The sequence below is a fragment of the Staphylococcus caeli genome (genome assembly GCF_900097965.1).
Lineage (GTDB): Bacteria > Bacillota > Bacilli > Staphylococcales > Staphylococcaceae > Staphylococcus > Staphylococcus caeli.
The window spans coordinates 1-57,671 of the sequence record NZ_FMPG01000008.1 but is presented as its reverse complement, the minus strand read 5'-3'; the positions used below and the strand labels follow the sequence as shown (position 1 = coordinate 57,671).

The 57,671-nt window shown below is 28.4% G+C and carries 50 protein-coding genes (1 of these 50 running past the window's edge); 34 read left to right on the top strand and 16 right to left on the bottom strand.

What is annotated here, in order from left to right:
- From BJS11_RS09030 to BJS11_RS13935, 10 genes are all read left to right on the top strand, one after another.
- Nucleotides 1–750, top strand: partial view of a peptidase domain-containing ABC transporter gene (locus BJS11_RS09030; RefSeq protein WP_069995867.1) — the 3' portion only. The gene continues 1,407 nt to the left of window position 1, outside the view; only the last 750 of its 2,157 coding nucleotides appear in the window; its start codon lies off the left edge, out of view; its stop codon occupies nt 748–750.
- Nucleotides 751–752: 2 nt separating this feature from the next.
- Entirely contained in the window at nt 753–3,512 is a 2,760-nt protein-coding gene (gene lanM, locus BJS11_RS09025; RefSeq protein ID WP_069995869.1) for a type 2 lanthipeptide synthetase LanM, read from the top strand.
- 18 nt (nt 3,513–3,530) lie between these two features.
- Nucleotides 3,531–4,628, top strand: coding sequence for an alcohol dehydrogenase catalytic domain-containing protein (locus tag BJS11_RS09020; protein ID WP_069995875.1), 1,098 nt, complete (start codon nt 3,531–3,533; stop codon nt 4,626–4,628).
- A 14-nt stretch (nt 4,629–4,642) separates the two neighbouring features.
- Entirely contained in the window at nt 4,643–5,512 is an 870-nt protein-coding gene (locus tag BJS11_RS09015) for an ABC transporter ATP-binding protein (protein WP_069995880.1), read from the top strand.
- Nucleotides 5,496–6,221, top strand: a complete 726-nt coding sequence (locus BJS11_RS09010; RefSeq protein WP_081333114.1) for an ABC transporter permease — start codon at nt 5,496–5,498, stop codon at nt 6,219–6,221. The genes BJS11_RS09015 and BJS11_RS09010 overlap by 17 nt, the downstream gene beginning before the upstream one ends.
- A 28-nt stretch (nt 6,222–6,249) precedes the next feature.
- On the top strand, nt 6,250–6,423 hold the full coding sequence (locus BJS11_RS13715; RefSeq protein WP_159427258.1) for a hypothetical protein: 174 nt from the start codon (nt 6,250–6,252) through the stop codon (nt 6,421–6,423).
- 1,998 nt (nt 6,424–8,421) lie between these two features.
- Nucleotides 8,422–9,471, top strand: coding sequence for an ATP-binding protein (locus BJS11_RS09005; protein WP_069995881.1), 1,050 nt, complete (start codon nt 8,422–8,424; stop codon nt 9,469–9,471).
- Nucleotides 9,464–11,677 (top strand): S8 family peptidase, encoded by a 2,214-nt coding sequence (locus BJS11_RS09000; RefSeq protein WP_069995883.1) that lies wholly within the window; start codon nt 9,464–9,466, stop codon nt 11,675–11,677. Before BJS11_RS09005 ends, BJS11_RS09000 begins: the two co-directional genes overlap by 8 nt.
- Nucleotides 11,678–11,993: 316 nt before the next feature.
- Entirely contained in the window at nt 11,994–12,326 is a 333-nt protein-coding gene (locus tag BJS11_RS08995; RefSeq protein WP_069995885.1) for a helix-turn-helix domain-containing protein, read from the top strand.
- Nucleotides 12,327–12,682: 356 nt separating this feature from the next.
- On the top strand, nt 12,683–13,186 hold the full coding sequence (locus BJS11_RS13935; protein ID WP_245167129.1) for a CPBP family intramembrane glutamic endopeptidase: 504 nt from the start codon (nt 12,683–12,685) through the stop codon (nt 13,184–13,186).
- Between the two features lie 584 nt (nt 13,187–13,770).
- Here BJS11_RS13935 and BJS11_RS08985 read toward each other — a convergent pair.
- The 6 genes from BJS11_RS08985 to BJS11_RS13710 all read right to left on the bottom strand — a co-directional run bounded on the left by BJS11_RS08985 (nt 13,771) and on the right by BJS11_RS13710 (nt 18,720).
- Nucleotides 13,771–14,907, bottom strand: coding sequence for a hypothetical protein (locus BJS11_RS08985; RefSeq protein WP_069995887.1), 1,137 nt, complete (start codon nt 14,905–14,907; stop codon nt 13,771–13,773).
- A 336-nt stretch (nt 14,908–15,243) separates the two neighbouring features.
- Complete coding sequence (locus BJS11_RS08980) at nt 15,244–15,828, bottom strand: hypothetical protein (RefSeq protein WP_069995888.1); 585 nt, start codon at nt 15,826–15,828, stop codon at nt 15,244–15,246.
- Nucleotides 15,829–16,194, bottom strand: coding sequence for a hypothetical protein (locus BJS11_RS08975; RefSeq protein WP_069995890.1), 366 nt, complete (start codon nt 16,192–16,194; stop codon nt 15,829–15,831).
- Nucleotides 16,195–16,206: 12 nt separating this feature from the next.
- Entirely contained in the window at nt 16,207–17,067 is an 861-nt protein-coding gene (locus BJS11_RS08970) for a helix-turn-helix domain-containing protein (protein WP_069995892.1), read from the bottom strand.
- A gap of 115 nt (nt 17,068–17,182) precedes the next feature.
- Nucleotides 17,183–18,436 (bottom strand): oligosaccharide MFS transporter, encoded by a 1,254-nt coding sequence (locus BJS11_RS08965; RefSeq protein ID WP_159427257.1) that lies wholly within the window; start codon nt 18,434–18,436, stop codon nt 17,183–17,185.
- Between the two features lie 137 nt (nt 18,437–18,573).
- Nucleotides 18,574–18,720: a hypothetical protein gene (locus BJS11_RS13710; protein ID WP_159427256.1), complete on the bottom strand. Its 147-nt coding sequence runs from the start codon at nt 18,718–18,720 to the stop codon at nt 18,574–18,576.
- Nucleotides 18,721–18,831: 111 nt separating this feature from the next.
- Here BJS11_RS13710 and BJS11_RS08960 point away from each other — a divergent pair, with 111 nt between their 5' ends.
- Both BJS11_RS08960 and BJS11_RS08955 read left to right on the top strand, forming a co-directional pair.
- Nucleotides 18,832–20,769, top strand: coding sequence for an ATP-dependent DNA helicase (locus BJS11_RS08960; RefSeq protein WP_069995896.1), 1,938 nt, complete (start codon nt 18,832–18,834; stop codon nt 20,767–20,769).
- A 135-nt stretch (nt 20,770–20,904) separates the two neighbouring features.
- Entirely contained in the window at nt 20,905–21,888 is a 984-nt protein-coding gene (locus BJS11_RS08955; protein ID WP_069995898.1) for a hypothetical protein, read from the top strand.
- A 461-nt stretch (nt 21,889–22,349) separates the two neighbouring features.
- Here the strand turns inward: BJS11_RS08955 and BJS11_RS08945 are convergent, their stop codons facing one another.
- From BJS11_RS08945 to BJS11_RS08930, 4 genes are all read right to left on the bottom strand, one after another.
- Entirely contained in the window at nt 22,350–22,538 is a 189-nt protein-coding gene (locus BJS11_RS08945) for a hypothetical protein (RefSeq protein WP_069995901.1), read from the bottom strand.
- 1,166 nt (nt 22,539–23,704) lie between these two features.
- Nucleotides 23,705–24,289 (bottom strand): hypothetical protein, encoded by a 585-nt coding sequence (locus BJS11_RS08940; RefSeq protein WP_069995903.1) that lies wholly within the window; start codon nt 24,287–24,289, stop codon nt 23,705–23,707.
- A gap of 88 nt (nt 24,290–24,377) precedes the next feature.
- Complete coding sequence (locus BJS11_RS08935) at nt 24,378–25,271, bottom strand: DMT family transporter (RefSeq protein ID WP_069995905.1); 894 nt, start codon at nt 25,269–25,271, stop codon at nt 24,378–24,380.
- A complete protein-coding gene (locus tag BJS11_RS08930) occupies nt 25,264–26,028 on the bottom strand; it encodes a 2OG-Fe dioxygenase family protein (RefSeq protein WP_069995906.1) in 765 nt (254 codons plus the stop codon). The genes BJS11_RS08935 and BJS11_RS08930 overlap by 8 nt, the downstream gene beginning before the upstream one ends.
- Before the next feature lie 151 nt (nt 26,029–26,179).
- Between BJS11_RS08930 and BJS11_RS08925 the strand changes: the two genes are divergently transcribed.
- Together BJS11_RS08925 and BJS11_RS08920 are read left to right on the top strand one after the other, a co-directional pair.
- A complete protein-coding gene (locus BJS11_RS08925; protein ID WP_245167127.1) occupies nt 26,180–27,541 on the top strand; it encodes an aminotransferase-like domain-containing protein in 1,362 nt (453 codons plus the stop codon).
- A 40-nt stretch (nt 27,542–27,581) separates the two neighbouring features.
- Complete coding sequence (locus BJS11_RS08920) at nt 27,582–28,901, top strand: SEFIR domain-containing protein (RefSeq protein ID WP_069995911.1); 1,320 nt, start codon at nt 27,582–27,584, stop codon at nt 28,899–28,901.
- 917 nt (nt 28,902–29,818) lie between these two features.
- Here BJS11_RS08920 and BJS11_RS08915 read toward each other — a convergent pair.
- The gene (locus BJS11_RS08915) at nt 29,819–30,061 is read right to left on the bottom strand and encodes a hypothetical protein (RefSeq protein WP_069995913.1); all 243 of its coding nucleotides are present in this window, start codon (nt 30,059–30,061) and stop codon (nt 29,819–29,821) included.
- Between the two features lie 107 nt (nt 30,062–30,168).
- On the opposite strand from BJS11_RS08915, the gene BJS11_RS14180 reads away from it, so the two are divergent.
- The 10 genes from BJS11_RS14180 to BJS11_RS13995 all read left to right on the top strand — a co-directional run bounded on the left by BJS11_RS14180 (nt 30,169) and on the right by BJS11_RS13995 (nt 41,186).
- On the top strand, nt 30,169–30,726 hold the full coding sequence (locus BJS11_RS14180) for a CPBP family intramembrane glutamic endopeptidase (protein WP_069995915.1): 558 nt from the start codon (nt 30,169–30,171) through the stop codon (nt 30,724–30,726).
- 12 nt (nt 30,727–30,738) lie between these two features.
- Complete coding sequence (locus tag BJS11_RS08905) at nt 30,739–31,185, top strand: hypothetical protein (protein WP_069995917.1); 447 nt, start codon at nt 30,739–30,741, stop codon at nt 31,183–31,185.
- The gene (locus BJS11_RS08900; RefSeq protein ID WP_069995919.1) at nt 31,169–32,407 is read left to right on the top strand and encodes a radical SAM/SPASM domain-containing protein; all 1,239 of its coding nucleotides are present in this window, start codon (nt 31,169–31,171) and stop codon (nt 32,405–32,407) included. The genes BJS11_RS08905 and BJS11_RS08900 overlap by 17 nt, the downstream gene beginning before the upstream one ends.
- Nucleotides 32,408–32,585: 178 nt before the next feature.
- Nucleotides 32,586–33,437: an ABC transporter ATP-binding protein gene (locus tag BJS11_RS08895; protein ID WP_159427255.1), complete on the top strand. Its 852-nt coding sequence runs from the start codon at nt 32,586–32,588 to the stop codon at nt 33,435–33,437.
- Nucleotides 33,434–34,186 (top strand): hypothetical protein, encoded by a 753-nt coding sequence (locus tag BJS11_RS08890; protein WP_069995922.1) that lies wholly within the window; start codon nt 33,434–33,436, stop codon nt 34,184–34,186. Before BJS11_RS08895 ends, BJS11_RS08890 begins: the two co-directional genes overlap by 4 nt.
- Before the next feature lie 18 nt (nt 34,187–34,204).
- Entirely contained in the window at nt 34,205–34,846 is a 642-nt protein-coding gene (locus BJS11_RS08885) for a Crp/Fnr family transcriptional regulator (protein ID WP_069995923.1), read from the top strand.
- A 739-nt stretch (nt 34,847–35,585) separates the two neighbouring features.
- On the top strand, nt 35,586–36,890 hold the full coding sequence (locus tag BJS11_RS08880) for an ISL3 family transposase (RefSeq protein ID WP_069995924.1): 1,305 nt from the start codon (nt 35,586–35,588) through the stop codon (nt 36,888–36,890).
- A 463-nt stretch (nt 36,891–37,353) separates the two neighbouring features.
- Nucleotides 37,354–37,647 carry a transcriptional regulator gene (locus tag BJS11_RS08875; RefSeq protein ID WP_069995926.1) on the top strand — a complete coding sequence of 98 codons (294 nt, stop codon included), beginning with the start codon at nt 37,354–37,356 and terminating at the stop codon, nt 37,645–37,647.
- Nucleotides 37,648–37,963: 316 nt separating this feature from the next.
- Complete coding sequence (locus BJS11_RS08870; RefSeq protein ID WP_069995930.1) at nt 37,964–40,501, top strand: YSIRK-type signal peptide-containing protein; 2,538 nt, start codon at nt 37,964–37,966, stop codon at nt 40,499–40,501.
- The gene (locus tag BJS11_RS13995; protein WP_280833833.1) at nt 40,467–41,186 is read left to right on the top strand and encodes an LPXTG cell wall anchor domain-containing protein; all 720 of its coding nucleotides are present in this window, start codon (nt 40,467–40,469) and stop codon (nt 41,184–41,186) included. The genes BJS11_RS08870 and BJS11_RS13995 overlap by 35 nt, the downstream gene beginning before the upstream one ends.
- A gap of 73 nt (nt 41,187–41,259) precedes the next feature.
- Here BJS11_RS13995 and BJS11_RS08860 read toward each other — a convergent pair whose 3' ends face one another.
- Nucleotides 41,260–41,691, bottom strand: a complete 432-nt coding sequence (locus BJS11_RS08860) for a transposase (RefSeq protein ID WP_159427254.1) — start codon at nt 41,689–41,691, stop codon at nt 41,260–41,262.
- A gap of 125 nt (nt 41,692–41,816) precedes the next feature.
- Between BJS11_RS08860 and BJS11_RS08855 the strand changes: the two genes are divergently transcribed.
- The 3 genes from BJS11_RS08855 to BJS11_RS08845 all read left to right on the top strand — a co-directional run bounded on the left by BJS11_RS08855 (nt 41,817) and on the right by BJS11_RS08845 (nt 44,600).
- On the top strand, nt 41,817–42,737 hold the full coding sequence (locus BJS11_RS08855) for an NAD-dependent epimerase/dehydratase family protein (RefSeq protein WP_069996664.1): 921 nt from the start codon (nt 41,817–41,819) through the stop codon (nt 42,735–42,737).
- Nucleotides 42,738–42,741: 4 nt separating this feature from the next.
- Nucleotides 42,742–43,431, top strand: a complete 690-nt coding sequence (locus BJS11_RS08850; RefSeq protein ID WP_069996663.1) for a type 1 glutamine amidotransferase domain-containing protein — start codon at nt 42,742–42,744, stop codon at nt 43,429–43,431.
- A gap of 290 nt (nt 43,432–43,721) precedes the next feature.
- Nucleotides 43,722–44,600, top strand: coding sequence for an LPXTG cell wall anchor domain-containing protein (locus tag BJS11_RS08845; protein WP_069996662.1), 879 nt, complete (start codon nt 43,722–43,724; stop codon nt 44,598–44,600).
- Between the two features lie 437 nt (nt 44,601–45,037).
- Here the strand turns inward: BJS11_RS08845 and blaZ are convergent, their stop codons facing one another.
- Both blaZ and BJS11_RS08835 read right to left on the bottom strand, forming a co-directional pair.
- Nucleotides 45,038–45,889 carry a mecC-type penicillin-hydrolyzing class A beta-lactamase BlaZ gene (gene blaZ / locus BJS11_RS08840; protein ID WP_069996661.1) on the bottom strand — a complete coding sequence of 284 codons (852 nt, stop codon included), beginning with the start codon at nt 45,887–45,889 and terminating at the stop codon, nt 45,038–45,040.
- 95 nt (nt 45,890–45,984) lie between these two features.
- Nucleotides 45,985–47,982, bottom strand: a complete 1,998-nt coding sequence (locus BJS11_RS08835; protein WP_069996660.1) for a PBP2a family beta-lactam-resistant peptidoglycan transpeptidase MecC3 — start codon at nt 47,980–47,982, stop codon at nt 45,985–45,987.
- 98 nt (nt 47,983–48,080) lie between these two features.
- Between BJS11_RS08835 and BJS11_RS08830 the strand changes: the two genes are divergently transcribed.
- On the top strand, nt 48,081–49,835 hold the full coding sequence (locus BJS11_RS08830) for a BlaR1 family beta-lactam sensor/signal transducer (protein ID WP_069996659.1): 1,755 nt from the start codon (nt 48,081–48,083) through the stop codon (nt 49,833–49,835).
- Nucleotides 49,832–50,209 (top strand): mecC-type methicillin resistance repressor MecI, encoded by a 378-nt coding sequence (mecI, locus tag BJS11_RS08825; RefSeq protein ID WP_069996658.1) that lies wholly within the window; start codon nt 49,832–49,834, stop codon nt 50,207–50,209. The genes BJS11_RS08830 and mecI overlap by 4 nt, the downstream gene beginning before the upstream one ends.
- Before the next feature lie 187 nt (nt 50,210–50,396).
- Here the strand turns inward: mecI and BJS11_RS08820 are convergent, their stop codons facing one another.
- Nucleotides 50,397–50,756 (bottom strand): zinc-binding alcohol dehydrogenase family protein, encoded by a 360-nt coding sequence (locus BJS11_RS08820; protein WP_069996657.1) that lies wholly within the window; start codon nt 50,754–50,756, stop codon nt 50,397–50,399.
- A 499-nt stretch (nt 50,757–51,255) separates the two neighbouring features.
- Between BJS11_RS08820 and BJS11_RS14175 the strand changes: the two genes are divergently transcribed.
- Nucleotides 51,256–51,378, top strand: coding sequence for an HTH domain-containing protein (locus BJS11_RS14175; RefSeq protein ID WP_081333142.1), 123 nt, complete (start codon nt 51,256–51,258; stop codon nt 51,376–51,378).
- Nucleotides 51,379–51,917: 539 nt separating this feature from the next.
- Here the strand turns inward: BJS11_RS14175 and BJS11_RS08810 are convergent.
- The gene (locus tag BJS11_RS08810) at nt 51,918–52,898 is read right to left on the bottom strand and encodes a tRNA dihydrouridine synthase (RefSeq protein ID WP_069996655.1); all 981 of its coding nucleotides are present in this window, start codon (nt 52,896–52,898) and stop codon (nt 51,918–51,920) included.
- Nucleotides 52,899–53,212: 314 nt separating this feature from the next.
- Between BJS11_RS08810 and BJS11_RS08805 the strand changes: the two genes are divergently transcribed.
- The 4 genes from BJS11_RS08805 (at nt 53,213) to BJS11_RS08790 (ending at nt 57,330) form a co-directional block, all read left to right on the top strand.
- Complete coding sequence (locus BJS11_RS08805; protein WP_069996654.1) at nt 53,213–54,205, top strand: HNH endonuclease; 993 nt, start codon at nt 53,213–53,215, stop codon at nt 54,203–54,205.
- Nucleotides 54,206–54,479: 274 nt separating this feature from the next.
- Nucleotides 54,480–55,004, top strand: coding sequence for a hypothetical protein (locus BJS11_RS08800; protein WP_069996653.1), 525 nt, complete (start codon nt 54,480–54,482; stop codon nt 55,002–55,004).
- A gap of 257 nt (nt 55,005–55,261) precedes the next feature.
- Nucleotides 55,262–56,590 (top strand): PrsW family glutamic-type intramembrane protease, encoded by a 1,329-nt coding sequence (locus tag BJS11_RS08795; RefSeq protein ID WP_069996652.1) that lies wholly within the window; start codon nt 55,262–55,264, stop codon nt 56,588–56,590.
- Nucleotides 56,587–57,330 carry a zinc-ribbon domain-containing protein gene (locus tag BJS11_RS08790; protein ID WP_069996651.1) on the top strand — a complete coding sequence of 248 codons (744 nt, stop codon included), beginning with the start codon at nt 56,587–56,589 and terminating at the stop codon, nt 57,328–57,330. Before BJS11_RS08795 ends, BJS11_RS08790 begins: the two co-directional genes overlap by 4 nt.
- Nucleotides 57,331–57,671 lie beyond the last annotated feature (341 nt).

The window sequence follows — 57,671 nt, the reverse complement described above, 5'->3', positions numbered from 1 at the left end:
AATAGCATACTTCAAATGAAATCAGGTGACCTAGAAATTAAGAATTTGAACTTTAGTTACACTCCAGAAAGCCCTTTAGCGATAAAATCTATTAATTTAAGTGTAAAAGAAGGTGAAACTATAGCTTTAGTAGGTATGTCGGGGTCAGGAAAAACTACGTTAGGAAAACTTATTAGTACTCTTTTTGAACCTTCTAGTGGCGTGGTTTTATATGGTGGTGTCGAGAAAGAAAAATATAATATTGACAACTTAAGGTCACATATTAGTTATATACCACAAGAAGCACATCTTCATAATAGAACTATTTTAGAAAATTTAAAGCTAGGTTGTAATTACAATGAACATGAAATAATCAAACGTTGCCAATCTATGCCATTTTTAGACTTTATTAATAGCTTACCTATGGGTTATAACACAGTAGTTTCTGAAATGGGAGCAAATCTGTCAGGGGGACAAAGACAAAGAATACATATAGCAAAAGTCCTACTTCAATCTCCCAAATTATTAATTATGGATGAAGCGACTTCTTCACTTGATAATGTCTCTCAGTCATATGTTTATGATGAATTATCAAATTTGCAATGTACCAAAATCGTAATTGCTCATCGATTTGCTACTGTATTTAATGCAGATAAAATAGTTGTTATGAATCAAGGGGAAATTGATGAAGTTGGCTCACATAATGAATTATTAAATAAAGATGGATTATATAAAAAATTATTTAATGCTGAATTTAAAAAGGAGTATTGAGTTTGAATAAGATAAAAGAAGCGACAAATATAATTACTCAAGCTATTGAAGAAATAAATAGTAATATACTGCAAAATAATAATACACAAATAAAGAAAATAACAGAAGCCATAGATGATGGCGATAATATAAGTAATTTAATTGAACAATGCAGAAACTCATTAATCGAAATTAATGTTTGGAAAATCACACATAAAACCTTTATTTATGAATTTCATGAATTTAGAAAAAGAATTGGTTATCCAATTAATGCTAAATCTTCTACAGCTTATCATCAATATATTAATAATATATCTTCAGAAACTTTAATATATTGGTTTGACAAATATCCATATTTAAGAGAATTAATTGAAAAAATTATTAATAATATTTGTGATTTTTTATTGAAAGTCTGCCATGATTTAATAAAAGACTGGAATATTCTTATAGAAAGAAAGCTTATAAATAAAGAAGAAAAATTGCAGAATATTACTTATTTGGATTCAGATCCTCATAACAATAATAAAGTCGGATTATATTTTGATTTTGAAAAGTCAAAAGTTTTATATAAGCCTAAGTCCTTAAAAGTAGATACGATTATTTCTGAAATCTTTGAAAACATTTTACAGTTTGAAGCACTGGATCAAATTGTACCTGTTGCTACAAGCATAGATATGGGGGATTATGGATGGCAAAAGTTTATTAATCGAAACTATCTCAATAAAAAAAATCTCCCTAAAGCATTTTACAATTTAGGGCTATGTTCATCTTTATTTACTGCTTTAGGTGCTACAGATTTACATGATGAGAATATAATTTTCAATAAAGAGTATCCATATTTTATTGATTTGGAAACATGTATTCAACCTGAAAATAAGTATATAAACAATTCATTAGTAGATACTATGCTAGAGAATATGAAATCTTCTATAGCTAGTACATCTATAATTCCTTCTAACATAATAAGTTATTTGAAGCAGATATTAGTAGGTGCAATTAATACTCCCTATCCTCAAAAAACTAATAAAAGACATTTTTCTTTAAAAAATTTTGGAACTGATGCTATGGATATAGCAAAAGAAAATGTAACTGTGAATCATTTAAAGTCATCTATAAAATTAACAGCAGAGGAAGCAAGTAACCCTTTACCTTATCAATCTGATTTTTTAGAAGGTTTTTCAAAAGGTTATAAAAGAGTTCAGGAAAAATCTGCATCAATAAAAAAACTTTTAAATCATCATTCTTTTATAAGTAGGGTAATAATTAGACCTACCGATCAATATTACTTAGTTCTTGATGCACTTATATATCCAGAAAATTTAATAAGTGAAAAAAAAGTCGATAATATTTTAGACTATTTAAAACCGACTAAACTAGTAAAAGATAGAAAAATTGCTCATGATTTATTAAAAGAAGAAAAAAAAGCATTGAAACAAGGGGATATTCCTTTCTTTTATACTTATAGTTCTAATAATAATTTAAAAACACAAGATTATACGACACAAAAAGCTTTTGAGTTAACTCCAGTAGATAATATCAATCTAAAATTAAACAATTTATCAAAAAAAAGAAAACAATTAAATTTACAATTTATAGCAGAAGGCTTTTCATATATTAAATTAAAAGAGTCTGAACATTTTAGTAAAGATAATATATTATACTTTTCTCCAATGTTTAAAAATGTTCTTGAAAAGATAACTATAAATAATCCATATCCTATTATCGATTTATTGTTAAATTTGAGTATAACTACTAATTCTAAAGTAAAGAAAACTGGTTGGTTTAATGGAATGTATGGAGACATGCCTAGCATGTATAATTCTATGACTAACTTTTCTTTACATGATACTGGAGGTATAACTTTTCTCTTAGAACATAGTAAAAATTTAGGGCAAAATTCTAGTTTAGCTAAGTTAGACGGTTTACTAAATTCAACTAAACTAGGATTGCTAGAATTACAAGAATATTATTTAAAAGATAATATAAGTAACTATTTCTCTATTATATCTGGAAAATCATCTATTGATTTTATTTTTGATCATAAAAAGGAAAGGTCTGGAAATTTAGAAAAAATAGATTTTTCTCATCATCATTTTACAAAAAAAGATAATGATATTTTTAATGGGACGCCAGGACTAGGTTTAGCTCTGTCCTCTTTTCCACTTACTTCGGCGGATATATTATTTAAAATTCTAAGAACAATTGTTTACGACAGTAAAAAATACAGTAAAAAAGGAATAGCTCATGGTAAATTAGGTATTTTATGGTCTAAATATCGTATTAATAAATTTCTAAAAAGAAAAGAAGAATGTAAAAAACTGTTTGAGGAAGCTAAAAATAGTAATTATTCTTTAACTGGGTGGTGTTGTGGTAACGCAGGATTACTTATGGTTCTAGCAGAAATGTGTACAGGATTAAAAATGGAAAACCAATTTTTAAAAGAAATCGCTAAAAAGTCTATCAATCTTCCTAATAATGAACCAATAGATTTATCAGTGTGCCATGGTGTAAGTGGTGTTTTACAATCTTTACTTTTTACTTATAGCGCAACAAATGATGAGTGGTATTTATCTTTAGCTAATAATTTTTGGGAAAAAGTTTTATATTTATCAAAAAAGAATGGTTTTTATACTGGCGAGAAAAATAGAGATTATATATTAGGTTACTTTTTAGGATGGAGTGGCTTTGCAGATAGTTGCTTATTACTCTTCCAATTTAATAACAAGAAAAAACCTTGGATACCTCTTAATTTAAGTTCTAATATATATCAAGAAAATTTATGATAGGAGTGTAAGTATTTTATGAAAACTTTGGTTGCGATAAGTTCAGTAAAAAGTAATTCTAATTATCATTACATAGGAGACGTGAACTTTGGTACAATCAAAATACCTTTTGGAATTATAGAAGTCGGAAAACCAAAATTTGATACATCTCTTCCTGAAAATGATAATTATGTTTTGTTACAAGTCAAAGCAATTTCTTGCAATTATAGAGATAAGGCAATTTTAATAGAAAATTATAAGAAGTTTAAAAAAAAGAATATTTCATACACACCATTTGGTTCTGAATTTTGTGCCACTGTTATTAGTAAAGGGGCTAATGTTTCTGACTTTGAAGTTGGAGCAACGGTAATTCCTAATTGTTTTTTTCCCGATAGTAATGAAAACGAAACTGGAATACCTACTAATTTTGCTTCTATGGGCTGGTTGAAAATTCATAAAAATAAAATAATAACTTCGCCTAAAAAATTAACTCATAATGAAGCTGCTGGTTTTTCTCTAGGTGCACAAACAGCTACAGCAATGATACGTAAAATTAATATTTTAAATACAGGTGGAACACCTTTGGTATTTAGTGCGCGCTCTACGACATCAATTTTTTTAGTTAAAACTCTTTTAGCACATAATATTACTCCTGTATGTTTAACTACAACAGAATGGAGTGATAAAGAAAAAAGGCTTATTTATCCAAGCACCATAGAAAAAATTGATAATCATAAGTATCAAACATTAGAAAAGATTAAGAAGAAAAATATAACTCATGTTTTAGATCCTTTTTTTGACATGAATATAGAAGATGCTATTTATTGCTTGAATAACTTTGGTACATACATTACATGTGGACTTCGAGATCAACATCCTCTAATTTCTAGTAATACGCCATTACAACACGAACCAAAAGTTAGAAATGCTATTAGAGATGCTATTTTTAAAAATATTACAATTATCGGGAACTGTTTGGGAAAATCCAAAGATTTGGAAGATGCTATTAAATTAATTGAAAATGATTCTTTACATGTTCCTATTGATTGCATATATACAATTGATAAGGGAATAAATTTTTTAACTCAAACTTTTTGTGGAAAATCAAAGTTAGGAAAATGTATTTTAGAACTATAAAAAGGAGAATTCTTATGATTTTAAAATCAATTAGTAAATCTTATGGTAATGAGAAAGTATTAGATGAACTATCTTTAACATTAAATAAAAATGAAGTTGTAGGTTTAATAGGGAGAAATGGAGTAGGTAAAAGTACTCTAATGAAAATAATTACTCAACTCGACAAAAACTTTACTGGTAGTATTGAAGGTAACGAAGATATTGGCTATTTAATAGAAGAGCCCAAATTATATAATAACAAAACTGGAATAGAGCATCTAAAGTATTTTTCTTCAATTTATAATAACAATTTTGATTTAGAGCAGTACAATGAATTTTTACAAAATTTACAAATGTTAGATGTATTAAATAGAAAAGTAAAAAAATATTCACTAGGTATGAAACAAAAGTTAGGAATACTTATTAGCATATTAAATAATCCATCTTTTATTATTTTAGACGAACCTACAAATAGTATGGATATTGAAACTTCATCTGAAGTATTAAAAGAATTAAAAAGCATATCTCAAAAACAAAATATTGGTATACTTATATCAAGTCATAAATTAGAAGACATTGAAGATATTTGTGATAGATTTTTATTTTTAAAAGACGGTAAAATTTCCAGAGAAGAAACTAAAAGCTCGAAAAATACTAATATTATTAACTTGGTTTTTATTAATGAATATGATTTGCAAAAATTTTCAAATACGCAAAAATTTGGACAAATAATAGCTAATGACTCTAATACATTAAAGTTACAAACTAAGCACAATATTAATTCGATTTTACAACATATAAATGATTTCAACATACAAATAAGCGATATATTTTCAGAAAAACAAACTTTACGAGATATCTATATAAAAGAGAGTGGAGGTTCTAAAGTTGAGACTAAATATTAAAAAACATGTAATGATACACTTTTTGGAATTATTAAAAAAAGGACATATATTAGTAGGGGTATTAATTACCATATTACCTCCTTTGTTAATAGCATATTTTTCCATATATAAAAATATGCCATTTACTATTAAACATGTATCAAATTTTTATTGTATGTTTGGTATGCTTGCTGCAGTCTTACATCCACTTTATTTTGTTAATAGAGACTATTCTACTAAAGTTGCGTCCCTAATTAATAACTCTAGAAAAAACAGACTTCATTACGCAATGTCTAATTATATATTATCTGTGTTAATCGCTCTTCTTTATGCTTCTATAGGCATAATACTATTAGTTATAGTTAAAAATTTCGGTGTAGAAGGGACATTAACTTTCAAATTTATTATAGGCTTTCTATTCAATATAATACTATTAGTCACTTCATATTTTGCTCTAGGATATTTAATGGTTTTGTATAGGGTACATATTGGCATTATATATGCTACTTTAACAGCATTATTATTATTCATTCACAATATTTTCTCAAATATATTAGAAACAATACAAAATGAACACACAAAGCAATTTATAGAAAATTTCCCAATATATTATTATCCTGCATTAGTTGGTTCAAAGCCTTTTTCATTTTCACAGTATACAATAGGTATAATAATCCTATGTTTAATAACATCGTGGATATTCACTAAAAATTTGAGAAATCGTTATTAAAAATAATATTTTATATGGAGGAATTTTAATGAATGCACTTAATTGGTTTATATTATTTGTTATTAGCGCTATGTTAGGTTCTTTTGCAGCAAGTATTTTAGATAATATTATGCAAAGTATTTGGATTCCAAGAATTTGTGGTGGATTGGTAGCTGCTTTAGTAGGTTTCTGTTTATATCTTTATTTTACAAATGAAAAGTGATATTGATTTTTTAGAGTCTGAAACATGAATATTCCAGTAATTGAGAAAAATTGAGCTTTTCGTAAAAAAACGTGGGCCCCGAAAAATGAGTTGAACTGATGTGTCGCCAAAAAGTTGGACTGAAAATCTAACTTTTTGGGAGAGGCATTTTTACGCTTAATATTACAACAATTATTAAACTAGAATTACATGAATTATATTGGGGACACTATTTATATTATTATTTTTTGTGTTAGTTATTTATACCTTAAAAAAGGTGGTATAAATTTATATCTGCTCCAAGCTAAGTAATTATGAGAAAATTGCAAGAGAACCTATTTAATAAGTAATTTGAAAATATGATCTACTCAATTTTCTATTTGTTCGTTTTTGATACGAAATATACTAAGATTATCTGTGAAGAAATCTATGACGATAGATTTCTTCACAGATATTTTTTATAGTTGTAGAGAGGAACAGATTTTTCAAACTCGTGGATTCTAAATACGTATTAAAAATAGGTCAGCTTTACTCTCGCATTTTGAAATTCGATTGAAGTATGTTGGGTTCTTGAAACCGTGTATAGAAAAGTGAAATGAGAAAGGTTAAGTAAAGTTTTCAAAATTATAAAAATGAACGGTTTATTTAAGAATGATTATTTTTAATCATTTGTGCTTGACTAATCGTAGGAATAAGTTTGATACATTTTTCATTTCATAGTCGATATCTTTAAAGGCTGAAAAAACTTTTCTCATCTTCTTTACTTCCGAGTTTATCCTTCACGGGTGCAATATATAAGTGTTTATAAGTTAATGTATCTATATCATAATTTATGAAAATCAGTGTTCAACTTTTGATTTTGTTGTTTAGAATCTAATACTTTCGAATATTCAACTTTTTGAATTTTTAATAGATCTAATGCTTGTTTGTTAAAAGTAAAGTTAAAGAAGCATTAGGACCTTGTGAATTCTTTCTTTTATTAGATATTTTTACCATCAATGTATAAATATTTGAAATAGATGGAATTGCTAGCAAATCGCTTAAAGAATACCTACCACGACGCTTATCCTTTGATAATTTTCCAATAAATATGTCTAATTTTTCATTTCATTCAAATTCTTCATCATCGTCGATATGGTCAAACTTTGAAAAAGTGTTTGAATAACTGATGAAACAATTTGTTTTTTTGTGAAATAACTTTGAGATATGTCATCGCTTTTATCAGACAATTTTTTACTAATTTGTGTACTTATGTCAGCTATATTATTTAAATTTTCCCATTATTGATGTGAGTACGAAGATGAAAAAGTTTTTGATTAGACCTAATTTTTACGTTCGAGACCAATTTTAATTGTAAAAGCAGGATTGAGCATATTATCCAGTGATGTAATACTTGAATTATTTTCGTCATAGAATTTAAAATTTATATCGTTTTTATAACTCAATGCAGCATTTACTGTAACTCTTCTAAAAGAAGCGTCGTCAAGAGTTATAGTGTTATCATTATGAAATTTTAATAGTACATGTTCTTTTAGTTTACTTTAGATGTGAACAAATAAGCTAAAATAATTGTATAAATAACGGAACGTAAGTTTTGTTTAAGGGTATTTATGTAAGGCGAAATTTATTCATTTGAAGAATTAAATGATGTGTCCTATGACTACAGAGGTAATCGTTTATGGTTATTTAGAGGACATAGTAATGAAAAATGGGATTTAGTGCCAAAAGCAGGGCGTTCGCTATATTATAAATATAATGATGAACACACCTTTTATGCATGGAAATGTCAGGCTATGATATTCCTCAAAGAGTCTTATAACCATTGTGATATGTTAACAATTACATAAAACCGTGATTTAGTGATTAAGCAATTGAATTAGAATCTTAATGCATTTCTATAAAAATATGGATTGACGAAATTAATAATAATGAAAAAGTTGACCAATTATTAATTGTCCCAATATCTTAACTTTTGTCCCGTTAAATGATATGATTAATATGTTCCAGGAGGTGTAACAAATGAAAAAAAAGCAAATAATTAATTTAATAAGATACCATTCTGAAAATAATGAAGTTGGTTTTAAAAAGGAAGCTTTCAATATTGCTAATTCATTTGAAAGAAATGGAGATGCTCAATTGGCAGAGTATATTATGGCGCTATTATCGGATAGCAATGTATTTACTCCTCAAATGCAAAATGAAAGTTTTGAATATATAAAAAAATTGGATATAAATAATAAATCATTACCATTACCAGATGTTATAAAAGAAGATATTATAGGGATTGTTAATGCAATCGGTCATAATGCAGGGGTAAGTAAATTTTTATTTGAAGGAGACCCAGGCACTGGAAAAACAGAAACTGTTAAACAAATATCTAGAATATTAGATAGAGAACTATTTTATGTTGATTTTGATTCACTAATAGATAGTAAGCTAGGTCAAACACCAAAAAATGTATCAAATTTATTTAATGAAATGAACAGTATAGTGTACCCGCAAAATGTTGTTATCCTATTCGATGAGATAGACGGACTGGCTATGAATAGAATGAATAATAGTGATATAAGAGAGATGGGAAGAGCTACAACAAGTTTATTAAAAGGGTTAGATAGTGTTAATGAAAATTTAGTGATTATAGGTACGACAAATTTATTTAAAGAATTTGATAAAGCATTAATAAGAAGGTTTGATGCAACAATCAATTTTAACCGTTATGAGACACAAGATCTAATAGATATAGCATTATTTATAATTGATGAACTAGTGAATGTTTTTAAGTTTACAAGTAGAAATAAAAGATTATTAAAAAAAATACTTGAAACCGCAGACAAATTACCTTATCCAGGTGATTTAAATAATATATTAAGAACATCTGTTGCTTTTAGCAGTCCAAATAATGAATTTGATTATCTAAAAAAGATTTTTATTAGAATTATTGGTGAAGAGTATTTAACTGTAGAGTTTTTAAAAGCAAAGAAGTATACGGTTAGAGAAATTGAAATACTTACTGGTATTTCAAAGAGTCAAGTTTCTAGAGAAATGAAAGGGGAAAAGAACGATGAATGATACTTTGCGTTTGAAAGGGACATTAAATTATAGAAAGAATAATACTCGTCCTGGCCCTCCTAATTTACCAAAGAATGGGGTAGTAACAAGTGATCATTTAAAAAAACTACAGTCTCAATTACAGAGATTATTAAACTTCTGGGAAAAAGAGGATTTATTTGAAGGAGCATTATTAAGTATATATTATAAGTCGGTTATTGCTAAAAGTAATAGAATTAAAGCATATATTAAAAAGAATTCAAGTAGTACCAATAATTCGGTTGTTGGAGCTAGGTTTCATGGAGAAAAAAGTAAGCATGTTATAACACATTTAGTGAGTTTAGACTTAATACGCGCTGATATAGCAAATTTAAATATAATCATCCAAAATATAGATGAAAAATTTAGTGGAGAAGTAACTCGTGATATTATTACTCAAGTTAATAATAAAGAATTAGACTTAGAAGGAATAAAGAAATCAAAGTTTAGTCAATATGTTGTTGATAGCTTCTATATAGATAAATTTGATATATTTTATAACACTGATTTAAAAGAAGAGGATTCTATTGTTAGTTTGTTTGATGTAAATCAAAATTTAAAAGAGACTTTAGCAAGTTTAGGTATAGATATAGGAGAACATCGTATTTATGATAATACAACTGTCTTAATGACTCCAAGTGAGATTAATATATTAAAAAATAGAGCTTCTTTTTTAATTTCTATGACAGTGACTGATATTTCACAATTGGATAGGTTTGAATTAGAAATGGAACCTGATGTTAATGAGCATATAAGTATCCCTAACCCAAGTAAGGAACCAACAATAGGAGTCATTGACACATTATTTGATGAAAGAGTTTACTTTTCAAATTGGGTAGAATATTATGATTTAGTTAGTGAAGATATAGAAAAACATGATAGGGATTACGAGCATGGCACTGCTATAACATCGATATTAGTTGACGGTCCTACAATTAATCCAGAACTTCAAGATAATTGCGGGAGATTTAAAGTACGTCATTTTGGTGTAGCAGTATCGAAAAACTTTAGTTCTTTCAATATTATGAAAGCGATTTCTGGTATAGTTATTAGTAATCCTGAAATCAAAGTTTGGAATTTGTCGCTTGGATCAAATAAAGAGAAGCCTGAAAACTTTATTTCTCCAGAAGCCTCTATTTTAGATAAGATTCAATATGATAATGATGTGATATTTATAGTATCTGGTACCAATAAACCGATAAATGTACAGAGGAGCATGTCAATTGGAGCACCGGCAGATTCTATAAATTCATTAGTAGTAAATTCAGTGGATATTGAAAATAATCCTGCAACATATTCAAGAGAAGGTATTGTTCTTTCATTTTACAACAAACCAGATGTAAGTTGTTTTGGTGGAGATAAGAGTAATTTAATGAGAGTTTGTATGCCTCATGGGGAGAATATTGTTAAAGGCACATCGTTTGCAGCGCCGTGGATTACTAGAAAAGTTGCTTATTTAATAGAAGTGTTAGGTTTTTCAAGAGAGGAAGCAAAAGCATTAATTATAGACTCTGCCACTACCTGGAAAGAAAATAAATATAAATCAGATTTAGTAGGTTATGGAGTAGTGCCCAAAGATGTAAATGAAATAGTAAAATCAAAGAATGACGAAATTAAATTCATTGTTTCTGGAGAATGTAAAATGTATGAAACTTATTCACATGCAATACCTGTTCCAGTAGTTAATAATGAACATCCATATTTAGCAAAAGCGACGTTATGCTATTTTCCTTTTTCTGAACGAAATCAAGGTGTAGATTATACAAGTACAGAATTGGATTTTAAATTTGGAAGAGTAGACAATAAAAATGAAATCAGAGCTATTGATAAGAATAAACAAGATACAGATGGAAATTATTATTATGAAGATGAAGCAAGAAAAAATTTTAGGAAATGGGATAATGTTAAACATTATACTGAAGTATTGAAACCTCGAAGTAGGGGGAGGAAGAGTTATAATAATGGAATTTGGTCATTCAGTATTAAAGTTAAAGAACGAGTTGATAAAAAGTATGGTGAAAATATTAAATTCAGTGTAGTTGTTCGTCTGAAAGAATTAGAGGGTAAAAATAGAATTGAGGATTTTATTTATAATTGCCAATTAAAAGGTTGGTTAGTAGATCGTGTGAACGTTGAAAGTAGAATTGAAATTTATAATCAAGCAGAAGAAGAAATCACATTTGATTAAATTTTTTGGATATATTTAGATTTATAAAAGGGGCATTTTCTAATGAAAATGCCCCCTTTTATTGCTGAGCTTTAATACTCTTATGGAAGAGTTATTTTATTAGGTGAATAACCGCATTACCACCCGATAAGCAGAAGCGTATCATAAGTGATGCGGTTTTTTAAATTTTTATTTATATGATACAAACTGGATTGTTTTGTAAATAATAATTCTCGGATTACTATACTAGATGATCTAATATAGTTACTTAATGTCCTAAATTATATGCATACTATTACTACATAAATTGATATTTTGATTGAGAGGTGGCTTATATATGAAAATGGCAGAGCAAATAAAAAAGCATAGGAAAGAACTTGGTCTAACTCAAGAGGAGTTAGCCGACAAGTTAAATACAACAAGACAATCGGTTTCTAAATGGGAACAGGGGACGCTTGAACCTAATATTCAAATGATAAATAACTTAGCGGTTTTATTTGGGATTAGTCTTGATAATTTGGTTAATGGTAAAAGCAATGATGAGGTGAATGTCAATGAAAATTGTGTGTCTAGACCAATGAACTTTTGGGAATTTGCATCTCAAAAATGGTGGTTGATAATTATAATTTTATTAATTGTCAGTGGAACACTGTCTCAAATTTTCAATTAATATATAAGTCTTCTTAATTAATATTAAGGAGTAGTTGTATGAAAATTTTTATTGTTACTTTAAAGATAATTGGTATGAGTTTATTGTTATTTATAATTTCAGTATTTGCACAAAATTAGGGTATTTTATGGCATGTATTCGATCTATATACAATAGAATATGTGTTGCATGGAGTGACTTATCTTGCTGTCGCTATTTTGCTTATAAAAATACTAGTAAATAAAGGTTTGAAAAAATCATTATCATATTATAGGATAACGTCTTTTCGAATTTATCCACTATGTTTAATCTTAGGATTTTTCTTACCACTAACAGTTGTAGTTGTTTACTACATTTTTGTACCAGGAAACCTAATTATGACTAATTATAAGTCTTCTAAAGATTATGTTGAAATGCTTATTGAAGGTATATTAATTACAGGTATAGTTGCTCCAATTATAGAAGAGATTGTGTTTAGAGGCGTACTTTTGAAATATATTGAAGAAAAAACTAATATAGTATTTGCGGTCATAGTGACTTCAATATTGTTTAGTGTAGTTCATTTGTTTAATGGAGAATTAGTAGGTATGGATCGTTACTTACTTATCATTGCTGGCACACTTGCCGGTATTATGTATACAACAGCCACGTATGTATACAATTCTATTTGGGCGAGTATCTTACTACATGCATTTTGGAATCTGTGGGGATTATTTACTATTTCAAATAGCAAAATAGACTATGGTATTTTTCAATATGTAATAAATAATAATAATATTTTTATAACCGGTGGAGATTATGGTATGGATGCTTCACTTATTTCAATTTCTGGATATATTTTAATAAGTGCAATACTTTTATTTAAAAAATATAAGTATTAGCGATAGTTATGGATTCAAATTTACATCTGATGGAGATGTTGAAGTCTACTATAGTTCTGGTAAAAAAACTAAAGATTAGCTGTTCTTGTTGATTTGTAAAATATTCAATAATGAGGTTTATGATGAATATACTAGTTTAAAAGATTGGAGATACGTGGAAAGTAAAGATGTTGATTTAGAAACAGCATTAAATTATCTGATTATATAATGTCTTACCAAATGAAGAAGGTATTACTGAACTAGTGAAGGAAAAACAAACAATCATTGAACTGGGATAGTAAAAAATGAAGTTAGAGAAGTTCTTCTCTAACCTCATTGTGATTTATTTTTTATTGATGAGTGGCATTGGTCTATGTGGTTATTTGATTTTCTACATAGTTTACACAAGGGCGTTATCAGAACTGAAAAAACAATTTTTGTAAATTTTCTTTTTTTGGTTTATTTTATTATATAATATAAATATCTCGCTTAATATATTTGTAAATTGGTCATTCAATAATAATAAAATGCCATCGATAAAAATATGAATGACATTCTATACTAATTACAAATAGTTTAGATATGCTTGTATTATGAAAATAGTCTTACTCATTTTTATACCTAGCAATAAAAGTATCTAGATTTTCTTCAAATTCTTTTAACTTTATTGTTTCTCGCAAAGCATCTGTTACTGCTTCAACGCTTTTAATGTTTAATGCATCTGCTTTATTACCTAATATAGGGATGAATCCTTTATTAGATAAAGATGCATTTTGTGATTTGAATTTATATATTGATGGCGCTACTTCATTCTCAAAATCAATATTTTCTTCTTTACAAATTTCTATAAAATATTTTTTCCAGTCACTAATACTACGCAAAATTACAATCGTATTCTTGTCATTTAGGATTTTTTTTATAATAGCTTTTGCACTTAATTTACTACTCTCTAGTTCTTTTATATTGTTCCAATCCATTTTATTAAAGCTCCTATATGGAACTAACTCGATGTTAGTTACACTAATTTTAAATAATGCTTCTTCAAAAAGTTCTTCAATATTATATTCAACTCTGTTCGTTAATCTAATTTTTTCTGCTAGTTCTATTTTTTTAAATATATTTTTAAAATGTAAAATAGCATTTTTATATAGAGGTTTAGTAGTTTTATCTTGAAATACTTTAGAATAGTACTTTGCAAAGTAATATGCTATTGAACTTAACTGGTTATAATTACTAGTTATACTATTAAATAATTGTTTGTCCATTTTATAAATTTCGAATAATTTTTTGATTTCTAGAGAAAGTATACTTTCTTTACTTAAAATATGTTCGTAATAAAAATCACATAACTCTTTATTATCTTTCAATTTATAATTACTTATTTCAAATACTTCTTTAGATTGAACGTTAAGAGTATCGATTAAACTCTTTTCAAATTCTCTTTCTGTAATTATATATTTGCCGACAGTGTTACATTTTTCAGAGATATTCTTTTTCATATTGGTTCCAGGATTAAATAAACCAATAATAAAATTTGAATTATCAATATCTCCTAAAATATGATTTGGTATTCCCCAGTTAACCGCTTTAGATTTTGAGTTCAGTACATCTGATTTATTAATCCAAGTGAAATCTTGATTGCTACTTGGATTATTAAACAACTCTTGATATTTTATAGATTTTTCATTAATGTCTTTCTTATTCCAAAATTTTTCAAAATCACTCCATATTGAATTATCCATATTTAATCGCTCCATCAAATAAATTTTAAGATTGTATCTTATACTATTCATTTAAGCAAACTTAAACGACATTATATGTCCCATTTCTTATCTATTTAAATTTTTTCAACAATTTGTGATTTTAGTGACCTATATTAATTTCACACTAATAATTGCTATACATTGACTATATTTCTTGGCATAATATTTAATCAATAGGAGCTACGTAAATGTAAGTATAAATAATAGGCGGCAAAGCCAATACCTAAAAACCCCCTTACTACAGGCATAGTAAGGGGGTTTTTAGGTATGATACTTTTGTTGGTTACATTATTTAGAATTTTAAACATACTTTAATTAATAGTCATCAGATGGTTCCATAACAGCGATAAATTCAGGTTTATCATCTTCTTTTATACTTATCTTTTTATGTTCATTGTCAATATCTTCAATTAATTTTATTACTAATTTAGAATCTTTCTTTCCTTCTAAACCTCCGATTTCTAACATAACTTTTGATCTAACAGCTATTATTTCGTCATCTGTAATTTTCTTTATATGATATTGTAAATCAGCTCCTTCACCATTTTCACCATAATATACAATATCAGAACCACTTAAATTAATAATTTCTCTATAGTCATCATCATTTTCACGTTGAAAAGTTCCAGTACCCGTATATAATGCATTATAGATTGGTGTATCTTTTTCACCATAAATATATTTTTCGACTTCTTTTTCTTCTTCGTCACTTACAGTATATTCTGGGTTGTCTTTCTTTTCTTGTTCTTCTCTTTTAGCTGTATCATCTGTATTATTTGAACTGTTTTCGGTTTTATCTTCTGATTTATTCGACGTATCTGATTTATCTTTCTCGTCAGAACAAGCAGACAAAGTTAGAATTGCACTAGCGGTTAATATACCTAATAATATTTTCTTCATTTATTCATCCTCTTTCTTAAATTCCATTTTTTCATTATCATAGCTTGAAGCCATCTTCAAATAAGGTTTTCCTTTAAATATAATCGTATTATCATCTTTCACTTCGTATTTAACTTGGTCATCATATTCTCCACCGGTGAAAGTTATAAGTTGGTCTTTTTTATTAACTTGACCAGTATAATTATCATCAACTTCACCATCACTAGTAGAATAATAACTTTCTAATTTTACTGTATCACTACCATCTTCAGGTACTGTTAAAGTAAAGTTAGATTTCCCTTCATATACACCTGACTTCATATCATTCTTACCACAAGCAGCTAATAATACAATCAAACCTAAACATATTGCTAACATTTTCTTCATAATTTACACCCTTTAAACATAAGTATTTTTTATACTATCTAATCTTTCAATAAAACTATCAATATATGACTGTGGTCCAATCATTTTAGCCTTTGGTGCCAATTGGTATGCTATATAATAAGAATCAAGTTCTGTGCATGACACTAGTGCAGTAACTTTGCTATCATTGTGTTTTAAGACTTGCTTTATGGAAAACTGGTGCTTAAATTGATTCCAAATTGATTTATCTATTTCGAACATAATAGGATTAGTGTTCTTCACTTTATCAAAATTAGAATTTAAAATTCGAACATCAATTATGTCACGAACTTTTATGTTGTGTATGCTTCCATTGTATTCATATGTAAACCAATAGTCATAATGCATATACATAAGTGATAGAGGTTTTACAACAAACTTTCCATTAAAACTAATTCTCACTTTAAGTCCTTTTGTAATGCATTCTTGCAGTTTCATTAAATTTACACCAGGTAACTGATCTGTACGAATATTAAAGTGATTCAATACATTCTTTAATATGTATCTATCTTCAACACGTTTATTCGATATTTCGCTTAGTAAAATATTATAAATATGTGAATGTAAAATAGGTGTTAAGCTTTTTATTTTAATAAGTAAACTTAGTAGACCTAAACTATCGCTTGAATAACTACCGTTTTTCAATATATAGCCATCTTCTACACGACTATATACGACTTTGGTATTTTTATTATTCCAGTAATCGCTCTCATAGAAGAATGTGTTCAAATCATTAATATCACGTTGAATAGATTTACTACTGACACCAGTTAATTCACTAAACTCCTTAGTTCTTACAATGTCATTATTTAATAGACGTGTAAGTAGAGTTAAAATACGCATTGCTTTATCCAATTGAACCAACTCCTACTACATAATATAAATAATAAAACGGACACAATGTGTCCGTTTTATCAATAAATTCAAAAAAATTACTATACTCAATTTAAATGTCCATTTTTATTAAGCGCTACTTTAAAGGGGAATTAACTTTATCATTTAATAAAGCGATAGTAGAACCAATAGTTGTTGAAAGAATAATTAAAAATAAAAGAATAAATGTTGTTTTATAACTAAAATAATCTTGGAAGATACCGATTGGTGTGGAAAATATAATTTGACCTAGTTCGACAATCATTATATAACCAATCAAATAGACAGTTGCAGAAAGTCTCGTACTAAAATGCATTGTTATGTATTTGAACACTGAAAGTATAAAAATAGGTATTTCAAAAGCGTGTATAACTTTTATAACAGAAATAATAACAAAATCATCTGTTAAAATACTTAAACCAATACGTAAAACCATTATTATTAGACTTAGAATTAAGGTTTTTTTAATACCTATTATTGAAATTATTTTTTCAGCTAGCATCAAAACTAATACTTCAATAAATACTTGTAAAGAAGTGAATATACTGTATATTTTTTCTCCATTATAATTTTCTGGAGCAAACTTCAAAAAATAGCTTGGAAACAATTGTTGTTCAAAAATTAAATATAATGGACATGTAAAAAAAATGATTAAAACAAATAACAAAAATTTACTCGATTTAAATAAATGTGATAAGTCAGCAAACTTAATAGCAGTATCTGTAAATATTTTTTGCTTTGGTAATTTATTTTCTTTTATAGGCTGATAAAAAATTAAAATTATTGCTAAAGTCATACTAAAGAGGGAACTAATACCAAAAGTTAAAGATGGGCTTATTATATACAAACTACCTGAAATTAATGAGGCAATAGCATAGCCTAACGAGCCCCATGCTCGAGACTTTCCATAATTGAAATCAAAAGCCCTACTAAATTTTTCAATGACAGCCTCATATAAACCCATTGCTGCTAGAAAACCACTTGATAAAAATACTGATCCAACTATGCTTACTATGTAAAAATGACTGTTTAAAAAAGGTTCATAAAATAATATGAAGAATGGTCCCGTAAATGAAGTGATTATTGAGCAAATGACAAGTAGTATTCTATTAATCCCTATTTTATCTTGTATGATGCCATAAATAAAAATGAATAAAAGTGCGGTCACTGAATTTATAGAGTATATAATACCTATCTCAGTATTTGGTAAGCCGAGGCCATTTTCTTTTGATGATAACCAAATTTGAAAGAAGGGCCACCAAATACCCCAAGCAGCAAAAAATAGAAAAAATGTTATAGAGTTTTTAAAATAAGATTTATTACTAATAAATTCTGAAAAAAAATTACGCAATGTCATCAATCTCCCAAACGATCAAATATTTAAGTAGAACATTTATAAAAATACCATTTATTATTAGTAAGTCAATTATAAATAATACAATAATTAGTTGTGTTTAGGTATAATAAATATATTTATGTAGTTAAAAATCAATGATAATTTGCTCTACAAAGCAAAAAAGTACGCTCAGCATATGAACGCACTTTTAATAATTTTTTCATATCGCTGTCTCTTACATCTTTTGGATCTATCTTTCCAATTATTGATTGCAACTCACGTTCCCAGTGACTGTTCATCAAATCACTCATTTCTTCATTTTCTTTTAATTATACTCTAAGCAAATATAAACATTCTTAGGGAACGTAAGTTCCTTTATGATATAATATGAGAACTTAAGTTCCGGGGGTATGTCTGTGAATTATCAGAGGATTTATCAAGAAATTGATAGAGCAATAAAAAATATGAGTAACATGGGAATGGAGACTAGAGAAGGCCAAGAAAATCTTATGTATAGTATTTGTGAATCTTTTGAGAAAGCTGAAAATGTTATTGTAGAAGCACAAGTAGGTATTGGTAAATCATTTGGCTACTTAATACCGGGTATTATAATTTCAATGGCTACTAATAAACCGCTTATTGTTGCTAGTTCAACTATTCAATTAACTGAACAATTATCTAGTGATATAAAAAAAGTAGAAAATATACTTAACGTTGATATTGATTGTATAGTTGGCAAAGGAGTCAGAAATTATCCTTGTTTTAGAAAAATTCACGATAATTTAAAATCTGAAAAGTTAAATACAGCATTAGATATTGCTAAACGAGGTTTGACTAAGCAAGAAGTAAATCATTTATCTATAGATTGGGATGGTATTAGCACAAATAGATGTATATATGAAAAATGTGTTCATAGTCAAGATTGCTCCTTTTTGAAAATGAGAAATCAAATGGTAACGGGAAATAATCACATTAGACTTAAAGGATCCAAACCAAAAATAATAATTGTTAATCAAAATCTACTTTTACAACATTATAAAAACAAAAAAACAGGTAAAAAAGGAATAATTTATGAAAATCCTTGTTTGATTATAATTGATGAAGTACATAATTTGGAAGAAAATCAGCGTGCTACATACACTACAAGTATTAATTCTTCTTATTGTATTAGCATTTTAAAAAGTGCAATAAATAAGTTTAATGGAAATAAATACTATTTTGAATGTGTGAGAGAGTTAAAGAGATGGTTTGATGGCCAGTTAACCTATATAAAGTCTCATAATATGTATGAAAGCAAGAGAGTTATAAATAGTGGAAGAATGGAGATTAATAAAAGTAATATTATTAACTTGAACAAGTTAATAGAGAATTTAGAAGATTTGAAAAGCATGATTGAACTTAAAAGCATAGTTACTTTTACTAGAAAATCAAAAATGAATGATAATGAATTAGATGAAATAGAAAATATTATTAAAGCATTAGAAATTATAGCTATGAATGATGATGATTATGTTATATGGAGTGAAATATTATCCAATAATCAAATTGGAATATCGTATTGTCCTAGTAATCCATCTAAAATATTAAAGAAAACTTTATTTAATGGTAATAATATAGTTGCTTGTTTTTCAGCAACGATTACAAGTGATTCTAATGAAATGGACGGCTATAACTATATAATAGAAAATATAGGATTTAATGGCTACTATGAAAATGTCGAAAAAAATGAGTTTCCATATGATGAAAGTAGATTATATATTCCGTCGCAATTGCCAAATCATAATAATCGAGATAATGAATACTATAAAGAGATAGCAAAGCATATTTATAATATATCAATGCATAACTCTGGAGGTACAATGGTTTTATTTACGGCAAAAGAAGATATTTTATTTGTATCTGATGAGTTAAAAAAACTAAACATTCAAAAGTGTCTTTATTTAGATGATGGGGAAGTAAGTCAAAATGAAATCATTCAAAACTTCAAAAAAACATATGGAATAATATTAGGTACGGGAGTGTTTTGGGAAGGAATTGATTTGAAAGAGAAAGAATTAACATCACTTATAATAGTAAGATTACCATTTCCGGTTCCTGATCCAGTAATACAAAGAAAGATTGAATTACTGGGTGATAGTGAACAAGTATTAGTGCCAGAAATGATTATGAAATTAAAACAAGGCACTGGTAGATTGATCAGAACATCAAAAGATAGAGGATTATTGACCATATTGGATTCAAGAATGAATAATAAAAATTACCGATATAGAGAGTCAATATTAAATTCGATACCAATAAAAAATAAAATTGATGATTCAAATGTGATAGACTTCTTGAAATCATTATAACTATAACTTTTATATTGTATTTTACAGAGTGATATTCAGATTTTGATAAAATTGCAAAAGTTAATTGTGTAAGAAATAAAAAAAATAAGCAGATGATTATGAAATTTTATTAATAATGCACATGGAGTGATTGATATGAAATCAATTAAATTAATAAAGTATAATAAAGTTCTATATACTAACAAGAAATTAAATAATACAAATAAATTAAAGATACCTAAGTCTTATTTAGATTATAGTAATAGACTAACAAAGACGCTAGATAATAACTATTTGGATGCCATTAGTAGATTAAATTTACCCAAGTTTGACATAGTTAGAATTAAACCGCATTTAACAAATATTGAGAATATAGTGAAAAACGTTCAAAAACATGTACCAAAAATAAATAATTTAATGGCAGATACTATAATTAAAGTAAATAGAGCTTTAAATGATAGTTTTAAAGTTCATATGAATTTGATCAATAATATAACGACCAATATCGATTTTAGTAAGTTACAAAAAATAATTAATTTATTAGAAGAAAGATTAATTAAATTCATAAAGTACAGCGAGAAATACAGACTGAGTATGAAGCTAGAATATTTTTCTGATTACTATGATATTTATCTTGAAAAAGACAAGATCACTGATGAAGATATTTATGTAACTTTTAAATCTCATTACGCGACCATAAAAAATAATCTCATTGAAAATGATTTTTACTATCCGAAGAGGTCTTATATCCATAGGATTATAGATAACTTTGAAAATAAGCGATATACAGAAACTGCTATGCTTGCATTAGCATCTATTGATTATTTAACTATATATAGGGCGTATCAGGAAGAAAGAGAAGCCAATTATAAAAGTATAAATATGATTTTGAATAAAGATATACTCGATAATGAAGAAGAAATCGAACAAGTTATCACTGAATATACTGTTAAGCTGATAAAGGAATATTATGGTATTAATAATGATATAGATGACCCAGACTACATTAATAGGAATAGATTAATGCACGGTATTATGGATATTGAATCAATTAAGAAGATTGATTGTATAAAGCTTTTATATCTAATAGATGTATTATCAACTATTAAAGTTGAGTTAGTGAAAGGTTACGAAAATTAACAAACATTGTATATTTTAAAGTTTTATGTTTAAATACCTCATTACCACCCGATAAGCAGAAGCGTATCACAAGTGATGCGGTTTTTTCAGCCACTCCGTAAAGGGGTTTTGAACGTATCACAAATAATATTAGACGAAGAATATAGGCTAATGCCGTGCATAAAAAAACTGCCAACAAAGTCGGAGACTTTGTCGACAGTCTGAGACTCGAATATATAATTCGAGTCTTTTATTTATACTCATAATTTGTTATTAAAATTATTATGCTTCTTAATATTAGAGATTAAAACATATAAACCTATTATTAACATCACTATTGGAAGAATTATTATTAAATATATAGAAAATGAACCAAATAAATTAGTAATCATAGTTAATAAAAGTATTATGAGTAATATTAAATTTAAACCTACAGTTTTTGACATAATATTCTCTCCTTACTGTAAGAAATAAATATCAATTTATTTCTCATCATCATTATCTTTTCTCACCCATTTATAAATATAATACATAACTACAAACACAAAAGGTATAAGAGGAGAAATAATACCTGAGTAATTTCCATTACTAATTAGAGTTGGGATGGTAATAATAGCTACAATTAGCCAAATAAATAATACTATAACGACATATAGCTTACCCTTATCCATACGATAACGCTCCTTTCTCTATTATTTGGAGTCAGTTCATTACTTGCGTAGGGTTTGTATATTTATATAACTATTTTAAAAATAGCATAGTTATTTAGACTATTAAACTTCTTTTACTAAGTACAAAATTATTTTTTAGATTAATGGTATTACAAAGTAACGTGGTATTTTTGGAAACTTTGCAATAATTTTTATACTTTACCCATCGTACGTATACAGTCGTTCTAGAGATAAAGCAAATTTTCCAATATTGACGGATGTAATTAGGTAATACAACCAGTTCTACTAGTTAAAATCAAGAAAAATTACAGTAAACTCTATATTCATAAAGGGGGGAGTTTAAAAACCCGAAAATCATCGTAAAAGTTATGATAAAATGCATAAATAAGACAGGTAAATATATATATATTTGAATTTTAAATTGCAAAATTATTATTTTTAGAATATAGACATTATATATAATATATATTGTGTTACTTTAACTATAGAAAGGGGGTTTACATAATTAAAAATCATAAGGAATTGATACTTTCATTTCTTTACTTCGCAATTTTAATAATTAGTTTATTTGTAATTATTAAAAGTTGGAATACTATACCTAATAATATTCCAATGCACTTAAGCAATGATAATGCGTTTATTACAAAGCATATACTTTTTTTGCCTATTTTTTTAAGTTTACTTAGTTTTTTGCTCTTATATTTATATAGAAAGCAAAATAGGTTTAAAAATCGGACTAATTTATTTTTACAGTATTCTATAAGTCTATATTTTATTTATATTAGTAATTTTTATGTATTAATATTACTAGACAAAACAAATATATTTTTTAATAAATTAGTATTAATGTCATTGCCAATTATTATAGTAGTTTGCTTAATTATTATAGAAGTACGTACTAAGTTCAGGAAGGATTATTAAATTAAAAAGTTCATTTAAAATTTTTTCATTAGTTAATTACTGTTATTTGTATCATTATTAAGTATATATTTTTCATTTTTTTACTCTAGAACGCCTATTAATATCTCCAATTCAATTGAACAAAGTAAACCAAACTTAGGTAAAGTGCTACTTAAGTTTGGTTTAAACTCTAAGATTAAAGATAGATTAACTTTTTTTTATTAATCCGCAGCTAAAAATATCAGAACAATACATTTTAAAATCATCTATTTTATAAATACGCCTAGAATAGTGATAACATCTACGGCAAAACTTGCGATATTGGATGATGATTTAGCGAATTGTTTAACTACAGACATATCATTATAATTAGGCTCCTTGTATTTGTTAAGAGAATTTTCTATATTATTAATAGCGACTAGCAAATCAGTATTACTTGTATCTGTCAATTCTTCATTATATATAAATTTCTTGGCATTTATAGAATTTATACTATCGGTAAAGACATTAACTTGATTAGCTTTTTGTATATCAACGGAATTAGTTTTTATATCAACATTTGTTTTTGATAACGGTACTGCATACAATTCAATATCGTTATCAAGGTACTTATTGAGCTGTTTTTCTATAATATTTTCTCCTTTGTAATATGCTTGCCATTTATAACATTCATACTCATTGCTTCCAAAAGTTAAGATATAATTTTCCCGTATTGCATAGTTTAATACCTCAAATAGCTCCTTACCTTTTTTACTGATTGGAGTGCATTTCAATTTGATAGTTAACTGATTATTACTGAGCTGTATGTCTTTTCTGTGTCTTTCAATTATATTAATGATATCTTTTTCCATATGCAAATTCTCCTTAATTCTATAAAGTGAAAATCCTTTTATTATAGCCATTTATAATGTTTTAGAAGTTATTTTAATTGAATTAATGTTATTTCAAATCCACACTTTCTTCAGCATTTGCAGATGTGATAGTAACGCCTATTAATGTGATAATATCGCCAATGATTGCAACCCAAGTTGGTATTTCACCTAACATAAAGTAAGCTAATACAAGTGAAACCGCTGGTGTTAAATATAGAGAGATGGTGGCATCTGATACACCTATTTTTTGTACCGTATAGGCTAAGGCAATGTAAGGTATAACTGTTGGAAATGCGCCTAAATAAATGACGGATAATATAGATGTCATGTTCGCGGTCTGTACTTCATTAAAACTCCCCGGTAAAAATATAAACATAAATAATGCCCCCGCAATAATTGTGTAAATCGTCAATGGAATAAAACCATATTTATCTAAATATTTTTTTTGAAACGCAAAGTACACACTTTCACCAAATGAAGCTAATAGGACTAAAACAATACCTATAATAAAGACATTAAGTTTATCTCCATTGCCTAATGAGATTAAGGCCACACCTAGAAACGCAACAATTGATCCCAACCAAGCCAATTTTGAAAATCTTTCTTTTAAAAAATAAGTGGCCAGCAGCGCAGAAAAAATGGGAGTTGTCGATACAATTAAGCTTGCTACACCCGCGCTCACATAATATTCTCCGATACTTAACGCAGTATGATAGACTGTAAAACCACAAAATCCTAATAATAGAATAAATGGTATGTCTTTTATATGAGGTAGAGGTATTCTTTTTATAATCCCTAGAATTAATAATAATATTGCCGCAATGAGTAACCTTAAAGCAGATAAATGTTCTGCTTTAAAATCATCCAGTGCTATTTTAATTACTGGAAAAGCGGAAGCCCAAAGGAAAATGGTAATACCAAATGCAAAGTAAATTGATTTACTATATTTATGATTATTCATCAACATCTGCTACAACTGTTTGTTGGTAGTCAATCAGAATTACTGAACGCACACCAATATGATTATCATTTCCTTTTTCAACTGGACTTACGTAATGACTAACATCGGGATCATAAACTCCATAAGATTCTAAGGGTTGAGTGATTTCAAATACCTCTATTAAATCTTTATTGTCAATGTCTTCGGGCTTATTACCAGCTGCTTCTGGAATTGCTATAGCATTTGTTCCCCCAGTTACATTTGTCCTTTCAATTAAATGTGCAAAAGTAAAAGGTTCACCATCTTGATGTAAGCAATCAGGTGATGAAATTGCTTTATCGACATCTTTTTCTACATAAAGTTTTACGAAATGTACACCTACATGGATAGGTAAAATTTTGTCTTCTTCATTCCAGAATGTTTCCTTATAATTGGCTTTGATAATTTCATTTAATAACTTGTTATTTCGTATATTTTTTTCTATCGAATGAAACTCTCTATATGCTCCTGGGTGTTCGGGATTAAATTTACCTTGGAAGTACGCTGAATATTCTACATCATTTTTAGTTATTGTTGGTAGCCAATAAATATCTTCTGTTTCAGGTAAAATAATTGCTCTTGAGTATCTTCTGTATCTATTTAAGTTTGGCGCATAGTCATCTTCTGGTAAACTACTAAAGTTTTCTAATAATTCTTGATAATCATGTTGTATGCCTTCATAATTTAAGTCTTTCATTAAATCATATCTTGCATAACCATTTTGCTTAATCTTACTCACTATAAAACATCTCCTTTAATATTATATGTTCATATTAAGGAATATGATTTATAATGAGTGCAACCAATTGTCAGATAATTTACCCAACCAATTTAAAAAGGAATGATTTTTTATTAAGTATAAAGAAATTGCTTCATACATTAGAGATAAAGTGATTGATGGAAATTGGTTTTATGGTATGAGAATTCCGTCTCATAGAAAATTAGCTAACCAATTTAATGTAAACAGAGTTACGATCATTAAAAGTATAGAATTATTAGAATCAGAAGGTTTTATCTATACAAAAAAAGGAAGCGGCACATACATTAATGATTATTTAAATGCGGATTACATTTTAAACAAATGGTCTGAGATGATGGATTGGTCGTTTAGAATAAGAAATCAGTATACTGTACAGCTTATTAACAAAATAGAAACAGATTCAACCTATATACATATAAGCAAAGGGGAACTGGGCAAAGATTTAATTCCACATCTAGAGTTAAAAAATGCAATGACTAATGTTTCAAATTATATTGGAGATTTATCATTTGGATACAATAATGGGTATGGTTATACAAAATTGAGAGAGTTAATAGCCGAGCGATTAAAAGTAGATGGTATAAATATTACTAAAGATAACGTATTAATAACTTCTGGAGCATTGCACGCTATTCAACTTTTAGTTACTGGCTTTTTAAGTCAGAATACTATTATATTTTCTAATACTCCGTCTTATATAGATTCTACGCATGTATTTGACTACCTAAATATGAAAAAAGTGAAAATTTCATATAATAAATTAAGCGATTTTCAAAAAATTATTAATAAGCAACCTAGTAATAAAGAAAAAGCCTTGTATGTAGAGCCATCATTCAATAATCCAACGGGTCAATCCATATCAGAAAAAATTAGAGAGGATATGGTTAACTATAGTAGAGTTCATAATATGCCAATTATAGAAGATGATATTTATATAGATATATGGTTTGATGAAAAACCGGCAAGATCAATTAAGTCATTAGATACAAATAATAATGTTATACATATAAGTAGCTTTTCGAAATCAATTGCCCCGGCTATTAGAATTGGTTGGGCTATTGCCTCTGAAAAGGTAATTGAACAATTAGCTGATATAAGAATGCAAATTGACTATGGTTCGAGCATACTTTCCCAAATGGTCGTTTATGAACTACTGAAAAACGGAGATTATGATAGACATGTGACTAAACTTAGAAATGTATTAAAAGAAAAACGAGACTACATGTTAAATATTTTAAATGCGAATTTTTCTGAAATTGCTCAGTGGGAAATACCTGAAGGTGGATTTTTCATATGGGTTAACTTTAATGAAAATATAAATGTTAAAAAGCTTTTTTCAGAGCTAATTGATAAAGAAAAAATATTAATAAATCCAGGATTTATTTATGGAAGTGAAAAAAATACTATACGCCTCTCATATGCATTTGAAAGTAGAGAAAATATTAAATATGCACTAGAAAAAATATATCAATACGCTATGTATAAAATGTAAGATAATATATTAATTATTTTTGAACAAGGAGTGGGACAATGTGACCAAAAAAGCTTTTATTTCTTATTCTAGAACAAGTAGAGATCATTTGAACAGGGTTGTGAGAATAGCAGAAAGTTTGAGAGTTGATCATGGAATTGATGTTATTTTAGATGTTTGGAATTGTACTGAGGGTGATGATTTGAATTACTTTATGGAGTCTATGGTCAATGATGAGACTATTGATTTTGTTATAATATTAAGCGATATTCAGTACTGTAATAGAGCTAATGATAGAGAAGGAGGAGTCGGAAAAGAGAGTACAATAATTAGCTCGCAAATTTATGATAAGCAAAGTGATAGTAGGTTTATACCTGTTTTTTTAGATATTTTAAGCAATGGCAAACCAGCATTGCCAACTTTTTGTAACACTAGATTCGCTATTGATATGACAGATATTGAATTAGATATAGAGAAAACAGAAGAAATTGCAAGAAAAGTACATAATAAACCATTATTTGAGAAACCGAAAATTGGTAAAGTTCCGGATTATAATCAAGATCAAAATGACCTAAAAAGAGCGATAAAAAAATTAACTTTATCTAAAAGTTATAATGAAATGAGAAATTTTGAAGAAGCTTTGGCCATTATTTATAAAACTTTAGAAAATATAGAAAATAGCGTAGAGGACTATAATCAAGAAAATTTAATGGAATTAAAAGAGATTTTTGATACTTGGAAAGAAGTTATTACGTATGCATTAAACAATGATAACTTTTATTTTAGGGAAATAATCATAGAGCATTATAATAGGTGTTTAACTCTTACGGAAGATGAATTTAAAAATCCAATGACTAGAATTTTTAATTATTTTTCATTTCTTATACTAGTAAGTGAATCTTTATCGTCAGGGGTAAATGAATTTTTGAAAGATTTAATGAATGCTAAATTTAACTTTAGTAGAAGAGAAGCAAATTATTATATATTAAGTTTATATCCCCAGGCGCTATCAAGAAAATATTCATATAATACTAATGTCAAAAAAATGTTAGCCGAAATGTACTTTGAAGGGAAAGATTTAAAAAAGGTTCAAGATGCAGATGTAATTTTATATACAGAAAGTCTTATGAAAAAAGATATTCATAGTGTATATGAAACGTGGCATGGAGCCCTGTTGTATAGTAAATGGCCTATGCTTGAGCAACGTACTATTAATATTTTAATAAATAAATTTCGTAGTAAAAATTATCTAGCTCAATTTGACTTTTTATTTGGAAGTTCGCAAAGTGAAGTGCTTGAAAATTATAATAATATTAAACTAGCACATGATATGCCTACCATCTTTAATTTTATTGATAAAGAAGAAATTGGCAGCTATTAATATAATTATTTAAAATGAGCTCAGGTAATGGGCTCATTTTTTAGTAAAATAACTAATAAGGGGAAGCGTATCACAAGTGATGCGGCTTTTTATCAGTTTTGTAAAGGGATTTTGGGCATATCATACTGTATGTGATTTATAAAAAATATGGACTTACAATTGGTAAACTAACTTATACGGTAAAAACCTCTTTACGAGTTAAGAATTAAGAAGGGCACTGATCCCATAAAGTTGGAACTCAATAAAAATACTATGTTTTAGGCTACTAATTCCCTGTATTGTATAGAGGATAAGTAGCCTGGTTTTTGTTGAAATCGAATACTGTATTTTGTAATATGATTTTCGACAATTTTATTTAAGTTTATTTAGAGTTTGGTTTTATAACTTTTGTGTAGTATTAAGAGAAGAAAATATAAATTAACTATAATATCATCATATTAAAGGTGGATTATAACTCATGCTGAGAATAGAATATAACTTAATAGCAGTGAGAGATTTATATTTGGAATTGAAAGAGTTGGTTAGTGAAATCGGCTACTAACTATGAGGCACAAAAGAAATTATAAAAAGATATATAGTGATTGCAGCAGAACAAAATGAGTGTGATATATGTATACGGCTAAATAATAAAAACCCAACCCATCAACAGAAATGTTGGTGGGTTGGGTTTTCTAACATTTAAAAATGCAAAGTATATAGACATAAAGTAAAGAGATTGACAACATGGTGTTTATGTAGGTTAAATTAACATAAAAATAGGTTTGAGAGTTTAAAATAGAAGTTTTGATAAACACAATATTATTACAAGTAGTGGAAATTAGCTTAGTATAAGGCAATTTTTAAACTTTTCCTAAAAATACATCAAACTCTAAAATAGTATATTTACAACCAATATCAGTCTAGTTATGAAAGCTTTGCTATATTAAAAACCATCTTTTAAAAGATTTCCTGAATTTTTCCCAATTTTTTATATCAAGGTAATATTTATTGCCAATTTTTCTTATAACGCCTTGTTTCACTAAATTATTAAAAGTATGAGTTTGCCGAATATTCAAACTTTTCAAATCTTTAGCAGTTTTTGAAGAAATTGCATTATGTTCTTTCAAAGTTTTTACTACTTTATTCTGTTTTAAAGTTATACTTTCAGCTCCAAACGCCATAAGCTATCACCTCTTTTCATTTATTATAACATACAATTTTTTGATAATTGTGATATTCATCACTGAAACACTTTGATTTATATGGAAGTATGTAAATAGGTGAGATAATGAATAGTAAATTTAAAATTATTGTAGAAATGTTTGTTTTATCAATTAGTACTACATTATTATTTATTTTTAACACTATATTGTTTTCTATTATTTTATATGAAAATGAATATTTTAATTTAGCTATTTTGCTTTCTCTATTTGTTTCATTATTAGTATTACCTTTATTTATATATAGAAATTGTGATTTTGAAATTAAAACGTTTAGAAATAATATTAATAATTTTTTTGGAATTCGATTGTTATTATACATAATTATTTTGACATATGTATATCAAAATTTTTGGCTATTCAGTTCTATGATAATAGTTGCAATTTCTGAAGAGTACTTGTACAGAAAAATTATTTTTAACAGGTTATTAAACTACTTCAATTTCTTTATATCAGCAACAATAAGTTCTATATTATTTGCTTTTATATTACATAATGCTGAAAATTTTATTGTTAATATTGTATTGAGATTAACCTTAGGTTTGCTTTTTTGTTGGGTAACATTTAAAACAAAAGATATTAAAGATTCTATATTTTTGCATTTAATTTATAATCTATCGATATAAAAGGAGATAAAAATGAAATATTTCAATTTCTTTATAAGCATCTTTACATTTATTTTTATTGTGATAATTAACTATTTTCTTTTTGAAAATCATAATTTAATAACGTTTTTCTTGTTTAATCTTATTTTACCATCATCATTTGTAGTTATTGCTAATTTAATTTTAAGTAATAAAAAGAGATATAAAGCAATATTAGTGATATTAAACACATTAGTACTTCAATTTTTATTAAACTTTAGTATAATACTTAATTCTTTCTTGTTTAAAAAAATCATTGACAATACTGAGAAGATGCTAGGAGAAAACGGAAATGTTCAAATGAATATTCAAGAAAGTAGTTTGGCACAGTATAGCTTTACCTACATATTATTGGTAGCGCTTACTTTAGGGATTAGTTATTTACTTGAATTTATAAAAAGAAAAATAAATGGGGGGATAATTAATGAAGATAAAGTTTAAAGAAAATATTTATCATGAAGTAGTTAATGGAGTACCTATGTTATTAAATGTTGGCAATGGTTTAATTGTTGGTTTAGACAACGAAGGTAATGAGTTTATTAAAAAGATATTGAATACGGATATTGAATTTGACTATAGTCAATTAAGTTACAATTTGAAAGAATTGGTTACACATTTGGATAATAATAATTTCTTAGAACATTCTTTTGAAAAGTCAAATAATGAAGAGATAGCATTTGCATATTTGCATATTACAAATAGATGCAATTTAAATTGTGTGGGATGTTATTCAATGAATGATATGAGAAATGTTGAGACAGATTTAGATATTGAATATATTAAAAAATCAATTGATTATCTTTCTGAAGTAAATATAGATACTGTAATCATTTCTGGTGGAGAAACATTAATAAGAACTGATATAGGGGAAATATGTAGGTATTTGAAAAAGAAAAAAATAAATAATGTTGTAATTATAACTAATGGAACAATTGTGAATAAAAATATTCTAAAAGATATTAAAGGCTTTGTTGATACTATCTCAGTTTCTATAGATACTTATAATGAAAATACAGAAGGATTTATTAGAGATAAAGGAATTCATAATAAAATAATTAAAAACATAAAAAAAATGAAAGAATATGACTTTAATATTTCCTTATTGCCAACTTTGCATAAATATAATTATAAAGATTTACAGAAATTTGTTGAACTATCTAAAGAATTAAAAACTTCGATTTCATTTAGTATATTAACTACTACTAATGAAGAACCTTATTCTTCTTTAATTTTTGAAAATGAAGATTTAAAAGGACTTGCTAAAGAACTATATTATGCCAACGTTCCATTTTATAATGCTCCTGTCCACCAATCGCTACAAGCTACTGATGGTTGTGGAGCGGGAAGCGATATGATTTCAATTGGTTCAGATGGAAGCATTTATCCTTGTCATATGTTGATGGAACCTAGTATGAAATTAGGTAATATTAAAGATAAAAACTTAATAGAAGCTAAGCAAGATAAAAATAATGAATTTTTTAGACATTATACTGTTAATGACCTAGAAGGTTGTAAAAATTGTGAAGTTAAATTTTTATGTGGTGGGGGATGTAGGGCTAGAGCATTTATGCATACTAAAGATATAAAAGGAAAAGACCCGTATTGCCAAATGTACTATTCATTTTATATGGAGTTAACAAATGAAGTTAAAAAAAGTATTTAAGGAGGTGATAATATGTTATTCTTCACAGATTTATTCAGAGATAAAAGAGGTTGTGGATCTGGCGGGTTTTATGTATGTATTTCAGCAGGTAGACAAGTAGGTAAATGGTCAATTTAGTTTTTGGTAGAGGCGTGGATTTTATATTTGCGCCTCATTTATATATGAGGTAGGGATTAAATTGCTAAAAGTAAATAATTTGAGTGTTAAATACGGTAAATCATATATACTAAATAATGTTAGTTTTGAATTAAAAACTAATGAAATCGTTGGACTAGTTGGTAATAATGGTTCAGGGAAAACAACTTTAATGAAAGCTATTTTAGGTTTTTTAAACTATGAAGGTGAAATAGCATTTAACGGAAATAATAAGTTTCAACATGATAGATGTCAGATGCAAAAAATAGCAATGCTTTTACAAGAAAATATGTATCAAAATAATTCAGCACTATTTAACCTATCTCTTTTTGAAAAGTTAAATATAAACCCATCGTTAAAAGAGGATTTAAAAAATAGGCTTTCTATGTATAATCTTCCTGGAGATAAAAAAGTGAAAGGATTTTCATTTGGTATGAAGCAAAGATTAAGGTTAGCTTTGATTACTAGGGAGGGATATGACTTATATATTTTAGACGAGCCTTTTGTTGGTTTAGACCCAATTGGAATAATAGAATTAAAAAAATATTTAAATGAACTCAAAAATGCAGGGAAAACTATTTTAATATCGAGTCACCAATTAACAGAATTAGAACATTTATCTGATAGATATTTATTTTTAAACAATAATAGAATTAGTGAGAAAAATGAAATATTTGAAAAAAGAATAATTATCAGTTTTGAAAGTCTTGATATAGATAAAGTATATGAGGAAATTAGTGAAGTAAGCATTAAAATTAATGATAATGAAATCATATTACCATATGACTTAAATAAACTTCATAAATTGCTTTGTTTATTAAGTGAGAGAGAAAAAAATTCTTTGAAAATACAAATTGAACAAAGTTTGAGAATGAATAGTGGTGTTTCAGATTGAAAGAAAATTTAAAATTTGAGTTTAATAAACTAATACACAGTAAAATAGTAATTTTTATAATTATTATTTTATTGCTTCCATTAATTTGGGGACTTATATTGAAGATTGAGCCAGCTTGGTTAGTGGTGGAAGGTAAATCTGATTTATTTGTATATACTTTAACGATGCTACAATTTGTATTATTGTTCAAATTACACATTATATTTTTTATATTTACCTACAGCTCATTAGGATATGAAATGTCAAATGGCCAGCTATTTTATCATTTAGTACGAAGTCCTAATAGAAACTTAGTCTTTTTCACAAAATATATTTTTAATTTATCTGTAATTTTAATGTTTATAAGTTTTTTTTCTTTAATTTCATTTACTAGCTATAACTTATTTATAAAAGGTTCTAAATTTGGAATTTCTAAAATAACATGGTGGGAAACTAATCAAAGAGAAATTGTAATACAAATAATATTTTTATTATGCTATTTAGTATTTTTAATTACATTAACTTTTTTCATTTCTGTGTTTATAAAATCAATAAATAGTATTTTTATAGTTATTTTAATAGATATCGTATTAGGTTTATTAGTAAAAATAGAAGATATAAAATTTTATATACCTAATTTTATTGCTCTTTCAAATACTATACATGATATTGAATTTGAGAAGTTGCTAATTAATGCTATAGTTATACTAGTATCGACACTATTAATATTATTATTGACTGTGGTTAGGTTTAATAAGACAAACTTATAACAAAAGGATGCGGAAATGATGGCTTTTTCTAGCATAAAACGATATATATCTAGTAATTTTCCTATAAATGAGTATAAAGAAAAAAATTATTTAGAATTTAATAGCAATGAATTCATATTAATAGATGAAGGGATATTGTTTAAATATCAATTATATTCAAATGGAGAATATAATATCACAAATATTTATGATAATGGTTCTCTAATATATTTAAATAGTGATAATTTCGGTCTTTTTACTAAATCTGATTGTAGTTTTTACAAAGTTTCAGAGAGGGAATTAAACAGTATAAAAGATGAAAGTATTCAAAAGAATATCTATGAATTCTTAAAAACGGAGCTTATTAAAAAAAATATGTTTATTAGAGACTTTTCACGATTTGGCAAAAGCGAAAGGGTGCTTTCTACTTTAATAAGACTTTGTAACTCTTTTGGTGTTATTAAAAATAATTGTATAATGATTGATATTAAACTTAGTCATACAGAACTTTCACAAATTACTTATATGGCTAGAGAAAACGTAAGTCGAACAATGGCTAAATTAAAAAAAGAAGGTATTATTTCATATGAAAGGGGCAAAATAATAGTTTATGATTTTGAATTTTTGATGAAAGAATTACAATGTGAGGATTGTTCGATTATCAATTGTAGTATGAAATAAATAGTATTTTCATATATTTTCAAAAGAATGTTAATGTTTATATATATTAATTGTTATTTATATTTTTAGCTCGTAAAATATTGACCAGCAATTTGTATTCATAATATAAGATGGAAAGTAAAGTTTGATTAGACAATTCCCCAATGAAATCTTCATTAGGGGAGTTGAATATAGTAGTATGAAATCTTCATATTATTTAAAGTTTTATATTTTACTTAAGAATAAATAATTACAATAAGATGCTTATATGTCTAATTATATTTTTTGATAAACGTTGTTATTAATTTATTTTTAATTTTAATCGAGCTACTGACTGTTTTCTTTATGGCTTTATCATCTACTGCTGCTGTTCGTAGGAATTAGCGATTAAATAATATTATATAATGTACACTTATTCACACCCTCTTGGTACTTTTAGTTTGCTAATTTTGTTTCTTCTTTTTTAGCTCTAAGTCTTTGTAACTTCCATATGCAAATACAACTGCAACTCCCAATACTGAAACAAATAAAATTACACCCAAACTTGCTAATACTTTTCAATTAACTATCCCCATTCTTTTAATCTTTATTTTGTATTATTCTTTTGATCTATTTTGTAAAACCTTTCTATATTGGCTGTACACTTTTAACGGTTGGTGAGTAAAATCATCAATCGTTATTTTTTATGTTTAAATACAAAAAAAGCACAAATACCTCTATAATTATAAGTGACCAAACCATAATTAAAGGAGAGATATCTGTGCCATATCCTTATAATAAAACAAATCACTTCGGTTTAAAAGTGAATCATTTACATTTTATAAATCAAACACCCAAAGAGATGTACTATAAGTGTATAAAAACATTATTTTATAGCGCTGTTTTAACCTATGATGCAATTGCCTGTGAATGTTGTGGTATTAAAAATGGCAAACGACACACATTAATTTATATGGGGGAAATCATATATAAACCTGCTTATTTGGAACTATATAAACAAAGATTTTACTGTAAGGCTTGCGGTGAGACATTCACAGCTAAGACACCTTTTGTTCAACCGAAATCTACGATTTCAAATCCAGTAAAGTTAGCTATTGCTGAAAAAGTTTCGGAAGCACGTTCGGAGAAAGCAATAGCTCATGACTTATTAATCTCACCTTCCACTGTACATCGACAAATAAAACTCATTGCTCAACAGGTTAAACCCAAGTTATCAGATACATTGCCAAACCATTTGTCTTTTGATGAGTTTAAATCTACTAAAGATGTTGAGGGTGCGATGAGTTTTATATACTGTGATGGCGAAACTCATGAAATTTTAGATGTTTTACCTGACCGACGAAAAAGCGCCCTTGAATCTTATTTTAATCGATTTTCTCTTAAAACACGGAAGCGTGTTAAAACAATATCTGTTGATATGTATAAACCCTATATAGAGTTGATTAAAAAGTTATTTCCGAATGCTAAAATTATTATTGATCGTTTTCATATTGTACAAGCAATAAATAGAGAAATTAATCGTTGCCGTGTATCTGTAATGAATCAAAAATGTAGTAATAACAGACCTGAATATAATAAATTAAAGCGCTATTGGCGTCTATTTGTAAAGAATCCGAATCATTTGAATGCTACGCATTATCATCCATTTCGCCTTTTTAAAAGTTGGCAAAGTACTTATAGTGCATTACAGTATTTACTTACCTTAGATGATAAATTAGAAGTAACATACCGTATGGGACATCAGATGCTAAACGCACTAAGAATGAACAATCCAAAACGCTTTAAAGAATTTTTAAACAAAGCAAAAAACGAAGATATTTTCGAAGGTCTCAAACGTATCATTAAAACATTTATTGAGTATTTACCATATATAGAAAACACTATGGATCATCGGAATTTTACAAACGGACCAATTGAAGGCATCATTAACAAAATCAAATTGATAAAGAGAAATGCCTACGGCTATCGTAATTTTATTAACTTAAGAAATAGGATCCTTATAATTTCTAGATTATTTGTCTCAGAACATAAAAAATACATCAAGCAACAAAATCGAGTTGCTTGATGTATTTTTTATAGAACAACCGTTATTGACAAAGAGCCGATGATATTACCATAAATAGTCAACTTACACAAAAGGATAATGACCAGTTATATCTTTTATGGAGGGAGATCTACCAGCAGTCTTAAAGTATATACAGACTTTGGTGATTATAGGCAGGTAGGTCATAACAAAAAACTGAGTATAAACAAACAAGAAATGTGCAAGTGAACAAAATGGAACCTACAAAAGTAAAGGCAGCAAGTAATAGTCAGAATAATACGATTAGCAACATGCCACAAGAAACAGACAGCGCTACACAAGGTGAAGTAATCACGGAGACGTAAACTATAGAAAATCCATGATCAATTACCAATACTAAGAAATATGCAATAACTATGGCGAATAGCATGATTATCTATATATTTATGTATATTTGAAATTACAACGTATAATGGCAATATAAAATATGGAAGTAGGTGTTATAATGGCTACTGATCAAACAATCAATGAACTATTTTTGAATAAAATCAACACAGACAAAGTGAGAACAAAAAATATGATGGGGGAATATCTCATCTATTATGAAAATGTGGTTATTGAAGGTTTATATGATAACAGGTTACTCGTAAAAGCAACTATGACTGCGCTTAATAAATTAAGCACATATGAATTAATACTCCCCTATCCCAATGCTAAGAAAATGATATTTATACCAAATTTTACTGAGAAAGATGACTTGATTCATTTATTTCAAAAAATTAAGGATGACCTAGATTAGTAACATCAGTGAGATGTTAATTGGTACAAGGTTATGACAAAGTATCATTGATGCTCGAACCGAACATAGGTGAAATAACTTGCGCCTTCCTAAAAAGTAAATCACTGTAGTTTTAATGTTTTTAAATGATTAATTGTTTTTTAGTTAATGTCCAACAAATAGTTCTTAATTAAAAGATTAAATGAAATTTAAAATTAATTTTATTTTAAAGACTCAAAATAATTCACCTAAATTAAATGTTTTTTGTAAATTGTAGTGTATAATGTAAGTGTAAAGTAATCATTTTCAAACATATAGAGACTATTTGGGGGTTCAAATGAAATATAATTTAGTAAATGGGAAGCAACGTCAACGCTATGCTATTCGAAAGTTCTCTGTTGGTACAGGGTCAACACTGATTGGTGTCTTGCTTTTTTTGGGTGTGCAACATCATGCAGATGCAGCTGAAATAGAAAATGAAAAGGTACAACAGAAGCAATCGGCTCAGACTGATTCAGAAAGTACTTTGGCACAATCGAATACAGTTGATGATAAAGCTGTAAACGAAACAGAACATGTAATAGATGCAGTTATTGCAAAAGATACAAATGAAACAGAAGATACAACAGAAGTGGAACAAGATACAGGGGATATAAATAATCAAGGCACACAAGCAAAGGCAGATGCTATTGACAATCAAGTACAAACAGCGAACAACAATATAGCACAACAAAACACTACGCCAAATACTGAAAAAGCGCAAGAATCAAAACAGAGTGCAGATGAGATTCAAAATGATGCAATCATTCAACAACATACATCGGCTCAGACCGCACAGATAAAAGACGAAGCAAGTAATCAAGAAGCAACATTAAAACAAATGACTCAAGTTTCTAGTCAAACGAAGCAACAGCAAACAACGAATATTGATCATTCTAAAAAGCAGACGACTAATAGTACTGCTCAATCAAATTTGGTTCACCGTAATTTTGTCAAACCCGTTATAAGAGCCTATGTCGCTAATAACGGTGTAGTAAATGTTAATGATGATACATTTACATTTGAAGATTTAAAAAATAGTTTTAATGATGCAAATGTGACTCAAATTAATTTTAATACTGACCGTCAATTTGACTTTACTGAAGGTTTGAAATTAAATCGTGGATTAATTATTAATGTTGCTGAAGGAAGAAAAGTTGATTTTAATGTAGTAGCAGGACAGGAACAAAGATTAGTAGGTATTGATGCATCGCTTAAAAATGGTGAGGTACTTTCCATTAATAATCAAGGACAACTCAATTTTAATAATTTTAATAAAGGTATTGCAGTTCATGGTGGAGATACAACAACTAAGTTCAATATCAATGGTGGAGAAATGAACTTTAATCAGTTTAACCAGTCTGGTATCGATGTTGGAAATAAGTACACAGGTGAAATCTCAATCCAAGATACAGCGATTAACACGAATTCAACAAGGGATTCTAAAGGCTCTACGCTTCGTTTAGGTGATAGCTTTGATGCTAAAGTTAATATTAATAATTCTAATTTACATTTAGTGAATAATGGGGATAGTCCCACAAGTAATGCCATTGAAACGAATGCTAGTTATGTGAATTTTACAAATAGTGAAATATACTCATCTTCCCGCGCACATTATAACTTTAATACGTTTAACCCAGACCACCGAAGAGGCGATCAGCAGGTAATCTTTTCAAATACGAATTTGAATGTGAATACGCCAACAGATTCTAATCCGCATAGATCATATTGGATATTTAATATACCGGCAGATGCGGTAGCGATCAATTCTGAGTTTACGCATTTTAATGTTACAGATAATAGTACGATATCTCAAAATATTAATGATTTTAATGGGGATGAAAAAGGTATAGAATTAGAGCGCTCAACGCTCACTGTAGAAAACGCGACATTAGATCTAAGGAGTGTAGGGTTCGATAAAGGTTCATCATTAAATCAGAGTTTGGCTTGGCCATCGTTAATTGAAGTAAAGGATGATGCTAAAGTAACGATTGATCGCTTCCATAGTTTACCAAACAACTCCAATGTTGCTACGGATTTCCCTAAAATGATTATTAGCGGTGGATCAGTAAGTTTACCTTTAGAGGGTAATGATCAAGTACCTGATGGCACACAAATAGTAAATGAGCATGGCGAAGTTTTAACACATTTTGCTATTGATAAGAGCAATTTGGATAAAAATGTTGACGATAATTATGATTTGACAATCTCGGATGATGTGAATGATCCAACAACGCATCCGTCATATAATTATGGTTTAGATGAAAATAAATTACATGATCAAATAGCTCATGTATGGTCGCCAGCTGTTACTGTAGATTTCTTTAAAGATAAAAATGATGCTATAAATAATGAAAATAGTTTTAATGAAGCTCATGCTGTTACCCCTAGAGGTAATACAATTGATTTAGTTGGGCGCACTGCACCAACTATTGTGGACGGCAATCCTGTAAAATGGTTTTATGCAGATACAGACTTACCATATAACGATAGCGATAAAATTTTAAAAGATACTAAGTTATATCCCATAGTTCAAATGCTACCGCTGAATGAAGCACCAACGATTACGACCACTCCGAAGGTTATTAATCAAGGAGACCATAACTTCGATGTTATTAGTGTTGTTACAGGTGCAACAGATAAAGAAGATGGAGATTTGAGTAATCAAGTCGAGGTTATAGATAACGGTGGCTTTAACGCTGATGTGCCGGGGCAATATACAATAACTGTAAAAGTGACAGATAGTGCGGGTGCCTCATATACTACTACTGAAATAGTAACAGTTGTACCTGTGGATAGTGATGCGGACGCGGATAGTGGATGCGGACGCGGATAGTGATGCGGACGCGGATAGTGATGCGGACGCGGATAGTGACTCAGACGCAGACTCTGATTCAGACGCAGACAGCGACTCAGACGCAGATTCTGACTCAGACTCAGACGCAGACAGTGACTCAGATTCAGACTCAGATGCGGATTCAGACTCAGATGCAGACTCTGACTCAGATGCGGACAGTGACTCAGACGCAGATTCAGACTCAGATGCGGATAGCGATTCAGACTCAGATGCAGATTCTGACTCAGACGCGGACAGTGACTCAGACGCAGACTCTGATTCAGACGCAGACAGCGACTCAGACGCAGATTCTGACTCAGATGCAGATAGCGATTCAGACGCAGACAGTGACTCAGATGCGGATAGTGATTCAGACGCAGACAGTGACTCAGATGCGGATAGTGATTCAGACGCAGACAGTGACTCAGACGCAGATTCTGACTCAGATGCAGACAGCGATTCAGATATGGGAATGGGTTCAACTGATTCAAACAACAATGATGGAAATGGCATTGCAAAAGCTTCAACTACAGATGATCATGATAAGTCAAATAATGATAAGAAATTACCAGACACTGGTGAACAAGCAATAAATAACGGTGCTTTATTCGGCGGCTTATTTGCTGGAATTGGATCATTATTCTTACTTGGTCGTCGCAAAGAAGACAACAAAGAAAATAACTAGAATTATATAATTGAAATTTTATGGCTCTTTGTCAATAACGGTTGGTCTATAAAAAATGAATATATTTGATGCATCAAGCAACTTTTGAATGTTGCTTGATGTGTTTTTTATGTTCAGAGACAAATAATCTAGAAATTATAAGTATTCTATTTCTAAAATTAATAAAATTGCGATAGCCGTAGGCATTTCTCTTTATTAATTTGATTTTATTAATGATTCCTTCAATTGGACCGTTAGTTAATTTTGGATGCTGCATAGTGTTTTCTATAAAAGGTAAATAGTCTTTGAAAGTTTTTATAATACGGTTAAGTCCTTCAAAGAGTTCTTCATTTTCTGCTTTACTTAAAGCTTCTTCAAAATTTTTTATATCGTTCATTCTTAATGCATTTAAAATTTGATGGCCAATTCGATAGGTTGCTTCTAATTTATCGTCTAAAGTAAGTAAATACTGTAATGCACTATAAGTGCTTTGCCAACTCTTAAAGAGCCTGAATGGATGTATCAACAAGTTGGATTAATAAAAAGAATAATAAACATTAATAGAATTTCTTGAGTAAAAAAGCTTCTAAAGGAGTGAATCAACGAAAATGTTGGTTCACTTTTTAAAATATTAAAAAAGGAGTTGTCATTATGCAGACAGTATTAGGAAGCAATGGTCAAATTGGCCAAGAACTAGCAAAAGAAATTTATAAGTGTTATACAAAAAATATTCGATTAGTTGGTAGAAAACCTAAAAAAATTCATGATACAGATGAATTAGTAGCAGCTGATTTGATGAACTATGAAGATACTTATGAAGCAGTTAAAGGAAGCGAAATTGTATACTTTACTGTAGGCTTACCTGCGAATTCAGAGATGTGGGAAAATAGATTCCCAGTAATTATGAGAAATGTAATTAAAGCATGTCAAGAAACCAAAGCGAAATTAGTATTTTTTGATAATACTTATATGTATGAAAAAAATGATAGTATTCAAATAGAAAGCAGTCCCTTTGTTCCCAAAGGAAGAAAATCAAAGGTTCGCGCAGATATCGCTGAAATGTTGTTATCAGCTATGAAAGAAAAATCAATCGATGCAGTTATTGGTCGCGCGCCAGAATTTTACGGTCCTGGAATGACTCAAAGCATAACAAACTCTCTAGTTTTTAATCGAGTGAAAGAAGAAAAACGAGCACTTGTTCCTGTCGATGATTATGTATTACGTACGCTTATTTGGACTCCTGATGCAAGTCGTGCTTTAGCATTGTTAGGTAATACGCCAGATGCATACGGTGAAACTTGGCATTTACCGACTGATGATAGTATTACCTATAAAGAAATAATTAATACTGCAGAAAAGGTATTAGACAGAAAAATTAAATATACTATTGTCCCGATGTGGCTTTTTAAGATAGGTAGCTTATTTAATCAACAAGTCAAAGAACTTACAGAGTTATTGCCGAGATATAAATATGACAATGTCTTTAAATCTAGTAAATTCAAAGAAAAATTTCCTGATTTTAAAGTAACTAAATATGAAGCGGGAATAAGAAATATTTTAGAAGGAGATTAAAGTAATGAAAAAAATTATGATTGTTAATACTAGTGTCGATTACTTTGAAGGTACTAGTAAACCGACAGGACTTTGGCTTGGAGAACTTGTTCATTTCTATGATTATTTTAATTCAAAAAATTATCAAATTGATTTATTTAATATTAACGGGGGCAATACACCAATTGATCCGGTTAGTTTAAAACCTTTAATGCTAGATCGTGTGACAAAAAAATATTACAATAATGAATCTTTCATGGGTATGTTGCGGCGTTCAAAGTCTATAAAGGAAGCCAACCCTGATGAATATGATGTGATTTACTTTACCGGTGGGCATGGGGTCATGTTTGATTTTCCTAATAATGAACATATCCAACGTGCAATAAATGATATATATAGTCACGGTGGTATTGTCGCCGCTGTTTGCCATGGTATAGCAGCATTATTAAATGTTAAAGATGAAAACGGTAGATTCTTTATCGATCATAGAGAGATAACTGGATTTTCTAATAGCGAAGAGATTTTAGTAAATCGTAAAAACATCGTGCCATTTATGCTAGAGAGTGAAATTAAAAAACGTGAAGCTTATTATAATAAAGCTAAAATACCATTTATTCCCTATGTCAAAGTGGATGATAGATTGGTTACAGGACAAAACCCACAATCACCAAAACAAGTAGCACAAGCAGTTGATAAGCTACTTAACAAACATTAAGCTAAGCAAAATTTTGCTTAGCTTTTTTAAACCGTATCATTAAATCAATAGGTAGAAACATATTACAACAAAAATAAAGAAATTTTAAAAACATAAATGCAAATTTTATGACAGTAATTATAGCAATGATATGGGATTATTAATCGTTTTCTATACTCCTATAATTTTAAAAGTGCAATAATAACAAAAGGTCAATAGAGTGCCTGCAACTTTTTAAATTATTTAAAAAGTTGTTGATATATCGTTGTTTTAGATATATATTAATAAAAACAAATATTGGGGATGAATAAATGAAAACTAAGATAATGATGGTAACGATGAGTAGTATACTACTGGGAGGATTACTATTAAATTTAAGTTTCAGTGCAAATGCTGAAGAATATACTGCTAATGATAATATCGTAGAAAACCAAGAATACCCTGAAGTTACAGAAATGAATCTTGAAATAGGTGGTCAAGATGCAACAAATAGTAATCAACAAGGTGGCGAGTTGGACCATGGAGTAATGAATCCGGATGGAACAGTAACCAATCCGAATGTATCGCCTAATCACGATATATTAGAAGTCGAGAAACCAATGGAATTACAAGATGCAACAAATAGTAACCAACAAGGTGACGAGTTGGATCACGGAGTGCTAAATCCGGATGGAACAGTAACCAATCCGAATGTATCGCCTAATCACGATATATTAGAAGTAGAAAAACCAATGGAGCTACAAGATGCGACAAATAGTAACCAACAAGGTGACGAGTTGGATCACGGAGTGCTAAATCCGGATGGAACAGTAACCAATCCGAATGTATCGCCTAATCATGATATATTAGAAGTAGAAAAACCAATGGAGCTACAAGATGCGACAAATAGTAACCAACAAGGTGACGAGTTGAATCACGGAGTGCTAAATCCGGATGGAACAGTAACCAATCCGAATGTATCGCCTAATCACGATATATTAGAAGTAGAAAAACTAATGGAATTACAAGATGCGACAAATAGTAATGATCAAAACAAAGAATTGGGTCACAATAATGTAGTGAATAATCTTAATACATTACCTGAAACAGGAGAGCAACAATCTAGTTTATCTATAGTAACTTTAGTTGCATCTTTAACTTTAATTACTGGTATATTTTTAGTGATGAGACGTATTATTAAATCGAAGTAAACACTAGTAAAATTAAGAAACTGATCTGCACCCCAGAAGTTGGAATAAAAACTAACTACTAGAGGTGCATTTTTATGTATGAAGATTATAAATTAGAGTTTAAATTAAGAACAGTGTCAAAATATTTAAAGAGCACAGTTATAGTTTTCTGATAGCTATATTAAAAACCGCATCACTAACAGATAAGCAGAGAGTTATCAATCTTTTTTATAGTAAGAAAGTACATAGCACTAAAAGAATATTTTTATATGCAACAACATTTATAATTTATTCTATTTTTGTATTCTTTATTTTAATTATTAGTATCATTATTGGGATGTTACTTGAGATTCTATGTCTTTTTTAGGAAATCCTATACTATTATAGTATTTTATACGCAATAAAGGACTAATCTATTTTATACAGATTAGTCCTTTATTGTAATCTTTAAAAACTAGTTATTCATTAATGCTTTTTAGTACAATTTTAGCAACTTCACTTACTATTTTATCATTAGGTTTACCATCTTTTTTATCTTTATTTGTAAATATAACTAAAATTATAGGCTTATTTTGTCCATCTGGATAAACAAGTGCAACATCGTTTCTTGAACCGTATGTTAGTGCTTGACCACTCTTATCCATAACTTTAAAATTTGAAGATGCGCCATCTCTAATTAATGTATCGCCACTTTTATTTTTAAACATTAAATCAAGCAAGAAATCTTTGTTCGCTTTACTAAGCTTTCCATCAACTATAAGTTTATTTAAAGTTTTACCATAGGCTATTGGAGTAGTTGTATCTCGTTTATCCTTCGGCGAATAAAAATTTAAATCGGGTTCTTTTCTGGATGGATGTGTTGTTGTATCTCCTAAATCTGTCAGTCTATTTTTGACATGCTCATATCCTCCTAATTCATCGATAATTTTATTGTTAGCAGTGTTATCGCTAAATAACATGGTAGCTTCTATAAGTTTTTTTATAGTTATCTCTTTGCCAATATATTTTTCTAACACTGGTGAATATGGAACGATATCATCCTTATTGATATGAATTTTTTTATCTAATTTGTTGTAAGGTGTTTGCTCAAGTAGCATGGCACTACTTATAGCTTTTAATGTGGAAGCATAGGCAAATCGTTTATTTTCATTAAATGATAATTCTTCACCGTTTTGAGTGTTAAGAGCATACATACCTATGTTAGCACCATATTTTTTTTCGAGTTTTTCAATGTCATTATTAGTTGAATGCTTAGTATTACAAGCGCTTAATATCAACGCTAACATGACTAATATTATTAATTTTTTCAATTTTACTCCTCCTATATATTACAAATGTAATCTTTTTAAAAATAACTTTTCTTCTAATTTACTTAGTTAACAACAAGTCGAAAGAAGTATTTAAATTACTTATCTATGTCAAATTTAGTATTTCCGTGATCATATAAATCATCATAAACTTTTCCAGATATCGCAGCATTATAGCTGGCCATCCCTTTATTTTGAACGTCTTTAATATTAATCGCCATTAGCATATTGGGATTATTTTTATCATATGAAACAAACCAACCTATTTGTCTTCCGGTTTCACCTTTTTTCATTTTTAATTCTGCTGTTCCAGATTTACCTATAATTCGGGCATAGTTTTTGTAAATATCATCTCTATGTGTTTTAGTCACTACGCGTTCCATACCATTAGTTAATATACCTATGTCTTTTTTAGATATAATAGACTTTTTCCAAATTTGAGACTTTGTTTCACGTAAAACATGAGGGTTTTGTATATTTCCGTTATTTTCTAAAGCACTGTAGATTGACAAAATTTGTATAGGATTTACTAGTATCTCACCTTGGCCATATCCTGAATCTGCTAGCAATATGTCATTATTTAAATTACTATTTGAAATTTGTGCTTTATAAAAGGGGTAATCACTCGGGATATTTTCACCAACTCCTAAATCTTTCATACCTTTCTCAAATTTTTTAGCTCCTAAAGCTAATGCAATACGTGCAAAAAATATGTTATCTGATGATTCTATTGCTTGCTTTAAATCTATCTTACCGTCTACTACTTTAAATCTTGTTATATTATAATCTCCCCATGATTCATCTTTTTGCCAACCTTTACCATAAATATCAAAATTAGTATTGTTGTTTAGTTTATTTTCTTTTAAAGCTATAATAGATGTTAATATTTTTTGAGTTGAACCTGGTGATGTAGTGATTTGAAATTTGTTGAGAAAAGGCTCTTTTTTATTGTTACTTAATTTATGGTAATCATGATTGCTTATTCCATTCATGAATGGGTAAATATCATACGATGGGGTACTTACCAAAGCTAAAATTTCTCCAGTTTTCGGTTGTAATGCTGTACCGGACCCATAGTCATTTTTCATATTTTTATAAATACTTTCTTGTACTCTTGTATCTATAGTTAAGTAAAGATCTTTGCCGTTCTTAGCTTTTTTCTCTAATAATGTGTCTAAAGGTTTATTTTCGTAAGTATTTGCAATGGATACTCTAAAACCATCAGTATTTTGCAATTGTTTATCATAGAGGCGTTCTAAGCCCTTTTTTCCAATAACAGTATTTTTGCTATAGTTTTTAAATTGTTTACTTTGTAACTCTTCGGAATTAATGGGACCTACATAACCTAAAAGATGTGCTGTTGCTTTATTCAACGGATAAACACGGCTTTTTATAGTATTTATTTGTAAATTGTATGATTTAATTAATTTGTCTATAGATTCGTCTTTTTTATTTACCTTTTTAATTGGTACAAATGAATCTGGCTGTACCCATTTTTGATTAACTTTATTGGTTATAGCTGTTGTATCAATTTGTAAGTCACGAGCAATATCGCTATATTTATTTTCGGGTGTTTTATTAGGAACAATACCGATTTCGTATGCATTTCCAGTTTTAGCTAATTCTATACCATTTCTATCTATTATTTTGCCTCGTTCTGATTTTAATGTTTCTATATTAATTTTTTGTCTATTTTTCAATCCAGGTATTATTACTCCCTGGTCCCAATCTAATTTCCAATGCTTATCTTCATAAATAAAGTTTAATTGTGAATTACGGCGTATAGTTCCATATTTTGTATACATGTTATATTTAACGTCAACTTGCTTTTTATCTTTTCCAGTTTTTTTAGTTTTATGATTAGTAATTTTTAAGTTATTGACACCTAAATCTTTGTGAATTTTTTTATTCCTATCTATAATTTCTTCTTCTCCAAATGCAAGTTTAGATGTTTCTGAACTATTTTTATATATTTTGTTATAGTCTCCCTTTTCAATAGCATTAATTGTTTTCTCAATATCGTCATCTCTGAATAACCAAGTTATTATAATAATAGTTAGTAAAAGAACTAGAACACTAATATAAATTTTTTTCATTTATTCCTCCTTAATACTACAAATGTAATCTAATGATATTACATTTGTAGTCTGTTTGTCAAAATAATGCTATAATATTTAAGAAGTGAGGTGTGAAAATGCTACAACAATTCTTGGTAATGAGTTTAATTAGTTCTATTCTGACTTTGTTAATAATTTTAATTGTCCGTGCTATATCTATTATGTATTTTAAGACTCGCTTAAATCATAAAGTTTGGTTACTAGTTGTTCTTTCATCATTTTTACCTTTAATACCGATAAATAATTTATTGCAAGTCAAAATTCCAGATATATTTTCATTTGATATGATTTCACATTCATCTAAGTCTATTAATCATAATTTATCAAATGGAAGTACTCATTTAACAAAAGATTTGGCTTTGAATATCCAACATCATGAGATGCCATTTATCCTAATTATTTTATTAGTAGTTTGGTTTATTGGATTAATATTTTTTAGCTTTAAATTTATTTCTGCTATTAAGCAAATTGTCTTTATAAAAGATTTATCTATTAAATCTCCAATATTAGATAACCAATTAAAGAAATGTATAAATGATTTAAACATCAAAGAAAAATCTATTGCAATTATTCATGTAGATGAAGTTGAGAATCCAATGGTCTTTTGGCTAGGAAAGTACTATATTGTTTTGCCCACAAATATAAAAGATATGATGAAAGAAGAAGAAGTTGATTATATAATTAGCCATGAACTCATTCATATTAAGAATAAGGATTTATGGAGCAATTATATATTCACAATTTTCACTAGTATATTATGGTTCAATCCAGCATTACATTTATCAAAAAAATTATTTAATATTGATTGTGAGATTTCATGTGATAATCAAGTTCTTATAAGATTAAGTCAATCAAATCACATAAGATATGGTAAGGCAATTTTGAAATGTTGGGCTATACAGAAGCAATCAGTTAATAATTTTGTAGCAAAATATTTATTAGGAACTCAATCTAATTTAAAAAGTCGTATTGTGAATATCTCAAAATTTAAAAGTACCCGAAATCGTAAATTGAAATTTCTACCCTATGTGGTTTTATCTATTTTGATTTTACTGCAAGGATTTATGGTTTCTGCTCATTCTGACAAGAATGAATATACGGATGCTATCAAATATACAAACTTGAAAGAATTAGGTTCTCATTTCTCAGGTTTTAAGGGTAGCTTTGTATTATATGATAATCAGAAAAAAGAGTACTTCTTATATAATGAAAAAGAAAGTAGAAAAAGATACACACCTGATTCTACATATAAACTGTATTTAGCATTAATTGGATTTGATAGAAATGTTATGTCGTTGAATAATACTGAACAAAAATGGAATGGTAAAATAAATGTTTTCAAAGAATGGAATCAAAATCAAAATTTAAGTTCAGCAATGAGATATTCTGTGAATTGGTATTTTGAAAATATAAATAGCAGCATAAAAAATAAAGACCTTAAAAATTATATAAGTGAATTACAGTATGGTAATGAAAACATATCAGGAAATAAAAATTATTGGAATGAATCCTCTTTAAAAATTTCTGCAATAGAACAAGTTAATCTATTAATGAAAATGGATAATCAACAGCTTAAATTTGATGAAAATTATATCAATGCTGTAAAAGATAGTATTACACTAAAAAAATCTAATCAATATAGATATCTAGGTAAAACTGGAACAGGTATAATAAACGGCAAGGAAACGAATGGATGGTTTATTGGAACAATTCAGAAAAACGGAAAAACTTACTACTTTGCCACACACTTAGATGGGAAGAATAATGCCAGTGGTAAAAAAGCGAAAAGTATTTCTGAAAAAATTCTTGAAGAAATGGAGTTAATACAATGACACATGAAGGCTATGATATATCAGCATCAGAATGGGAAATAATGAATACGATTTGGAATGAAAAATTAATAAGTGCTAATGACGTTATAGAAATAGTACAACAACGAAAGGAATGGAGCCCAAAAACAATAAGAACACTAATCAACCGTCTTTACAAAAAGAAATTCATAGATAGAACAAGGCGAAATAAAATTTTTGAATATTTCCCAATAGTAGAGGAAAAAGATATGAAGTACAAAACGTCTAAAGTGTTTTTGGATAAAGTGTATGAAGGTGGATTAAATTCATTAGTCTTAAATTTTGTTGAAAATGAAGAGTTGTCTGAAGATGATATTGAAGAATTAAAAAATATTTTAAACAAAAAGAAAGATTAAGAAGGAGTATTTTCAAATAACTAGAACTTAAAAAGCATAGTATATATCATAGAGAGAAAGATTGATAAATTCTTCCTCATTAATGAGGAGCTACACAGTTATGAGATTAGGTAATCTGAGGATACCTAATCATTTTCGATATAGAAAATTACAAGTCTCTAGTATAGTGGTTTCTTGTTAAATATATTTATCTATTCACTAGGAAGTTAGTGGGGAATTTAGGATTATAAATTGAAATCTGGGTTAGAGTTTTTCGGTAATAATATGCAATTGTTGTAGGCTGTTTCATATTTAGAACATGTTGTACGTATTCATCAAGACTTGTAGTTAATAGCATTTTATTATAAATACTAAAATTCAAAGTTTTTAATCTTGTTTTCCCATTTATGGAGTTTATGCCATAAGATTTACAAAGTGAAATACCATCTTCTCTTGAAGCTATACCTATTACGTTATTTGTTGTGCATTTTGCAAATTGAATAGCTAAGTGACCAACGCCACCATTAGTACCATGAATAATGATATTATCATCTTTATTCAAGTTCAATTTTTGTATACCTCATAACGCTACAGTTTCTACTCCAAGAATTGCTGAAGCACTTTTGTAAGATAAATTTTAGGGAATAGATCTTACGAAATCTTGATGTACAGCAACTTATTCGGCAAAAAAGCCACCCTTAGTATTTTAGAAAGAGCATGCATAAACCCAATCTCCTACAGTAAGATTTGTGACATTTGCTCTCTTATCTTGTATCACTCCAGATCATTCACTACCACAAGTGTATGGAAAGTTATGTTCGATATCTAACATTTTGTGGTAGCTATCATCAATTTCAAATTGTTCCCATTCTCTTATTCCAGCATATTCCACTTTAATTAAAACCTCATCATCTGAATACATGGTAATGGTACATCTTGAATTGAAAAATTTCTTCAACCGAATTCATTTAAGCCAAGTGATTTCATTGTAAATACCTTCCTTATATTATCTGATGTCAGTTTAATATACAATTAGGACAACAAATGTCTAATATATGGAGTGAATTATGAAAAGTGATAGACTTTTTAAAATTTTAGACTTATTAAAATCAAGAGATATTGTACCTACTAGAACATTGGCCGAAAGATTATATGTTAGCAATAGAACAATAAGAAGAGATGTGAATTGACTTAGTTTGATGGGGTACCCTATTGTTTCTAAAAGGGGAGCGAATGGAGGGTGGTGACTCTTAAACAATTTCAAGACTGCTATCAAAACATTAACTGAAGATAAAATGAATTTATTAACAATTGGACCATCACAACAAATACTAAAAGGTTTAAATTACTATGACCAGCAGTTATCTTTAGAGAGTAAGTTAAATCATGTTGATTTTAATAAATATGTTCATATAGATACTTCAAATTGGTTTGATGAATTACAGAAATCACCTTTAATACAAATGATATATCAAAACATAAAAAAACGAAAAAAGATAATTATTAATTACTGTAAAAGAAATACAGTGTGAAGAGCTAAAAACATTATTAATAGACATATTGAATCACTATAGAAAAAATTGAGTATAGTTATCAAATAAACCTCATCATCAACTGATAAGCAGAAGCGTATCCCAAGTGAAACGCTTCTGCCTATTAGTTTTAAATATGAAAATATCAAACTAACTAAAAAAATGAAATATTAAATTATTTCGTAAAGCGTGAAAGTTTATGACTCAATTTTATGATCCATTCGACCTTCAAAGTCATCGAGCAATGCGAGTGCTTCGTCTGTCGTATGTGTTTGCATCAATTGATGTCTTAGTTCACTAGCGCCTCTGATGCCACGTACGTATATTTTAAAGAATCTGCGTAAAGGCTTATATTGTCGATCTTCATCTTTTGAATATTTGTTAAACAATGCCAGATGTAGTCTCAGTAAGCCTAACAGTTCTTTACTTGTATGCTCGCGGGGCTCTTTTTCAAATGCAAAAGGATTATGGAAAATACCTCGTCCAATCATTACACCATCAATGCCATATTTTTCTGCAAGTTCTAGACCAGTTTTTCTATCTGGAATATCACCGTTAATCGTTAACAATGTATTTGGTGCGATTTCGTCACGCAATTTTTTAATTTCTTCAATCAATTCCCAATGTGCATCTACTTTACTCATCTCTTTACGGGTACGGAGGTGAATAGATAAATTTGCAATATCTTGCTCGAAGACGTGTCTTAACCAATCTCGCCATTCATCGATTTCATAATATCCGAGACGTGTTTTAACACTTACCGGTAGACCTCCCGCTTTAGCAGCTTGAATAATTTCAGCCGCAGTTTCAGGGCGAAGAATTAGGCCAGAACCCTTACCTTTACTTGCAACATTAGCTACTGGACAACCCATATTCAAATCAATGCCTTTAAAGCCCATCTCTGCCATACCGATGCTCATTTCGCGAAAATGCTCTGGTTTGTCTCCCCAAATATGAGCGACCATAGGCTGTTCATCCTCACTAAATGTTAAGCGTCCACGCACACTGTGTATCCCTTCAGGATGACAAAAGCTCTCAGTATTTGTAAATTCAGTGAAAAATACATCGGGTCTAGCAGCTTCACTAACAACATGACGAAAGACGATATCTGTTACATCTTCCATTGGCGCTAAAATAAAAAATGGACGTGGTAATTCACGCCAAAAATTTTCTTTCATAATATATTTAAACCTTCTTTTCTCTTAATATCTCGACTTTTTATACATGATGATATTACCATAAATTAACAGGATATTGAATAGTAACAAACTAAATAAGAAAGTGTCTCGCAAGAAAATAAAATATATATTTTAACTATGGCAACTTTACTAATATAGATCAAGATAAATAATTAAATTTTCTTTTTACTAAAATTAGGCTAGAATAATAATATGATTTTTATATGTAAATATTCGTCAATTTAAATGTAACTATGATTTCTAAAATATAACTGGGATATATTATATAAGTATCCCTATAAAAGGGAGAATATATGGCTGTTTTCTATGTGTTTCAAGGGGTAACTTACGATATAGAAAGAAAGGGTGGCTATGTATGGTCACCTCGACTAACTAAGAATGGGAAAAAGAATGCTGGATTTAGTAATATGACGAAAATTAAGAAAGGTGATTTTATTCTACACAATCGAGATAGCAAAGTAGTTGCTATAAGTGTTGCTAAAGACGGCTGTGAGGAAGTTGATCAACCTATTGAGCTAATGGAGGGAGAATCATCAGATTTATGGAATAATGAAGGATATCGTGTTCAGTTAACGTATTATCCTTTTGATACAGATTTAAATACCAGAGATTTTAGGCATTGGCTTAAAGACAATTATAAAGAAAATAGTGCTTTTGATATAAATGGTAAAGGAAAGCAGCAATACATGTGTAATTTACCAGAAGAACATGCCGTGTTTATTCTAGAAAAAGCGATTGAAATTCAAAAAAATGCTGAAGTATTATTTCATTTAAAAGGTGCATTAAATGAAATTGAAGATGAAAGAAATTCAGAATATGCTCAAGTAGAAAAAGATTTAATCAATATAGAAATAGAGAATAGGATAGATGGAGCTCAAATCGATAAAGAAATATCGAAAGTTGAACCACAGATGACGATGTTGTCTAATGCTACTGGAAGAGAAATTCCGAAAAGGAAAGCTGAAAGAGCAGTGATAGCGTTAAAATTAGCTAATTATAAGTGTGAATATAATCCTGAAGATAGAACATTTACTAGAAGAAATGGTAAGGAATATACAGAGCCGCACCATCTGATTCCAATAAGTAAGTATAGAGAGTTCGATAGAAGCCTCGATGTTAAAGAGAACATTGTTTCACTATGCAGTCATTGTCATAACCTGCTTCATTACGGAAGATTAGAAGAAAAAGAAGGAATGTTAGAAAAAATATTATTGGATAGACAAGATCAATTGAGAGGCTATGGTATTTCCATCAGTTTGGATCAATTATCAGATTATTATAAATAAAGTATAATGACTATTGAATCGAATTAATATTAGTAATCTAGGTAAAGTGAAAAAGCTGAAATTAAATAAAAATTCCAATAAATAAGTTAAAAGCCCTTCATTAGCGTTTAGGGCTTAAATGTAGTAACTATAGAAACCTCTATAAAATGGAAAGAAAGCATGTTCAAGATAGTCATAATAGTAGTTGGAAAAGTGTAATCTCAGTAAAAATTCAGAATCTAAAAAACTCGAAATAGAACAGATGACGAGGTTAAAAAAGAGTAGGTTGATAAAATTGAATATTCAATTAGAAAATTTAAAGATAAACTTTCAAAATGAAGCGCCAGCTCCTTTTTTTCAAGTGGAAGATAATCATAGGATAAGACTTGATATAGAGTACATTAATCGGGAAAATCTTACTCAGATAGTAGATATGCTCTTTAAAGATAATAGTTGTATTAAGCTGTCTTATTATTATGGAACAGTCTTTCCAAATTTAATTAAAGAACCAACTCGGATAGGCAGGTATATTTCAATAAAGAACTGGAAAGAAGAATTAATTGAAATAGAAAATGAATATAATGAAAAAGAAGCATATGTAATTGTAACTATTACAAATATTAGGAAATCTGAATTGATTAATTATATTTTGTATTTAAAAAATGCGGTGAAAAATCCCTATATGTGTGTTTATGATAAGCATAATTTATTATGTAATAGTACAGATGTTATAGATATTGTTAGTGGTTCCACTTCAATAATGAATGATTTGAAATCGGTATATAATTCTATTGAAAACCACTTTTATAGTGAAGAATAAAGCTTAAGTGTTGAAAACGTTTGGTTGTAAATATTTATAAACGAATTATAGTGTAGTTATTCCATTAAAAGAGGTGTGTATTATACATGCTTCTTTTGTTTTTATTCAGAAAGTATAAATATAAGTAGTGGTGGTTAGTTTTTGTACGCTTTTAAAAAAAAAAATAAAACAGAAATTTATGAAAAATATTATAGTATTTTCTTGTGCGTTACATTAAAATAATATGTATAAAATTAAATATTGGGAGTAGGGGTTATATGAATTGTTCAAATTGTGGTGAACAAGTTGCTAGAAGTGACAAGTTTTGTATTCATTGCGGACATAGTGTAAAAAGTGATATGTCAACAAAAGAAGGGGAAATTCAAAATGAGAATATTTGCCCAAATTGTAATACAAGTGTAAAAGATGAAGATAAATTTTGTGTAAAATGCGGTTGTTTTTTGAAAGAAAATGAAGAGATAAAAAGTAGACTTCACAAAAAAGATGAGAAAGATAATTATAATGAAAGTTCTGAAACAATAGAAAAACAGACTGCTCAAAATATTAATCTCAAAAATGAAGCGAAAAATTTGTTTAATAATACTACTAAATCTATTGGGAAGTTTGCAGGTAGTGAAGAAAGTTTAGACTTGAATTTAAAAGATATGTTTTCGGAAGTGTTTAAACCACATTCGAAAGAAGAATCGGACGAAGTATTTATAGCTGGAACTTTGAATACAACACCATCTTTAGATGAAGTTTCAGAAGAATGGGCTAAGCCTTGGGTTTTTTCTAGAGTTTTCCTAGCGTTTGCTATTACATTTGCAGCATTATGGGTTTTAGGTAATGTATTTGAAAACACAAATGCAATACCTGGTCTAATATTTATTGGCGCATTAACAGTGCCATTAACAGGATTATTCTTTTTTTATGAGTCAAATGCATTTAAAAATATTAGCTTATTTGAAGTTTTGAAAATGTTTTTTATAGGTGGCGTTTTTTCTTTAGTTAGTACTATGATTTTGTATAATTTCATTACTTTTAGTGATGAATACTATTTAAATGGGACGATGACAGTTGTAGATGCAGTGCTAGTAGGGCTGGTTGAAGAAACAGGTAAGGCTATCATTATAGTGTATTTTATTAATAAAAATAAAACGAATAAAATTTTAAATGGATTACTTATTGGAGGAGCAATTGGTGCAGGATTTGCGGTTTTTGAATCAGCAGGCTATATATTAAATTATTCTACTAATTTTGATATTTCACTAATTGATATGATTTACACAAGAGCATGGACAGCTATTGGGGGACATTTAGTTTGGTCAGCAATCATTGGTGCAGGAATAGTTATCGCAAAGGAAGAAAATAATTTTGGCTTCAATAATATATTAGATAAGCGACTACTATTTTTCTTTTTTTCTTCAGTAATTTTGCATGGTATTTGGGATACATCAATTTCTCTAGCAGGAAGCCTGACACTTAAGTATCTGGTATTGATAGTTATCGTATGGATTTTTGTATTCATATTAATGAAAGCTGGGTTAAAACAGGTGAACATTTTGCAAGCTAAATCAATAATCGCAAAGGAGCATATCAATAAATGAAGTATTGTCCTAATTGCGGTAATAAAGTAGAAAACAATCAAAGTTTTTGCAATAAATGTGGTGAAAAGTTAGTGAATGTGGATCGAAAAATTAATCACAATAAATATTACAATTCACAATTAAAAAATAAAAACAGTAGAAATGAACATAGGAATCGTTCTAATTCTAAGTTATGGATGATTATTATTTCAATAGTGGTCTTTATTATAATAGTGTTAGCGTTGTCAGTTGGCGGATATTACTTATATAAAAATGTAGTACTAGGTAATGGTACTATTAACATATTCCAAAAAGACAATAGAGCTAATCAAGATCAACAGCAATCAGTAATTAATGTTCTGTCAGACGAGTTTAGTGAAAATTTTATGAATGAAGATAATACGGGTGGTTATGAAGGATTTAATATAGGAATGTCAAAAGACGATATAAAAGAAAAATTTGGTGAACCGAATGATATTGTTTACATGGGAATTGGTGAAGTGGAAAAATATCATAATATTGGAATATATTATGGAATTGATGGAACAGTATCTAGTGTATATGTTTTGCCAGAAGGTGTTTCTGTATCTGAATTCAAGCAATTTCATGGTGACCCTACAGTAGAAACAGAAAATCAGTTAGTATATGATGATAACCCTGATAATGGGTTTACGATACTTATTAATATCGCGAATGGGGAAATACAGTCAATTGAAAATAGATATCAGGTTGATGAAGATTCTTTAAATAATATGCGTTAAAATAACCAACGTAATAAATATTATTTAACTAAAAAACAAGGTATTAGAAGTTATTAATTATGAATTTATTGTTAAAAAATCTAATGATTAAATTTGCAAAACAAAGTAAAGGTACAGTATTTCTAACATAACAAAGGTGTTGTGTAGAAAATAAATAATTATTAAAAATTTTGTAGATTTATTAAACTTTGAGAACTTGGCATATTCAAGGTAATAACTTTTGGCTCTTTGTCAATAACGGTTGGTCTATAAAAAATGAATATATTTGATGCATCAAGCAACTTTTGAATGTTGCTTGATGTGTTTTTTATGTTCAGAGACAAATAATCTAGAAATTATAA

Excerpts from the sequence above, each read along its gene's own strand:
- BJS11_RS09020 (WP_069995875.1), top strand. The coding sequence starts at position 3,531 with ATGAAAACTTTGGTTGCGATAAGTTCAGTAAAAAGTAATTCTAATTAT.
- BJS11_RS09015 (WP_069995880.1), top strand. The coding sequence starts at position 4,643 with ATGATTTTAAAATCAATTAGTAAATCTTATGGTAATGAGAAAGTATTA.
- BJS11_RS13715 (WP_159427258.1), top strand. The coding sequence starts at position 6,250 with ATGAATGCACTTAATTGGTTTATATTATTTGTTATTAGCGCTATGTTA.
- BJS11_RS09005 (WP_069995881.1), top strand. The coding sequence starts at position 8,422 with ATGAAAAAAAAGCAAATAATTAATTTAATAAGATACCATTCTGAAAAT.
- BJS11_RS09000 (WP_069995883.1), top strand. The coding sequence starts at position 9,464 with ATGAATGATACTTTGCGTTTGAAAGGGACATTAAATTATAGAAAGAAT.
- BJS11_RS08995 (WP_069995885.1), top strand. The coding sequence starts at position 11,994 with ATGAAAATGGCAGAGCAAATAAAAAAGCATAGGAAAGAACTTGGTCTA.
- BJS11_RS13935 (WP_245167129.1), top strand. The coding sequence starts at position 12,683 with ATGACTAATTATAAGTCTTCTAAAGATTATGTTGAAATGCTTATTGAA.
- BJS11_RS08985 (WP_069995887.1), bottom strand. The coding sequence starts at position 14,907 with ATGGATAATTCAATATGGAGTGATTTTGAAAAATTTTGGAATAAGAAA.
- BJS11_RS08980 (WP_069995888.1), bottom strand. The coding sequence starts at position 15,828 with ATGAAGAAAATATTATTAGGTATATTAACCGCTAGTGCAATTCTAACT.
- BJS11_RS08975 (WP_069995890.1), bottom strand. The coding sequence starts at position 16,194 with ATGAAGAAAATGTTAGCAATATGTTTAGGTTTGATTGTATTATTAGCT.
- BJS11_RS13710 (WP_159427256.1), bottom strand. The coding sequence starts at position 18,720 with ATGAACAGTCACTGGGAACGTGAGTTGCAATCAATAATTGGAAAGATA.
- BJS11_RS08960 (WP_069995896.1), top strand. The coding sequence starts at position 18,832 with ATGTCTGTGAATTATCAGAGGATTTATCAAGAAATTGATAGAGCAATA.
- BJS11_RS08955 (WP_069995898.1), top strand. The coding sequence starts at position 20,905 with ATGAAATCAATTAAATTAATAAAGTATAATAAAGTTCTATATACTAAC.
- BJS11_RS08945 (WP_069995901.1), bottom strand. The coding sequence starts at position 22,538 with ATGGATAAGGGTAAGCTATATGTCGTTATAGTATTATTTATTTGGCTA.
- BJS11_RS08940 (WP_069995903.1), bottom strand. The coding sequence starts at position 24,289 with ATGGAAAAAGATATCATTAATATAATTGAAAGACACAGAAAAGACATA.
- BJS11_RS08935 (WP_069995905.1), bottom strand. The coding sequence starts at position 25,271 with ATGAATAATCATAAATATAGTAAATCAATTTACTTTGCATTTGGTATT.
- BJS11_RS08915 (WP_069995913.1), bottom strand. The coding sequence starts at position 30,061 with ATGGCGTTTGGAGCTGAAAGTATAACTTTAAAACAGAATAAAGTAGTA.
- BJS11_RS14180 (WP_069995915.1), top strand. The coding sequence starts at position 30,169 with ATGAATAGTAAATTTAAAATTATTGTAGAAATGTTTGTTTTATCAATT.
- BJS11_RS08905 (WP_069995917.1), top strand. The coding sequence starts at position 30,739 with ATGAAATATTTCAATTTCTTTATAAGCATCTTTACATTTATTTTTATT.
- BJS11_RS08900 (WP_069995919.1), top strand. The coding sequence starts at position 31,169 with ATGAAGATAAAGTTTAAAGAAAATATTTATCATGAAGTAGTTAATGGA.
- BJS11_RS08885 (WP_069995923.1), top strand. The coding sequence starts at position 34,205 with ATGGCTTTTTCTAGCATAAAACGATATATATCTAGTAATTTTCCTATA.
- BJS11_RS08875 (WP_069995926.1), top strand. The coding sequence starts at position 37,354 with ATGGCTACTGATCAAACAATCAATGAACTATTTTTGAATAAAATCAAC.
- BJS11_RS08870 (WP_069995930.1), top strand. The coding sequence starts at position 37,964 with ATGAAATATAATTTAGTAAATGGGAAGCAACGTCAACGCTATGCTATT.
- BJS11_RS13995 (WP_280833833.1), top strand. The coding sequence starts at position 40,467 with ATGCGGACGCGGATAGTGGATGCGGACGCGGATAGTGATGCGGACGCG.
- BJS11_RS08855 (WP_069996664.1), top strand. The coding sequence starts at position 41,817 with ATGCAGACAGTATTAGGAAGCAATGGTCAAATTGGCCAAGAACTAGCA.
- BJS11_RS08850 (WP_069996663.1), top strand. The coding sequence starts at position 42,742 with ATGAAAAAAATTATGATTGTTAATACTAGTGTCGATTACTTTGAAGGT.
- BJS11_RS08845 (WP_069996662.1), top strand. The coding sequence starts at position 43,722 with ATGAAAACTAAGATAATGATGGTAACGATGAGTAGTATACTACTGGGA.
- BJS11_RS08835 (WP_069996660.1), bottom strand. The coding sequence starts at position 47,982 with ATGAAAAAAATTTATATTAGTGTTCTAGTTCTTTTACTAACTATTATT.
- BJS11_RS08830 (WP_069996659.1), top strand. The coding sequence starts at position 48,081 with ATGCTACAACAATTCTTGGTAATGAGTTTAATTAGTTCTATTCTGACT.
- mecI (WP_069996658.1), top strand. The coding sequence starts at position 49,832 with ATGACACATGAAGGCTATGATATATCAGCATCAGAATGGGAAATAATG.
- BJS11_RS14175 (WP_081333142.1), top strand. The coding sequence starts at position 51,256 with ATGAAAAGTGATAGACTTTTTAAAATTTTAGACTTATTAAAATCAAGA.
- BJS11_RS08810 (WP_069996655.1), bottom strand. The coding sequence starts at position 52,898 with ATGAAAGAAAATTTTTGGCGTGAATTACCACGTCCATTTTTTATTTTA.
- BJS11_RS08805 (WP_069996654.1), top strand. The coding sequence starts at position 53,213 with ATGGCTGTTTTCTATGTGTTTCAAGGGGTAACTTACGATATAGAAAGA.
- BJS11_RS08795 (WP_069996652.1), top strand. The coding sequence starts at position 55,262 with ATGAATTGTTCAAATTGTGGTGAACAAGTTGCTAGAAGTGACAAGTTT.
- BJS11_RS08790 (WP_069996651.1), top strand. The coding sequence starts at position 56,587 with ATGAAGTATTGTCCTAATTGCGGTAATAAAGTAGAAAACAATCAAAGT.